Here is a 57,671-nt window from a genome sequence, read left to right as displayed (position 1 = left end):
TAATTTACTATCCATCTGTACTGGTTCAATGAAATATACATTTAAACTTTCTACTGCCATATTCCCTTTTTTCAAATGGATAAGTAATCGAGCACTCGCTTCTGTAATTAATGTTGTAAGGACCCCATTTGCTAATGTACCGAGTTGGTTCGTCATTTGTGGTGTTACCTCTGTATGGAGTACTGTCGGGTCGTCCTCTTCTGCATCTAATCCACGCGAAATGACATCATGAATTGTTTCCCCTACTTGTGGCTGTCTCTGCATTTCATTTAATGCTTTTAATACGTCCTGTCGGGAAACAAGCCCTTCTAATTCATGAACCGGACCGACGATTGGCACTACTTCAATCCCTTCCCATACCATAAGGTGGGCAACATATGCTAATGATGTTTTCGGTTGTACGGTAAATGGATTTTTCGTCATCACTTTTTCAATCTTTGTTTGATGATTGATGCCAACCACGTCTTTTGATGTAACCATTCCACATACTTTTCCGTCATCATCAATAACAGGAAAGCGCGTATGTTTTGTCATATCGTTTAAATTGTACCAATCACGAACTGTATCTGTATTGTATAAATGATGTACTTCATCATATGGTGTATAAATATCATCTACAAAGACAATTTCTTTTTTGATCATTTGGTCATAAATCGCCCGGTTAATCATTTCTGCAACCGTAAATGTATCATAACTCGTCGACATAATCGGTAAGTTTTTTTCATCGGCTAACTTTTTAATATGTTCTTTCGTGTCAAAGCCTCCGGTAATTAGAACAGCTGCTCCAGCTTTTAATGCTAGTTCATGTGCTTTTACACGGTTACCAACAATTAATAACGAATCTGCCTCTGTATAACGCATCATCGCTTCTAATTGCATGGCACCAATGACAAATTTATTTAATGTCTTATGTAAACCACCACGACCACCTAACACTTGTCCGTCTACCACATTAATTACTTCTGCAAATGTGAGTCGTTTGAAATGTTCTTTTTCCTTTCGTTCAATCCGAATGGTTCCGACACGTTCTATCGTACTTACTAACCCTTGATTTTCTGCTTCCTTAATGGCACGATAAGCCGTCCCATCACTTACGTCCAGTTCCTTTGCAATTTGGCGCACAGAAATTTTATGTCCAACTTCCAATGACATAATATGTCGAATAATTTGTTCGTGTTTTGTAGCCATTAAAATCACCAAGCTTTCATCTGTACTAGTCTGTTACATTAAAATAATTATACAGATGTTTTTCAAATAGCTCAATCAAAACACGCCATTTTGCGTAATTATCTCTGTTGCACTCTTTTATGTCGACGTTGTTCCATTTTTCCAGGTATTTGCTGTTCCATTACAGGTACAGGTGTTACATGTAATAAAATCGCTAAATTTCCTCCAACGATAGAAAAGAAAAACAAAGCCCATATCGTCCAAAAAATTGCTTGTAACATCGTTTCTATTTGTAAAATGTACGGAAATGCAAGCACCATTAAAAAGAACGCAAAAATGATTCGAACGACAGAATATATTTTCATAAAAATTTCCCTCCTACATCTATCTATCACATACTATATGCACGCGATTTTTAAATATGAAGGACATTTAACTTTAATAAGCAAATACTTGTAAATAAACATCTAGAAACAAATCCCCTTTAAAAAAGGTCATTAATGCTCCTATAACAATATAAGGACCGAATGGAATAGCTTCATTTTTCTTTATTTTCTTTTGGAGAAGATAGATCACACTTAATGTGCCTCCGATAAATACAGCGATAAAGAATGTGACGAGTACGTATTTCCAGCCTAATATAAATCCTAAAACCCCGAATAATTTCATATCGCCTGCACCCATTCCCCCTTGACTTAATAAAATAATGAATGCGATTAAACTATAACCAATGAAGGCACCGAAAATAGCCATCAAAAATGAATCAGGAAACATAAATATATGGATGAACATAAATAAAGATAGGAAAAATAATAAAATTTTATTTGGGATGACCATGTATGTAACATCAGAAACGAAAACAATCATTAACATACTAATGAGTAGCAAAGCGATGATTAGTTCCACAGAATATCCGAACATGATAAAACTATAACTAAATAAAGCTGCCGTCACACATTCCGTTAGTACATAAGTGATAGGGATTGTCGTTTTGCAATAAGGACATTTTCTCCCTTGTAATAAGTAGGATAAAATCGGAATTAAATGTAACCATTTTAATGTACCATTACAATGTGGGCAAGCGGAACGGCCTTGTAAGAATGATCTATTCATCGGTACCCGCAAACCGACTACATTAAAAAATGAACCAAATACTGCACCTAATAGGAAAAACAACATTATTTCCATCTATGTCACCACCTATATTTTTTATATTACGTCATATTATAAATACAATTTCACAGATGTATAGGAATAAATACGTAAATATACAAATTTGATTTTCTCGAAATAAATAGTGTGTATAATGTTGTTTTTGCATAGTATTTTGTATCATACGTCAACAAAAAACGTTAGGAGCAAAACATGTATATCACAAGTTTTGCTCCTAACGTTTTTAATTTTCATTTTAAACCTATAGTGTAATGCTTTCCCCTGCTTTTAATGCGAAGCCTTCGCTATTAGTTAGCTTGGCAACAAACGCATCAGGATCCTGCTCAATTACTGGAAATGTATTGTAATGAACGGGAACAACTTTTTTCGCATTGATCCACTCTGCCGCAAGAAGTGCATCCTCTGGTCCCATCGTAAAATTATCTCCGATTGGAACGAATGCGACATCAATATCATTTCTTTCACCGATTAATTTTAAATCAGAAAATAATGCCGTATCGCCGACATGATAAACAGTTTTATCACCTATCGTTAAAATAATGCCCGCTGGCATACCTGTATAAATAAATGTGCCATCTTCTTCCTCGTATGAAGAGCTATGGAATGCTTGTGTAAATTTCACACGTCCAAAATCAAAGTCAAATGCACCACCTATATTCATGCCATGCGCTTGTAATCCTTTTTGTGTTGCATATACAGCGAGCTCATTTATCGCAACGATTTGTGCGCCTGTACGCTCTGCAATCGCAAATGCATCTCCAACATGATCATTATGTCCATGAGTTAGTAAAATGACATCAGCTTCGACCGTGTTTGGATCTAAGTCACTTAAACTGTTGCCTGTAATGAAAGGATCCATTAAAATACGATGCGTGTCTGTTTCAATACTTATTGCTGAATGTCCATGATACGTAATTTTCATTGATTATCTCTCCTTACATCCATTTACTTCCTAGTGTATCATATATAAAGCGATTACATAAAGAAAGAAATATATTTAGTTTCTAGATATTTAAGCTATTTACAGACGTTTTGGACAAATGTAAAAAAAGGTCACATTTATCTTCCCCGATAAACATGACCATATTTTAACTTTTAACTGTACTTTTATGAATGTATATCATCCTCTTTTGTACGATGAATCGTACCAAACGGATGTTCAGGAGGAGCATATATAGAATATAATTTTAAAGGTGTTTTCCCGATATTAGTAATATTATGCCACATACCTGCTGGCACCATAATGGCTGAATCTGATTCTACTCTGTGTTCTACATTAAGTTCATTAGAGTTGTGCCCCATTTGAACGAGTCCTCTTCCTTTTTCTACTCTCAAAAATTGATCTGTATCGTCATGACGTTCAAGTCCTACATCCTCCCCAACTTTTATACTCATAAGGGTCACTTGTAAGTATTTCCCAGTCCATAAAGCTCTACGGAAATAATTATTACGTTCTGTATCAGCCTCTATGTCAGTTACAAATGGCTCATTACCATGATCAACCGTAACTTCCTCAGGTGTCAAACAACTACCTGGTACAAATTTTCTTCCACAATTCGAACATTCGACCGTTGAACTTCTAGTTTCATTCATAGGCTTTTCTCCTTTACATACATACTATAATGACATCTTATGTATCGTATAAAGGAGTGTGCTATTTTTATATGACAAAACAACTTGGGATTTCTTTTTTGTAGGAAAGGTAATTGGGATTAATGGTTGGATTCTTGCAACTTTGGGTCGAATTCTTGCAACTTCGGGTCGCATTCTTGCAACTTCGGCCCGCATTCTTGCAACTTCGGCCCGTATTCTTGCAACTTCGAGTTGGATTCTTGCAACTTCGGCCCGTATTCTTGCAACTTCGGGTTGGATTCTTGCAACTTCGGCCCGTATTCTTGCAACTTCAGCCCGCATTCTTGCAACTTCAGATCGCATTCTTGCAACTTCGGATCGTATTCTTGCAACTTTGGGTCAGATTCTTGTAACTTTGAGTCGTATTCTTGCAACTTTGACATCCATTCTTGCAACTTCGACTCACTATATCTATTCTTATCCTACATTAGAATTTCACTCTTCTGTTATAAGATATGGTAGTCGGATTTTATCGAGACAGGAATCATTTTTAATCCTACGCTTAAAGCTATTTAGACCCTCGGCGAACCAAGAAAGTTTTTTCAAATGCATAAAAAAGCAATTACTAATGAAGCAACATAAACATTCATTAATAATTGCGATTATTCTCAAAAATATAACTTAATAACAAGTAAACTATGGACTTTCAAGTTTCATTAAACGAGTAATGATTTAGGATCAACAAAGTCGTAGTTTAATGCTGATGCTACTCCTTCATTTGTCACTTTTCCTTGAACTGTATTTATTCCTTTTAATAAAACTTCATTTTCTAACGCTGCTTTTTTATACCCTTTGTTTGCAATCTGTAAAATATATGGAACAGTTGCATTTGTTAAACCGATTGTTGCTGTTTGTGGAACTGCTCCCGGCATATTTGGCACAGCATAATGAAGCACGCCATGCTTTACAAAAATCGGTTCATCATGTGTCGTAGTACGTTCACTCGTCGCAAAATTTCCACCTTGGTCAATGGCAACATCTACAATTACAGATCCTTCTCCCATAGATTGTACCATCTCTTCTGTTACAAGTACTGGCGCTTTTGCACCTGGAATTAACACGGAACCGATTGCTAAATCAGACTCACGAATCGCCTCAGCAATTTCCATTGGGTTTGACATAAGGACATTCACTGAATTTCCGAAATAATCATTCAATTCTTTCAATCTTGCAGGGTTTAAATCAAAAATTGTCACAGTTGCACCTAAACCTACTGCTAATTTTGCTGCATTCGTTCCAACGACCCCTCCACCGATGATCGTTACTTTTCCACGTTTTACACCAGAAATACCAGCTAATAAAACACCTTTACCGCCTTTTGTTTTCTCTAAATATTGCGCACCAATTTGTGTCGCCATATATCCTGCCACTTCACTCATTGGTGTTAAAAGTGGTAGAGAACGGTTTGGTAATTGTACTGTTTCATATGCAATACCTGTCACATTTTTCTCTACTAATTGTTTCGTCAATGCTGGTTGAGATGCTAAATGTAAATATGTAAAAATAATTTGATCTTCTTTTAAATAAGCATACTCTTCCTCTAATGGTTCTTTTACTTTTAAAATTAATTCATGTGCCCAAGCTTCTTTCGCTGTTGCTACGATTGTCGCTCCCGCTTCTTTATAAGCCTCATCTGTAAAACTAGATCCTTCTCCTGCACCAGCTTGTACAAAGACTTCATGTCCTGCATTCGTTAATGTTAACACTCCACTTGGCGCTAATGCTACACGATTTTCATTGTTTAATATTTCAGTAGGTATTCCAATTCTCACAATTCTGCACCTCTTTTTAATTTTTAAAGATGAAACAATATTAATTTTAACAAATATTATGCAAAAATGCATTATTTTTTCATTATATTTTGTTTATTCTTTTTTCTTCATCTATTTTTTCAAATTTCACATAATATTCATGTAAACCTTTTCCATTTTATCATTATTTCATGTTATAATAGGACTTAGATAGGAATTGACTATTTAGGGAGGAATTTGAAATGGCAGAGAAGTACAAAAAAATCATTATCGCAGTAGACGGTTCAAAAGCATCTGAAAAAGCATTTAACAAAGCAGTAGACGTAGCAAAAGAAAACGGTGCAACTTTAGTATTAGCACATGTCGTTGATTCACGTACATTCGCAACAGCTGAAGCATATGATCGTTCATTATCTGAGCGTGCTCAAAAATATGCAGAAGACTTATTAAATGAATATGTACAAAACGCTAAAGACGCAGGATTAGAAGATGTAGACTTAGTCATCAAATACGGTTCACCTAAAGTCGCAATTTCTAAAGAGATTGCAGTTGAAAACGAAGCTGATTTAATCGTCGTTGGTGCGACAGGATTAAACGCAGTAGAAAGATTCCTAATCGGAAGTGTATCAGAAGCAGTAGCAAGATACTCTAAATGTGACGTATTAATTGTCCGCTAAATGAAAATGAAAAAAAGAGGCAGAGATGATGTATACATCGTTTCTGCCTCTTCCTTATTTATGTAATTCATGTACAATATGAGAAAGTTCTTGTAAAATAATTTTTTCCATCGCCAATTTTACTGCACCTGATGAACCAGGCATGGCAAAAATAACTTTCTCCCCTACAGTTCCCGCAATTGCTCGTGACATAATCGCCCTAGCGCCAATATCTTCTAAATAACTAATCATTCTAAAAATTTCACCGAAACCTTGAATTTCTTTTTCAATGATAGATTGTACGACTTCAATTGTCACATCACGTTTGCTAATACCAGTTCCACCAGTTAATAAAATGGCATCAATTGTGTTATTTTTTAACTGTGTTTCAATTGCTTCCTTAATTAATGTCTCTTCATCTTTAATAATTTGATGGTCGACACAAACGTGATGATTGTCTTCTAAATATTGACGAATTAATTTCCCACTTTTATCCGTTTCTACCGTTCTAGTATCACTAATTGTCGCCACAAAACAGCGAACAGATTTTTCTTCTACTTCATGCATGATGATCACGCTCCTCTTTAATCAACATAATGAAAATATTTTAAAGAGTCAAGCCTTCCGTCATCATTGCTCGGATTAATAAGGGCCCACGGCGTCCCTAATTTTGGAAGTAAATATTGATCCACTCCATAATGACCTGCAACTTTCCATCCTAAAATGAGTAAAATAGAGACGATAAACATAAATGGATTGATACTAACGGCTCCGGCTAATAAAAATGAAATATTCATAAATGCACCAAAAAACGCCGCAATCCCAGTTAACATCCCAATGATTAAACCAACACCAACGAACACTTCTCCCCAAGCAACTATAAATGAGAAAAAGGTAGCGTTCGGCAACACCACTTTTTCCGAAAATAGTGCATACCAACTTGGCACTTCGTCTATTGACGCTTTTTCTAATGTAGCACTAATAAAACCCGTTAATGCGGTACCCGATTCCGCACCAACCCACATCTCATTCGTTACTTTACTTATACCGGCTCTTAGCCAAGTCACTCCTAAATAAATTCGGAAAATAAGCCAAATCGGTGCAGATGCACTATTGGAAAATAACCAACTCGCAATAGGATTATCGTCCATTAAAACCTCTTTCCCATTATAAATACGTTTCACATTTCTCTCCTCCAATGATTTTAGGTAATTACAACTACTATATACGTGAGTATATTTTACCATATACATTGAAATAGTGTAAAAGATTTCTAACATGAATGAATCCATTTTACATGGAATGAAAAGCATGTTTATGTTAATGGATAAAATGTGTAGAAACTACTGTTAAATAATAAATGTCCACAAAAAAGAAAACCTTGACTAGCATGATGCCAACCAAGGTTTTAATGTATTTACAACTATTATTTAAAATATACACATCTCTTAAACGACTCCGCATCGTTTGATGCATTTACATCCTATAAATCAAAGCAATAATTTGTGTCAACCAATACTAACGCATCATTTTCAAATAATTAATTTACTGCAATTCCTGAAAATTCATACGTATCTCTTGCAATCATTACTTCTTCATCTGTAGGTATAATAAATACTTTGACAGGTGAGTGTGAATAACTTAATTCAGCTTGCTTACGGCAACCAGCATTTAATTTAGGATCCCAATACACACCCATGAACTCTAAACCAGTTAAGATTTTTTCACGAACGATCTCACTGTTCTCTCCCACACCAGCTGTAAATATAATAGCATCCACTCCGGACATGCGTGCAGCATATGAACCAATATATTGGTGAATACGCGCCGCAAAAATTTCTAAAGCTAAAGTTGCACGCTCATCTCCTCTTTCTGCTGCCGCTTCAATATCACGTAAATCATTAGAGATACCGGACAATGCTAATAGCCCACTTTTCTTATTTAAAACGTTTACAACTTCTGAAGCGTCCATGCCTGTTTTTTCTTTAATATACGGAATAATGGCTGGGTCGATATCTCCAGACCTCGTTCCCATCGTTACCCCTGCCAAAGGAGTGAATCCCATGGATGTATCAATGGATTTACCTTTTTCTACCGCTGTAATACTAGCCCCATTACCTAAATGACAAGTAATTAAACGTAAATCTTCCAATGGGCGTCCAATAAGCTCTGCCGCTTTTTCAGCAACATATTTATGGGATGTACCGTGGAAGCCATATTTACGGATACCATATTTTTCATAATACTCATACGGCAAGCTATAAATATAAGATTTCTCTGGCATCGTTTGGTGGAATGCAGTGTCAAAAACTGCCACCATTGGTACATTTGGTAGCGCTTCCGAAAAAGCGCGAATACCAGTCAAGTTAGGCGGATTATGTAACGGCGCTAACTCTGATACTCCTTCAATAATGTCAATAACTTCATCTGTTATTTTTACTGATTTACTGAAATGTTCCCCACCGTGTACGACACGATGGCCAACAGCAATAATTTCATCTAATGATTCAATGACACGAGAGGCTAATAATTCTTTTAATAATAACTCCACCGCTTCCCCATGGTCATGCATATCTTGTTTGAATACTTCTTCTGTTTCGTTATATTCTAAAGTGAATTCTGAACCATCAAAACCAATACGTTCCATTAACCCTTTCGCTAAAACCGTTTCCTCTGGCATTTCAAATAATTGGAATTTCAAAGATGAGCTTCCTGCATTAATCGCTAACACTTTCCCCATAATAAGATTCCTCCTCATAATTATACCTACATGAACGATAATTTCTTTGGCAAGACACTACATATTCTCTTCAAACCAGTTGTTTATTTGCACAAGCATATTTTCCATCTTCGGTCCATCTTGGAATGACGGTAACATCGCTAATAATGGTTGTTTAACCTCTTTCGTTTCCGGACCTTTTTTCTGTAAAATAAAAATACTCTTTTTCTGTTCTTTCCCTTTAAATAACGTATCAGACAATTGTAACAGTCCAATAATATGTGCATGCTTTTTCATAAACGCATGCAACTTGTCTGCTTGCTCACTTTGAAACAGTGATTCCGGAATAATGAAAATTAAATAACCTCCCTCTTTTGTATACATAAAGCTCTGCTCCATAATTAAATGGTGTGCATAACTATGTCCTTCATCAGCTTTCAACTCAAAATCATTTGCACGAATGTCGTCTGGATAATATCCTACAGGTAAATCAGCTACAACAAGATCAACTGGATCTAATAAAAATGGACGCATACTATCTTGGTGGAAAAACTCAACCTCTTTTTGCTGTAAATTCGCATGTAATAAAGCCAACTTTAATAATGTTGGATCAATTTCATTTCCATATGCTTTCGTATTATTTTTTAATTGCTCTAAAACGATAAGCAATAAATTCGCCGTGCCACTAACAGGATCAAATAGACGTACGTCTTTCATATCCTTCGTTAATTTTTCAGCTAAATAGCCGATAAACATAGCAATTGTCTCAGGTGTCATTAAATGTTGAGGTTGTGTTGCCTCTTTCATTCCCTTTAAAATAGCTAACTGAACTGCTTTTCTAATCGTTGTTTTGTCCAATTGTTCCACATTTATATCGGTTAACGACGTGTCGACGATTTGTTGTCCTTTATCCCCCAACGGTTCATCCGTTATTTCAAAAAACATTGCCTCAAGACTACGCGTTAAACTATCTAAATATGTTTCACTCTCCTCTTGTTGTATAACAGATGTTGTTTTGTCAATAATATTAAATAATTGTACAACGTCTTTTTCTTCCATCTTACTGCCTCCCGCAAATTAGGCGACACTCATCTTTTATATAACACATCTAAATTACTTTATATTTTAACAAATATTAGCTAAAAAGTAATCGAAATCTGACAATTTGTATGAGTTGCCTATTTTCTTGTGTCACGTGTATTATTTTCGTGTTTTCCCGCGTATTTCACACAATTAAAAACGAGCAAATATATGCAAAAGAGAATGTACTAATAATTTTTGATTCCCTTTTACATATTGCTCGCTATTCTCATGATCATTTTTAAATTTAAGCGTTTCTCGCTGCTTCTAATGCCGCATCATAATTCGGATGATCTGTAACTTCAGGTACATATTCGACATAAACGACTTGATCATTTGCATCTACGACGAATACTGCCCTTGCTAAAAGTCTTAATTCTTTTATAAGTACACCATACTTTTTCCCGAAACTAGCTTCACGATGATCGGAAAGCACATCTATATTTTCAATTCCTTCCGCACCACACCAACGTGCTTGTGCAAACGGTAAATCCATACTAATTGTTAACACTTGTACATCATCTAATTTGTCTGCTTCTTCATTAAAACGTTTCGTCTGTAATTGACATACACCGGTATCTAATGAAGGAACTACACTAATTATTTTTACTTTTCCACTGTAATCGTCTAATGTTTTTTCCTCTAAAGCATTATTTAGGACAGTGAAATTCGGTGCGTCATTGCCTACGATTACCTCTGTCCCTAATAGTGTGACAGGATTATCTTTAAACGTAATTGTTGTCAATTTAATACACCCTTTCATTTTATGTATATATTCATTATGAATAACGAACGCTAGATTGTCCACTATTTTATTTTAAAAAAGGGAAATCTTTTCTCCTACATTCACCTATTTATGTTCTTATCATACAAATAGAGTGATGAATGTGAAAGGAGAATGGATGTTGAAAGAGAAAAACAACCGAAAAAATGAGCAAATGGAAAAGTTTACTCATCATAATACAGGTGATGAGAAAAAATTAACGAGTGATACTGGAACAAACATATCAAATAATCGTTGGTCCTTACGTGCAGGAAGGCGTGGGCCAACTTTATTACAAGATTTACATTTTTATCGAAAACAGTCACATTTTAATAGGGAAAGGATTCCGGAAAAGGTAGTTCACGCACGTGGAGATGGTGTTTATGGTGAGTTTGAATGTTATCGCTCATTGTCCAACTTAACGACAGCACATTTTTTACAAGAAGTAGGGAGAAAAACACCTGTATTTGTCCGTTTTTCTAATTTTATCGGAAGTAAAGGATCCAAAGATACGGCTATTGATATTCGTGGTTTTGCGACGAAATTTTATACCGAAGAAGGAAATTATGACATGTTAGCTTTATCTTTTGCCGTATTTTCGATTTTAGATGCAATGAAATTCGCTGATTTTGTGCATGCCGTAAAACCGAATCCACAAACAGATGTCCCACAAGCAACCGTTGCTCATGATAATGCCTGGGATTATATAAGTAATAATGAAGAAATCGCTCATTTTGTTATGTGGTTAATGTCAGATCGTGGTCGTCCTAGAAGTTGGCGCATGATGGAAGGTTGGCCGATTAATACATTTCGTTTTATTAATAGTAGTGGTGCTTCTACGTTCGTCCGCTTCGTTTGGAAGCCATTATTAGGAGTGCATTCCCTTTTATTAGATGAGGCAAATATTATTGGTGGTGTCGATCCCGATTATCATCGTCGTGATCTACATGAGGCAATCGAACGTGGTGCTTATCCTCAGTATGAGTTAGGCATTCAATTAATTGAAGAGGAAGATCAATTCAATTATGACTTTGACATATTAGATGATACGAAATTTTGGCCAGAGGAGATTATTCCTGTTGAAATTATTGGAAAAATGACGCTAAACAGGCTCGTCGATAACCATTTTGCCGAAGAAGAACAAGTTTCCTTTGATCCCGGCACCCTTATCCCAGGAATTGATGTCACGAATGATCCTGTCTTACAAGGTAGGACATTTGCTTATCGGGATACCGATTATCATCGTTTAGGAACAGGGAATATAAATGATATTCCAATTAACCGGCCAATCAATGATGTCCATTACAATCAAAGAGATAGTTATTCTAGATATCGTATTGATGCCGATTCAGTGAACTATAAAGAAAATATGTTAGCAGACAATACGCCACTGGAGACACCTGTAGAAGAAGGTGGATATGGTACGTATCCTGAAGAAGTGATGGGTGAAGTTACACGTGAAATACCGAGTGATTTATTTAATGATTTTTATTCGCAAGCACGTCTCTTTTGGAATAGTATGTCACCAATAGAAAAAAGCAATATTATTGATACATTTATTTTTCATTTAGGATATGTAAAAAGTAAAGAAGTCCGGCAAAATGTCGTCGATATGTTTGCCCATGTCGATGAGGAGATGTCGGCAATTATCGCGGCACACATCGGCGTACAAAAGTCTACGAATCAACAAGTAAATGTCTCTGAAAGTTCTCCAGTATTAAGTTTGGCAAATACTACCTATCTACCGAATACACAACGGGTTGCTGTTTTAGCAGCAGAAGGCTTTTCAGGAAAAGAAGTCGCAAAGACAATTCAAGTATTAGAAAAACATGGTGTGTTCGTTGATTTTATCGGAAATTCTCTTGGAACAGTGCAAGGTACAGACAATGTGGAAATTGTTACGAATAAACTTTTCCAGTCAACATATCCCGTCCTATATGATGCGTTATACATTATCGGTGGCGAAAAACTGACACCGATTGTCTCACGAGAAATGAATGCATATTTTACTGCGATGTTTAAGCAATACAAACCAATTGGTATTGCAACTAGTGCCGAAAAGTTTCTTGATGTACCAGCCAATGCATCTGGTGTTATTATTGCTTCGGATGAAGAGGATTTTGCACAGGCTTTTGTCGAAGCAATTGCTATGCAACGATTTTGGAATAGATCTGTATAATGACAGAATGATGCATTTTATAGTTGAATACGTGAAAATAAATTTAGCATTATGGTTGTTATGCTTCATAAAGAGATTTTTTAAAAAGTCATTTAAAATTAGAAAGAGACTAAGATAAAAGTTACCCTTTCATCTTAGCCTCTTCGTTTTTTTATTTAGTTATGATTGATTTCCACCTAATTGTTGTTGCGCCATATGAACGAGACGTTTAGTGATTTCACCACCTACAGACCCGTTAGCTCTTGATGTCGTATCTGGACCAAGTTGAACACCAAATTCCTGCGCAATCTCAGTTTTCATTTGGTCAATCGCTTGTTGTGCTCCTGGCACGACTAACTGATTCGAATTGTTTCTGCTTGGCATGTCCTTCACCTCCTTGGTTATGTTTATGTTGCTCACCAACGGAGGTATTGATACATTTCAATTATTGGAAATTCATCCAAATGTCACTAATTATAATAAATCCGAAAAATCATCCTCTTCAATCGCCTTCGCATCAACGGTTACAACTTCGATTCCAGCCATTGCCTTATCAATAAATGATGTGAAGTCTGCTCCCTCTTCTAATTGCAACACTTTTTCACGCTTTGGATTCGTACTTGGTGCTTTCGGTACAAATATCGTACAACAATCTTCATATGGTAAAATGGATAAATCGTACGTACCAATTTTTCGTGAATATGTGATGATTTCTTCTTTATCCATCGCCACGAGCGGGCGTAATACAGGAATATTCGTCACTTCATTAATGGTATTCATACTAGCCAACGTTTGACTTGCCACTTGTCCTAAACTTTCACCAGTTGTTACCGCTAAAATATGATTGTTTTGACAAATTTTTTCACTAATTTGGAGCATAATACGACGCATCACCGTCATACCGTAGCGCTCTGGTATCTGTTTAAAAATTTCTTGTTGTAATTCCGTAAATGGAACTAAATGCACTTTAATCGAACCACCATATTCGGTTAAAATTTTTGCCAAATCTAACACTTTTTGTTTCGCGCGTTCACTTGTAAATGGTGGAGAATGAAAATGAACCGCTTCGATTTCAAGGCCACGTTTCATCATTAAATATCCTGCAACAGGTGAATCGATCCCACCTGATAAAAGTAATAACGATTTACCACTTGAACCTACTGGTAATCCACCAGCACCTTTTACAACTGTAGAAGTAATGTATGTTGCTTTTTCGCGAATTTCAACACGTATTTCAACATCTGGTTCATGTACATTTACCGTATACCCTTCACTATGACGTAATAAATGTCCCCCTAAAATTTGATTCATCTCTTGTGAACGAATCGGGAAATTTTTATTCGCACGTCGAACAGCAACTTTAAACGTTTTTGCATTTTTGCTACTTAATAATGCATGTAATGCCGCTTCTTTAATTGCCTCTTCTTCATTATTTACTTTAATCGCTAAACTTAAACTATAAATCCCAAACACTTTTTGTAATCTTTCCATAATCGGCGTCGGATCTGCTCCATGAAGTTCTACAAATAAACGCCCTAATGAACGTTTTACTTTTACTTGTTCGTATTCATATAAAGCTTCTCGAATATTTTGTTGCAAACGGACGATAAATTGCTTAATATTTTTACCTTTTAATGCTAATTCACCGTAACGGATTAAAATGTGATCATATTCCATTATTATCTACCCCAATATCCCTTTTAATTGTGTAACTGTCGAATGTAATACAGTTAAAAACTGTGTCACTTCCGCTTCTGTCGTATGATAACTTGTACTTAGACGAATGCCTGAAGTTGCAATCTCTTCGCTCTTTCCACATGCTTCTAAGACACGACTTTTATCTTCTTGCTTCGATGAACATGCTGATTTTGTCGATAAAATAATCCCTTCTTCATATAATGCATGGATCAATACTTCTGGTTTAATACCCGGCACCGAAAAATGAACGATATGTGGTGCACCTTCCGCTGTTGAATTGACATATATATGTGCCATTTCAGCTAAACCTTCTAATAATTGTTTTTGAATAGAATGTAAATGTTCACTCTTTTTTGCCTCACATTCTAAAATAAGACGTAATGCTCGAACGAAAGCGACATTGCCTGCCACATTTTCTGTTCCCGAACGAAGTCCATGTTCTTGTCCACCACCATGAAACAATGGAAACAGCGTGACACCGTCTCGTACGTATAATAAACCAGTTCCTTTTAAGCCATTTATTTTATGTCCAGAAAAGGTACACAAATCTACATTTGCACGTTTTATATGAACAGGTATCTTCCCTAACGCTTGCACTGCATCGACGTGAAAAAATATTTTTTTATGGGCACGTACTATTTCGCCAATTTCTTCCATCGGTTGAATTGCCCCAATTTCATTGTTTACATGCATGATGGATACTAAAATCGTTTCCTCTGTAATCGCAGCTTTTAATGCTTTCACATCAACGATTCCATGTTCATTTACAGGTAAAACTGTCACAGTGAAACCTAATTTTTCCAATGAAAGGCACGTATCATATACTGCAGGATGTTCTATACTAGAAGTAATAATATGTTTCCCACGTTGTTGATGTTGTAAAGCGATCCCTTTAATCGCCATATTATTTCCTTCTGTACCACCTGAAGTGAAAATAATTTCTGAAGGATTTACACCGAGCAATTGTGCTGCTTGTTCACGTGCTTTCGTTTGTAATTTTTCTACTTCTCCACCCATTTTATGAATGGAAGATGGATTTCCATAATATTTCTCATTCACTTGCATAAAACTTTGTAAAACAGTGGCATCTGGTTTTGTTGTTGCACTATTATCTAAATAAATCATTTCAACACTTCCTATATTTAATCCATTGTTAAAAGCAATAAAACGAGGTTAGGCCAACGCCCTAAGAATGATGTGAAACGTTCATCTACCATTCATCATTTACGTTGTCCAAACCTCTATTTGTCATACTGTTTGTTCTTGAATTTTTTCTATTTTCTTTAATGCACCAGGTTCTACAGCTTCAATTCCTTTCGCTGCAACCTCTAATGCTTCTTCATATTTTGCATGATGGAATAAGCTTTCGGCCTCTTCCAACACATCGGCTAAATTAACTGATTTACTGCGGTACCGGTTGGCATATTGAATAACCTTTTCCGTTAAATCAGCTTGGTCTAACATAACATTCGTATGTTCAACAACATTTTCAACCGCATCTCCCGCTTCATTTAATACATTTTTCACTTCAATCATATCTAATGGTTCGTTTTCTAATGCTGCGAGCACTCGATCGTTTTTATGTGTTGCTTCTTCTAATAAGTTCCAAATATATGTTGGAATGCCAGGTAAATTACTCGCCTTTAATGTACGATTTGTTTTAAAAATGGCGTCCGTCATTTCTTGTAATTTCTCTTTCGCTTCCATTTCATCTTTACGCAATGTTTGAATATATGATTTAAATGTTTCGTGGTCTTCTTCCATTTGTGTTAGTTGCTCAAACGCATTCTCTAACTCTGTGCGTACATTCGAATGTGCTGCACTATTTTCTTCCAGTTGTTTTTGGAATGTCGATAATTTCTCTTTCAACTGCTCGGTTTTCTTTTCTAAATTACGATAATTTTCCAAATCATCATCTTCAAAATAGTACGCTTGTTTTAATGTTTCTACTTCTTCCTTCGTTTCCTCAAACGCTGAATCAAAAGAAGTTACCGCTTTTTCATAATTCGGCATTTTACTAATAACATAATTTTTTGCTAATGCCTCTTGCTCCAATTGGTCATACATCTCTTGAATACGTTCTTCTATTTCGACCATTGTCGGTGTAACCTTTTCTACACTTTCCTTTTCTAATTCGATGACTAGATCGATGAGGCGCGCTTGATAAGCTTGAATTTCCTTGTCTAATTTTAAATGTTCGAGACGATACCCGTCCTCTTTCATTTCCTCCATACCACGGTATAATTCATCTAATTGCGAAGGCAATTCAGATTTACACTGTTTATATACTTCAGGATACTGATCCATTTCTGTTTGTAATATAGTTAAATTCTCTTTTATTTCATCTTTCATTGTAGCTGCTTTTCCGTAATTTCCTTCACTCACTTCGGCATGATATTGTTCAAACTGTTCTTCTAATTGTTGCACCATTGCTTCAAAACGTTTTACAGCTTTTACATATTGATAATGATTTTGTGTTAATTGTTTTTTATATGTATGTAAAACAGGTTCAAGCTCTTCGATTTCTTCACGCGTCTTTTCTTCTGTTTGTAATAATTGATCTAATTCTTTTAAAATATTTTCGATTTTTTCTTCAATCACTTGTAAAGATGCGTCCATTTTCACGAATTGCTCGTTCGCTTTTTTAATACGAAATTTATCTGCCGCTTGTTCTGTGTCATACAACATTTCTTCGATTTTCGCTAAATCATCTGTTAAAATTGTATCCCAATCTTTTTTCCATTGTTCAAACTGTTTTTTCGTTTCCCCTTCTAAAGTTAATTGTTTAATTTTAGAAAGTTCCTCGGCAACATTTCGCCCCATAATATCTAATTTCCACTTTTCATATAAATCCACTTTGTCATACACTTTTTTACGTAGCATTAATCCAATTATAATAAGTACAATAACGGCTAAAATGATTGCAATAATAATTTCCATGATGTACCTCCTAATCATTTTTTATAGAAGGATATATGTATAAAATAAACTTCTCTCTTCTTTATAAAAATATATCTTCATCATTCTGTATCCTCTTTCATATATAATAACATGTTTTGTTCCATTATGGCTAAAAAAACACAAAAAAATAAGATGTAAATATGAATGTCTATTTATTTCTTACATTTCCCCTTTTGAACCTTTGTAACCATTATGTTTTAATAGCGATTTTTCCTTTTAAATTATATTTCCCAATCTTTCTATTTGTTTTGTTTAAATCAATTTGACATTTATACGAATTGATACTATAATATCTTTTGTGTAAAATAATTAGGTAGCTTATGTGCACAGATGCTTGAATGCATTTTGTTCCTCTAATTAGGAGGTGTATTGCGTAACTCTCGGCTGCTGGAGCGAAGATACATGAAAACAAAATGGACAAGATCTCGTTCACGTTTCCTTATTTTATGCAATAATAAAATTAAAGGAGTCATGTCAAATGGCACGTTTTACAGGATCATTATGGAAGAAATCCCGTCGTTACGGAATTTCATTAACAGGAACTGGTAAGGAATTAAGCAAACGTCCTTTCGCACCAGGTCAACACGGAACACAACGTAAAAAAATCTCAGAATACGGTTTACAATTACAAGAAAAGCAAAAATTACGTTTCATGTATGGATTAAACGAACGTCAATACCGTACTTTATTTGACGAAGCTGGGAAAATGAAAGGTATTCACGGTGAAAACTTCATGGTTCTTTTAGAATCACGTTTAGACAACTTAGTTTACCGTTTAGGTTTTGCTCGTACTCGTCGTCAAGCACGTCAGTTAGTAAACCACGGTCACATTACAATTGATGGACGTCGTGTAGATATCCCTTCATACCGTGTGAAAACAGGTCAAACAATCGGATTACGTGAAAAAGCACGTAACTTAGACATCATTAAAGAATCTCTAGAATTAAACACTTTCGTTCCAGAGTATTTAACATTTGATGCAGACAAATTAGAAGGTACGTACACTCGTTTACCTGAACGTTCTGAATTACCAGCAGAAATTAACGAAGCATTAATCGTTGAATTCTACTCTCGTTAAGCGAAACTTAACACATTTAACATTTTTAAAAACCTTGAAAACATTGATTTCATCAGTGTTTCAAGGTTTTTTACTTTTATGGATTGTCTAACAATATGCATGGAAATGTATTCGTTCGGAACTAAGTTTGGGACGGTTATTAAAGGTGAATGATAGGAAAACAACTGTTATCTTGGTTCGTAATGGTCTAGTTTATTCTTTAAAATTAAAATTCACTAAAATTTTGTGCCATTTTGTGTTTACATCTCTTACAATAGATTCACTTTTCATCCTCCTCGTATTACGTAAAAATACGTCAAAGAGAGATATTTAGCCATAGAAAAAGACACCTACCATTGTAGATGCCTTATATTTCGAATTTTAAAAATAAACTGCCGCGGGCGTTTCATAAACTTAAACAATGTAAGCCCTACCTACTCATACATCCTTGCAACCCCTAAGTTGCGCCAGTGCGGATAAGGTTAAAAAATAATTCATTTCAAACATATTCGACTACTTAATTAGTATAACATACTAGAATGAAAATAGATATAGCATCTTATTCAGAGTCTTCTTTAACTGACTTTATATTCTTAATATCTATCCTACTGTAACTAGGATTTCCAATAGCAATCAATCATACAAAGTAATAATTCCTCCACCATTAAGGCTTACGCTACAAAGGAGGAGGACAACAGCATGTATACAGTAAAAAATTTAGAACTCATTTATTATGATTCAATCCTACCTCTCTTTACTCATCCGTTATTTTTCGATTGATAAAACGAATAAATTCTTTATAATCTTCCTTTTCAATCTTAAATTCATCACCTTGTTCCCCCGAATAATTCCCGTGTACATAATATTCATATCCATTCTCTTCCCACACTCGATAAGAAGGAGCATTTCTTGTACCTAATGTCGACATGCTTAATGTGAAAGTATAGTCCTCATAGCCATATGTAATATATAATTCACTACCGAGAGACGGTTTATCGTGTTCAAAAGAATTGACGATTTGCATACTTATTTTTTTAATCTCAAAATTAGTATGTTGCAAATCTAAAAAGGACTGATCTTCCATATCTAATTGAAATAAATAATCAAAAAATGCATAACCTTTTACATAATCTAAATGGAGCCTTTTTTGCATGTCTAGATCAAAGATAGCTTGAAAACTATCTGATTCTTCTATGTCATCAAATACATATAAAAATTCATCATCATATTCATTGTCTGTACCAAGAAACGTTATTTGGCCATTTCGTTCTTGAATATAACCTTCCAAACTGTCCAGTGCGAAATATCGACCTTTTCCCTCAAGAAACTTCTTGTTATTCGCATCTTCATGATTTACGTACAAACTTATTCTTGAAGGGATGGTCAATCCTTTCTCTTTTTTTTCATGATAAGTGTTATACTTATATTCTAGATTTAACTCATCATTTTCTACTTCATAAGAAATAGACATTCGTTCTAAATGTCCAACATCTGTTGGAAAATATACGTTATTTAATCGATACATCATATCTTGAAAAATATCTACTTCTGTTATAACTTCTTCCCTTTTAGAATCAGATTCAACAATTAATGGTTTATCTTTGTCGGAACAAGCCGATACGAAAAGTAACATACATATAATAGCGGGCAGACGAATTGGAAATTTATGCATAAGATCCTCCTTTCTTTTTTTGTGAAATATTAATAGTATCGTATCATATAATAAAATAAAAAGACCAATGTAATTATGGAATATGATTCTTATAATAACTATTATCGTTCTATGTATTTTTGGGAGATTACCTTTTGTAACAACATGTACAATATATTGTTGCTTTTTTCATAGTTATATGTAGACAAAGAAAAGCCCCTTAAAGTTAGCATATCATTCTAACTTTAAGGGGACGTTTTAACACTTACATTGCATCATAATTCATGTCAATTTGTTTTGTTTTATCATCATAAATTGTTTTATCATGATTGTTCGTAATTTTTGACGTTAAAATACCTGCCGTCATTCCTCCACTAATATTTAATGCTGTACGAGCCATATCGATAATCGGCTCGATGGAAATTAATAACCCTACAATCGCAATCGGTAAATTTAATGTAGATAGAACAATTAAAGAAGCAAATGTCGCTCCTCCGCCCACTCCAGCAACACCAAACGAACCAATGGCAACAACGATTAATAACATCGCAATAAAGGATGGAGTAAATGGATCAATACCAACTGTCGGCGCAACCATGACCGCTAACATCGCTGGATAAATACCAGCACATCCATTTTGACCAATTGTTACACTAAATGCTCCTGCAACATCTGCCACTCCGTTTGAGACACCGAGGCCTCTTTTTTGTGTTTCAATATTTAATGGCAATGCACCTGCACTTGAACGAGAAGAAAATCCAAATATTAATACAGGCAGTGCTTTTTTCACATACGTAAATGGATTTAATCCCGCAAAACGAATTAGTAGCATATGCACGATAAACATAATAAGAATAGCAACATATGAAGCGATAATAAATTTACCTAAATCAATAAATGTCGCAATATCGCTCGTCGCTGCTTTATTTAGCATTAACGCTAATATACCGTACGGTGTTAAACGTAAAATAAGTGTTACAACACGCATAATAATCGTAAATATTACTTCTACCCCTGTTGCAAACTTTTCTGCATAATCTGGTTGTTTTCTCCGTACACCCATATAAGCTGTACCGACAATGACACTAAATATAACGACAGCAATTACTGAAGTGGAACGTTCCTGTGTAAAATCGACAAAAATATTCGCTGGAATCATATTACGAATCATCGTCGGCAATGTATCCCCTTCAATATCGGCCGCTCTTTCTTCAATGCGTTGAATTGCTTCAAACTCTTCATTACCTTCTGTAATTTCTATTCCATCTAGTTGGAATAAACTTGCTGAACCAACCCCTACTGCCGCTGAAATCATTACCGTTGCAACTAATATTCCGATAACAATTCCACTAATTTTTCCAAAGCCTTCTGTAAAAGTCGAGCTAGTGAACGCTCGTAATATAGCAATAAAGACGATCGGAATGACGAGCATCATTAATAATGATACAAATCCATCACCAACGATATTGATCCAGTCCATTGCTGTTTCAACAATCGGGGATGATGCCCCATAAATGGATTGAATGATTAATCCAAAAACAATCCCAACGACCAAAGCGAGTAATGCCCGCTTCCCAAAGGAAATATGTTTTCGTTGTAATTGAAATAACCCAAAAATAAGTACTGTAAAGATAAGTAAAATAAGTACAACTTGCAAAATATCCAAAAAAAGCCTTCCTTTCTATACCGAAAAATAAATCATTATATATGATAACGACTAAGTAATTCTTTTCCGATTAGTTTAGTATGATTTGTTTTTAATCATAGTACAGATTGAATGAAATCGCAATATATATACATCAATTTTTTTCATTTTTAACATCATACTTTCTGACGAAAAAATGCGTTTATCTTAAACTCATTTGTTTCGGATGTACCATTATTGTAACAATGCTTCATTCTCTTCTTACGTATCCTTTATTACAAGTACTAATGAATCAAAACCACCAGTATGAAGGTAGTGCCCCCATAAGTTATCTTTTTAATTTTGTTGTCCCGTAAATGATTCGCACTCTTCGAATAACGTTAGTTGATCGTTTATATCATTATCTTTTAACTGATTTCTTATATATTCCTAGATTTGATTTTTGTTTCTTCCAACTGTATCCACAAAATATCTTCTACACCAAAACTCCTATTTCCATTTTGTGGGGAGGTGATTGGATTTTATGGTTGCGTTCTTGCAACTTAGATCCGTATTCTTGCAACTTAGATCCGTATTCTTGCAACTTCGACTCGTATTCTTGCAACTTCGGTACGCATTCTTGCAACTTTGACCCGTATTCTTGCAACTTCGACTCGTATTCTTGCAACTTCGGCACGCTTTCTTGCAACTTTAACCCGTATTCTTGCAACTTTGACCCGCATTCTTGCAACTTCGACCCGCATTCTTGCAACTTCGGCACGCATTCTTGCAACTTTGGCACGTATTCTTGCAACTTCGACCCACATTCTTGCAACTTCGACCCAGATTCTTGCAACTTCGACCCGCATTCTTGCAACTTCAACACGTATTCTTGCAACTTTGACCCGCATTCTTGCAACTACCTAGTTTTCATATTTGTACTATAAATTTGCATGACGATCAACCATCATTAAGCTACTCTTTCCTGTTAAATAACCTATAAATTGAGAGACACTTAATTTTGGTGGAATATCTACAAGCATTTGCTTCATGAATCTCTACATTTTTCTATCATAAAGACTTCTTATAATTTCTCCTATGCTCTTTTTGTATTTTCCATAAATAATTTGTCGTCTGTATTTTGGATCAATTACAATATGATACTTACATCTTCACTATGTCTTTTCTTATCCTACACTAGGACTGTCTCCTTCTGTTATAAGTTATGGTGGTCGGGAAACCAACTTTATCTTATTACGATAGGAGGCATTTTTAACACCACACTAAAAGTTACTTAAAACCTTCGGTAGAGCCAGGGGTTTTAAGATGCATAAAAAAACACTAAAAACGAATTGTTTTTAGTGTTTTCCTATTATCTACGTATTAATGATAAAAATTCATCTCTTGCACGGTGATCGTTCGCAAAAATTCCGCGTACAGAAGATGTTGTCGTAGAAGAGCTCGTATTACGTACGCCCCTTCCACACATACACATATGCTTCGCTTCCATCACAACCATTACACCTGCTGGCTCTAATACTTCCTCAATCGCACTAATGATTTCTGTCGTCATTCGTTCCTGTACTTGAAACCTTTTAGCATATCCTTCGACCATACGGGCAATTTTCGATAAACCTGTAATACGTTCGTTCGGAATATACCCAACATGTGCGACACCGAAAAATGGTGCGAAATGATGCTCACACATCGAATAAAATTCAATATCTTTCACGAGCACTAATTCTTTATGAGGAACATCAAATATTTTTTCTAAATGACGTTTTGGATCTTCGCGGTATCCTTCCGTGTACTCGCCATATGCTTTTAACACTCGATAAGGTGTGTCTAATAGCCCGTCTCTTTTAGGATCTTCACCACATAATTCCATTAATTCACGGAATCCATCCATTACTCCATCTGCTTTTTCCATAAATGTTGCTACCGCTTCTGGATTATCCCGATCGATTTGAAACATATCTAATAGCACTTTATCTTTTTTTGTTAGTACTTTATTATTTTCTATTGTCAATTCATCCTCACTCCACCATTATAAGGTACCATCCATATTTTTTAAAATTCACTTGCACATATTTTAACATAGAGTATCATGCAAATCTATTTTTTAAAAACGATAAAATGAATATTAAGCATGCGCGATGAAAAGAACACCGTTATTACTAGACCATTAAATAAGTGCGTCATTAACGATATACGTTCAAAGTAAACTTACTCTTTTTTAACAAAAAACAATTCACTTATAGAGTGTAATTACCCCATAAGTGAATCGCATTGTTCTTCGATTTATATTTTTTTCATCACATTTTTAATTAATGTCATAAAAGCTTCTCTCGACTTCGCTGCAACTGCAATAACATCTTCATGGCTTAAAGGTTCATCTAAAATACCGCATGCCATATTCGTTAAGCATGAAACACCTAATACGTTAATGTTGGCGTGCGCAGCAATAATTGCTTCCGGTACGGTAGACATTCCGACAGCGTCGCCACCTAATGTACGAATCATACGAATTTCTGCTGGTGTCTCATATGCTGGACCTGTCCACCAAGTATACACACCTTCATGCAATGTAATATCGTGCTCCTTCGCAACGTCCTTTGCAATATTTCCTAATGCACGATTATATGCTTCCGATAAGTCAGGAAAACGTGTTCCTAATTCATCATTATTCGGTCCAATTAACGGATTTTGACCAGTTAAATTAATATGATCTGTAATTAACATTAAATCACCAGGATTAAATGAAGTATTTACTGCTCCACATGCATTCGTAATAATTAAATTTTCAATACCTAACGACTTCATCACTCTAACTGGAAATGTTACATCATCAAGCGAATATCCTTCATAATAATGATATCGACCCTTCATCGCAACTACTGTCTTTCCTTCTAATGCTCCAATAACTAATTCATTTGCATGGCCGATTGCACTCGATTCGGCAAAATGAGGAATTTCTTTATATGGAATAACTGTTGCATTTTCCATTTCATCGGCTAAAGATCCTAAACCTGACCCTAAAATAATTCCAATTTCAGGCACTAAATCTGTCTTAGACGTAATAAATTGTTTCGCCTCTAAAATATGCGCTGTTTCATGCATTTTATTGCCTCCTAATATCTCTTTTATACGTAATTAAATGTATCATAAATTGTCCCATAACAAAACAGTTATGGAAGCATTTTCTCCAAATGGAAGATGCCGTTTTTCTGCCTATAAATCTGTATTCGTTTTTAACCTATCATTTATAAAAAATATATGCACCGCTTACCGCAAAGAACATGACGAAGCAAAAAGGAGCTTCCGTAAAGAATTACCTTTACTGAAACTCCTTTCGTTTTATGAGCCTATGTTACATATTCTTTTTATTTCGGGTCATTCATTTTTTGGTCTAATTTTTCTAATTGTCTTTTCGCAAATTCACGTCCGCCAATACCGAATGAAATCGCAAAGGCAATCATAAATCCACCTAAAATAATCATGAAAGCAATATTCACAATGCTCGTTGCAAAGTGCAATTGGTCTAACGTCATAAATACTGCAAATGTAATGATAACACCTTTAATTAATAGAGCAGAAATGGCATTGTTCGTATTTTTCTGTACCCAATTACCAACAATATTCGCTAATAATAATCCTACTCCTAAAATGATGATCGCACTTAGTAAGAATGGTAAGTACGTAATAATCGCAAATCCAATTGTATTTAACACTTTCAAGTTAATCACTTGGAAAGCCTCAACCGTAAAGAATAATACAATCACAAATTGAACAAGTTTACCGATAAAGTTTGCAATGTCGAATCCTTTACCATCTACTTTATTTGAAATACCTAATGAATCAAACACTTTATTAATGTTTGCTCCACGCAGTAAGTTCGTTAATAAACTACCGACAAATTTTCCGATGTAAAATCCGACAACGATTAAAATAATCGCTACGAAGATTCCAGGAATCATTGCTAGTACATTGTTTAAGACAGATTCAATCGGACGAGAAATCGTTTGAATATTTAACGCTTCCAACCCAATTGTAATAAACGGAATTAAAATAACGATAAAAATAATATTCGAAATAACAGAAGATAATGTCGCTTGTGCTTCCTCTGTTTCCCCTTTATTTGGTAAAACTTTGTTTACCCATTTATCAATATTCAATGTCGTGAAAAACTGTTCAAATAGCTGCTTCACTAATTTCGCTACGAATACACCAATTAAAATAATGACCGCAGCTGCAATAATATTTGGAATAAAGTATAAAAATTTATCCATCATATTTGAGATTGGTGCTGCAACCTCTGTCATATTTAATACACCAAACACCGTCGGTAAAAACAGAATAAACACTAAGAAATAAACGAGTTTTCCGATATTTTCTAGTAATTCATTTCCGCTTTTCTCATCAGCAACAAATGGCGTTTTACTTAATGCTCTACCAAATCCTACTTTTACTAATAATTTATTGAATACATTCCGAGCAATAATTGCAATCACCCATGCAAGTAACAATAACAAAATTGCTTTAATGACGTTAGGTAATTCCATGACGATACTACTAATCATGTTATCCCACGTATACTTCAATTCATCTACCATCTTATACATCCTCTCTTTTTTCTCTTTTCCTAGCACTTATTTCAAATGCCAGTTAGAGGACATATAACCGTCATGAAAATTTCTAAAACATTTTTTAAAATATGCATAAAAAAAACAATCGTTTTCATACGACTTTCTACTTATAATCAGTCGTATTTCCATGATTGTTTTTTAACAATTTTATTTTATTTGTATATTATTCATATACGTGTTTTCAGTTTAATAAATAGCTTAGAATTGGCATTTAATGGAACTCCCTTTCCATATTTTTCATTTACATAAAAAACTTACATAAACACTATTTTCCTATACAATTTTACCCTACCTAGTTATTTATCATCATTTTTCAAGTTTTTTCTTATTGAACCGACAAAATTCGTTTATAATCTTTCACCGCAGTCACATGTAATCCTTCATGATAAAATGTAAATGAAAAAATTTGCCCAACATTATTTTGTCGTAAAAATGGTTCTTTTGCTGTGTCACCTAATTTCCCTTTTAATGCTACCTCTATTTCTTCTACTTGTTTTTCTAATTTTTCTTTTATTTCATCTAGTGATGGAGGTGTACCTTCCCAATCATTCGGCGAAGTGTTTGGGGAAAAATATTGTTGAAACCGCTCATCCATTTCTAATTCAATTCCACCATAATGTTGCAATAATGCATGTTGAACGACATAAATGTGCCCTAAATTCCAGCGTATATTATTTCGAAATCCTTCTGGAATAACATCTGCTTGTTCTTCCGTTACATGTTTGAATTCATGTAATGTCATTTTGCGAATTAACTTCATCTGATCGAATAATAATTGTTCTTCCATATGTACCCCACCTTTTTTATGATACATACAGTATACATCTTAAAATCTCTCTTGAATATATGAAAAAATATTTTGTGTCCTAAACGACATCCTTATTTTAATTCAATATACCGTGACGAATAATTTCGATATCGAATTCAGGCTCAATAGTAATCTCCGGATACATTTCTTTCCAATTTACTTTTTGCCATAATTGTGGATCATATGCTTTTATTTTCTCCCCTATACCAAGCGTATCATTATTTGCTTCTTGGATTTTTTCAATTGTTTTTTTCGCCCGTTTTTCACTTTGCTTCGTAATGGCATCTACTAAATATTTTGCCTTATCTTCATCATATAAATGATCACTCGCATATTCGTCTATTTCAATTTGTAAAGACAATTTCACGGTAACTGTAAGATCATTATCTCCTGTACGTTCCCACGTTACATGCTGATATTCATTTCGGATAGAAAAATTTACATATTGCTTCTCGCGTCGTTCTTGATCTGGATCTACGAGGAAATTCATTTTACGATTTTTATTCTTTACCCCCATTAATGTTAATAACATAATATTTTCATCTAACGATAGCTCTCCACTCGATTTATCGCCATTAAATAGTGTTGAACCAGTAATTTTTGCTCGTTTGCCATTATCCATTAAAGCTATTTGTGGTATAGCAATATCTTTTCCGTCACTTAAAATAACTGGACAAATTTCTTGTATATTATCATCTTTTATAATTCCTGCATTACTTGCCGTCTTCAATAATTCAGAATAAAATTCACTCGTTAATAACGAATACGTATCTTCTACTTCCAATGCATCTTTTGCGGTACCATCAACAATCGCAACAGAAGCATATAATGGGGCGCGTAAATCACGGTAAACAGAATCTAATGTTGGAAAAATACCGGATTCAGCTAAATCTTTTCCGATTAAAATCACTTTTGCTTTCGACCGGTCGAATTTTTCTGGAGAATATTCATCCGTTTTAGTTTCAGCATCTTTTACCGTATTGGCGATAACCGAAATGATTTCTGTGTTCGTCGACATACTTACTTGCCCACCCCCACCACTTTTATCTGGGAAGGTAATCGTTTTTTCAATTTTTCCGTCTTCCGTCAGATCATATCCAATTGACAAAATTAAGGTATGTTCTTTTAATAAACGTTGATCCCAACAGCCAGTTAGCAACAACAATAAAATAATTGATACCACAATTGAACGCATTACGGTTCCACCTCTTTTTTCGAAAAAATAAAGGTAATTAGAAAGGAGATTAGTGGTATAACGACCATAAACACAATGACCGCATAGATAAAATAATCTAACACCGTTTGCAATGTATATGTATTACGAAGTGAAATAGCCGCTATATAACAAACAACTAATAAAAATATTGTTACAAATCGCGGTTTCCCCCTCTTATATAGATGCAATGATAAATATTTCGTCGCATAAAGGAATGTCGTTAATGTCGTTGCGACTAAAACGATCCAAATCGACGTAAATATTAAATCAGGGCGTTCGATGATTTTAAAACTAAATGATTTGACTAAATATAGAACAGGTTCAGGTACAAGCTTTAATTCTTCCGGACTTAAAAATACTAATGACGTAAACGTAATAAACGTATAAAAGAAAGTTAAACAAATATTTGAAATGGTTGCTATTTTTAAAATTTTCTTTTTCTCCGCACGAATATATATATGAAAGATTAATAATAATTCAATCCCTGAAAAGGAAGGAAATACTTCTATTATTCCCTCTAAAATATGGGGTACACCGCTTTTTCCAATCGGGAAAATAAAGGTCAAATTCGCTTCTTTCCATGCATATATATTAACCCCAACATAAACGAGTAATATGACAGATGTTAACACATAAAATTGTGCAATTGTTTCTAATTTTTCTGTGAAGATATAGAATACAATGATTAACATTAACAGAAGCAACACCCAACTCGGTGTGCGGGGCATCATCCATGCACTTAACAATAATGCATATTTCGCAAGGGTGATACTCGTTAAACAGAGGAAATAGACAATATATAGAAAGACAATGAACTTACCAATTATTTTTCCGAACAATGTCTCGCATATTTGTTTCCATGAAGAGTTTGGGAATCGTTGTATTAAAAATATATACATAAAAATGATACATTGTACTACGACGCCTGTTAAGAGAACCGAAATCCATCCGTCTCCTTTTGCCGTATTAAACACATCATGAGGTAATGAAACAACACTTACCCCTATTTGTGTTTGAATTAACAAAAAAAATAATTGATAAGGTAAAATAGTTTTCCCTTCATTCATCCTTCAACACTCATTTCTTTTTAACGTCCATTGTTTCGGTGTGAAAACGAAATAATGTTCGTTTTATTGAAGCAAAATCAAAAGGTGCTAACGGATAGAAATAAGGTGTATCGAGCACTTTTACTTTGCATAAATGGAATAAAATAATTAAAGCACTAGCAACAATTCCGACAAAGCCAAATAAAGACGCTGCAACCATAATCGGAAAGGATAATATACGTAATATATTTCCCATTTCATAGGAAGATATCGTAAACGACATGATGGCCGTTAATGCAATGACAATTACGACAACATTGGAAACTAGTCCAGCGGTAACAACCGCTTCTCCGATAATAATTCCACCGACAATTCCGATCGTCTGTCCAATCGGGGATGGTAAACGAATTCCAGCTTCTCTAATAAGTTCAATCGTCACAATCATAATAAACGCCTCAAAAAACGGTGGAAATGGGACCGTTTCAATCGAATTTTTTACGAGCGTAACCATTTCAAAAGGGATAATTTCAAAGTGAAATGTAATAATCGCAATATATGTCGCTGGAAAAATTAGTGCACCGAAGAAACTCGCTAATCGAATAAAACGGAAAAGGATACCGTCGTATACTTGCCCGTTAAAGTCATCTGGTGAATGAAAAAAGGCAAAAAATGAAATCGGGACAATACATGCGATAGCATTATTGTCCATTAAAATAGCGATTTTTCCTTCAGTTAAATATGCAGTCGTTCGGTCGGGCCTTCCTGTATATAATTTCTTCGGAAAAATCGTCTTCACATGACGTAAAAGATAGTTCACTAAATCTCCGATGACCGTCACTTTTTTCTCTTGCATCCCTTCTAATTGATCTTCGATATATTGGATCGTCTCTTCATTCGCTTCCCCTTTAAGATAAACAATCGCTACATTATTCTCATTTTGTTTTCCGACACTTTTATATGTAACATGCAAATTTTCTTGTTGTAGACATCGTCTTATTAAATGAACATTGATATCTAAGTTTTCAATAAATCCATTATGTGCCCCTTGTACGACTCGTTCATTTTCAGGCTCATCTGGTGTCCGTTCATGTTCTTGTACCGTTTGTAAGACGATACCTTCTTGTTTTCCTTCTAATAAAATAACTGTATTTCCGATAAGGATCGCTTCCACAATCTCTTGTATAGTTGTTACTTTTTCCGACATATCACTCAGTGAAATACCAGCTTCTATTGCTGTAAGTTGCTGTCCCATTTTCTGTTCATCTGCCATCGTTTCTAATGAACAGACAAGAGCCTTCTTTTGTTGTAATGTCATTATTTGTAGTTGTAAATCATTCGTATATTGAAATGCCTTTTCTAGCGTCTGTTTATTTTCTGCTAGCGTTTCTTTTAATTCTTCATAAGGCAATTTATCCGCCACCTTTACATTGCATTATGGAATACTTTGTGCAAAATCATTGAAAATATACAAAAAAGCCTTTGATTAGAATCTTTTTTCTAATCAAAGACTTGTCTGTTTTTTTATGACATACCATTTTTCACGTGACGCATTAAGACAATGCCTTTAAGCCGACAACTCCGATAACTACGAAGATAACGCTAATTACTTTTCCAACACTTTTTGACTCGCCAAAGAATATCATATTAATTAAAACAGCCCCCGCCGTTCCAATTCCAATCCAAACCGCATACGACGTACTCACTTGCAAAAATTTGAATGATTGATATAAAAAAGCAAATGAAGCAGCAAATCCACCAAAATATAAAATAAGAGATGGCATCGTTTTTTGTTCACTATATTTTTTCAATCCAACAACACCCGTCAGCTCACTAATCGCCGCTAAAAATACGAATAACCATCCCATTATTACTTCCATCCTTCCGTCGCTTTTTTCTCTTCCATTCCTTCAGCAACTTGTAATCCAATGACACCTAAAATTAATACCATCATAAAGCCAATTTTTCCGAACGTTAAAATTTCCCCAAACAAAAATACGTCCATTAATGCAGTACCGAGTGTACCGGCAGCTGCAAAAATGGCGTACACCGTTCCAGTCGGTAATTGTTCACATGCTTTTGTTAAAAAGTGAAAATCAATAAAAATGAACACGACAATTGGAATCCAATGCCACCATAGAGAGGCGACATTAAATCCAAATATCCAAACTAACTCAAAAAATGATGTTAATGCTACATATATCCATGCTTTATTCATATTTCTTCCTCCTAAAAACCAAGTGAATGAATGTCATTCACTTTATAGCGATAAAAAAGAGCGTAGGACATGTTGTTTTCTTGCTGCCTCTCTATCGATTCTATCTCAGTAAGAATCGCATCCGTTTCTACGACTTTGTCCTAATCGCTTCTCTCGACTGAATGACTATCATTCATTTTACATCTTTTTTATTACTTGTCAATCCGTAAAGCATCTAATAAAAATTGCTGTACCGCCTCTTTTTGCTTCCCCGCTTCTTCTTCATTACTATGATCATATAAATATACTTGTTCTGCTGCTGATTCGACTAGTCCGATCAACAATTTTGCCATTCGTTTTGGAGAAATAGTAGATGTCACTTCCCCTTTTTCTTGTGCATCCTCTAGTAATTGACTAATCATTTGATAGCACGGCTCATAGACAATTTCCCATTCTTTTATATGTTCTGAAGAAGCAAGTCCTGCATAAACAACCGCTTGTACTTCACTATATTGTTTGTTTACTTCAAAAATAACGTGAATAATATGTTGTAGTTGTTGTTCGACAGTATTTTTCGTATCCATTTTTTCTTTAATTCGTTCCATTAAAACATGAACCATCTCTTCTGCTATAGCAGGCATTAATGACAATTTAGATGGAAAATAAATGTAGAAAGTACCTTGTGCAATGTTTGCGTTTCTGACAATATCAGAAATCGTCGTTTTATCGATTCCCTTTTCTTGAAATAGTTTAATTGCTGACTGGATAATCCGTTCACGTTTGTCCATCATTACACCCCTATTCTATTCCTTTCTACAGTATACCGTAATTATTTTCGTCTATCAAAAATCTTTCGTTTTCCTTTTGTCGGAACGATATTTATCCGTTCTGGCGCTTTCCAAATATATGCCGTAATGATGGCTACAATCATCATGAATGTCGTAAAATAATATGGATAATCTAAGTTTATATCGAATAATGCACCACCAACCATCGGACCTAATACATTTCCAATACTTGTAAACATCGAATTCATTCCTCCAACAAACCCTTGTTCATTACCTGCCACCTTGGATAAATACGATGTAATCGCAGGGCGTAATAAATCAAACCCTGTAAAAATAAATATCGTAACAAATAAAATATATGCATAACTATGTGCTGTCGTCATTAAAAATACGAACACACCTGAAAACCATAAACAATAACGAACAAGCCTTACTTCTCCAAAACGTTTCGTTAATTTATCAAACAATAATACTTGTGTAATCGCACCAACAAGTGCTGCACCAGTAATGATAATCGCAATATCTTTCGGTGTAAACCCAAATTTATGATCAACATATAAGCTAAATAGCGATTCAAACGCCATTAAGCCAAAAGAAGAAATAAATAAAATTAAAAAGGCAAATATATATGCCGGTCGGACAACACGTTTTAATTTATTCGTCGGAACAGTTGCAACTTCTTCCTCTTCTGTTGTTTGTCGTTCTGGTTCTTTTAATGTAATAATCGATAATACTGCTGCTAATCCGGCTAAAACTGCGGCCGCAAAAAACGGAACTCTCGATCCATATTCTGCTAAAAACCCACCGATACCCGGTCCGATAATAAATCCCGTACTAATCGCAGCGGACATATACCCTAATGCTTTTGAGCGTGTTTCCAATGTCGTAATATCTGCAATATACGCCGTTACAGCTGGCATAATGAATGCCGCACTTATTCCACCAAAAAATCGTGATACAAATAAGATTTCCACCGATGTTCCAATACCAAATAAGTATTCTGAAAAACTGAACACAAATAGTCCAATTACAATCATTCGTTTACGACCGTATTTATCTACCCATTGTCCAGCAATTGGCGAAGCGATTAATTGGGTGATCGCAAATGCTGCCACTAAATATCCGACAACTTTTCCGGTTAAATGTAATTCATTCATAATCGTCGGTAATACAGGAATGACGAGTCCAATTCCTAAAAATGCGATAAATAAATTTCCTAATAAAATCGCCAATACAAAATTTTTCTTTTCCATAAATGTCCTCCTTTTATGTAAATTAAACAAGAAAAAGGAGAAATTCACTGCTCCCCAATGAACTTCTCGCTTTATACGTCTCTTTTATATCATTTTTATCCTATGATAGTATACTACGAAATTATTCTATTTGGCAACTCGATAGCACATTTAATTTTCATTTTATTTTTCGGTTAAAAACTTTATTTTATTATCCAATTTTGATATAATACAAAATATTACACGAGTTAGGATGGTATACATGATAGAATCATTCGTTGCAGAAAAAGAATTAGATGATATCGATAGATTATTATTAAAAACAATTCAAAACAATGCTAGCCTAAGCAATGTAGAGTTAGCAAAAAAAGTAAACCTTTCCCCTCCTGCCACACACGGAAGAATGAAACGTTTAGAACAGGAAGGATATATAAAAAATTACGTCACTATTTTAAACCGTGAGAAACTCGGCTTTGACCTTTTATGTTTTATATATGTCAAAACGAGTATTCATCAAACAGTACAATTAGAAGCATTCGAGGCTGCGATTGTAGCGATGCCTGAAGTATTAGAATGCCATCATATTACTGGAGAATATGACTTTTTATTAAAAGTTGTTTTAAAAGACAGTTCCGATTTAAAAAATTTCATCGGAAATAAATTAAGTTCACACGGAAGTATTAGTGGGATTCAAACTAGTCTATCATATGAAGAAGTAAAATCAACGACGGCATTACCTTTAAAGTAAAAGGTGCCGTCCTTTCTTTTTCTTTAGAACGTGATAAAATATATGATATATTACTTTTTTCGATAGGAAGAGATAAGTTATATGCAAACATTTATCAAGCGCCCACTAAAAGTGACATTATTCCTTTATGCACTTTTTCATTTTATAACTACTTTATTTTCAAATGAGCTCTTATTACTTTTCATGGCGATTAGTGGGATTGCCTTTTTCATTTTTACGAGTATTCATCTTTCGATTCCTAAATTTAAGTTACCGTTCACTATTTTCGTCATTAGTTTTATAGTAATGTTAACAGCGAAAATGGATATATTACATACATTACAAAATGGTGCAATCGAGATGCGCCATATTATCGGACTCTTAATCGTCGTACCACTCATAAGTTACGTATTACAAGAGGAACCATATATTGAAGATGTCATGGGGTTGTTTTATCGGTTCATTAATACTGGTAAAAAGTTTTATTTTACTTTGTTAACATTTACGCAAATTATTGCTTATTTTTTATTATTCGGATCGATTACGATGATGTATCAATTCGTACAAATGGTGTTACATGAAAAAACTTCTGAAAACTGGGAATATTTTAAAGGAACAGCCCTTTTACGTGCCTTCGGATTGTCGACTTTATGGGTCGTTAGTATCCCTAGTTTCGTCTATGCAGTCGAAACATTAAATGCTTCTTTATGGCTTTCGATTTTACAAGGATTTATTTTTGCCATTTGCGGATCATTTTTAGCTATGATTTTTATGTCGATACGAATGAAACGGGCAAACATCGATGTCACGACCGAACTACAATTAGAATTACAAACATTGTTAAAGACAGCAGCAAGTCATGAAGTACAAGTAAAAAAGACGATGGAATTTAGTTTATTATTCGTCAGTCTTTTCGGGACAATTTTTCTATTGCATGGATTGTTTCATTTTCAGTTAATGGTGCTCATTCCCCTCGTGATCATCGGATGGATGTTTTTCTTTTATGTATGGAAAGGAAAATTGCGAAAGTTTTTCGTCGTAATAAAAGACTATGCTTCTAATAAGGTTGTTGGACAGTCTTATCAATTGTCGTTAATGATTGCTGTCGGTGTGTTAATCAATACCTTACATGGTACAAATTTTTCCACTAATTTTATTAAAGGATTACATGCCATACAAGCTGCTTTTCCTTTCATTAATTTTTTGTATATATTACCTTTCATTGTAATTTTATTAGGTTTTTGTGGATTAGGCCCTTTAACAGTGATGGTACTCGTTGCAGGTATTTTACAAAGTATGCCTCTTCCTTATCCACCTGAGCTAATGGTTCTTGCGATTACGTCAGGAAGTGCGATTTCGATTTTTATTTCTCCTATTGTCATGCCTGTTATCGTATTAAGCGCTTCGAACGGGCTCGGCATGTTAACGAATGGTATCAAATTCAATTGGAAATTCGCCCTTAGTTTTTATGTCATGATCCAGCTTTATATTCAAGTGATGTATCAATTCGTTTATTAATATGGAGTGGGAGGTCGAAGGATGCAACTTGCGTAGTACTTGAGTTCGCTTCTATGTTGTGTAAAATTGTATTTGCATCATGTCGCTTTCGGCTATCGTGCACTTGCAAGAAAGTAGAATTACAAAGATAAAGGGAATCCCGGTAAAAATTAATTTACTGAAACTCCCTTTTCTATTTCATTTCGTTTTATCGCAAATCTTTTTTATTATTCATATTCTTTTTCAAATGTTTTTGTACTACGAACTGTATCAATATGGCGAACTTTGCTTTCGATAAATTCTCTTTCTGATTCTAAAAACGGCGGTAAAGAAAGTTTTTCTCCAAGTGTTTCATATGGCTCATCTTCCATGAATCCTGGACCATCTGTGGCAAACTCAAATAAAATTTGCGGTGCCACACGTGCATATAAGGATCCAAAATAAAAACGCTCCACAAAACCAGATGTTGATAAACCGAACTGGCGTAAATGATGGTCCCATCTATCTAATGCATCTTTGTCGTCTACACGAAATGCTGCATGGTGTACTGTTCCAAACCCTTGACGTGCTGATGGTAAGTCATCTCGGAATTCCACAATAACTTGTGCACCATTTCCACCTTCCCCAACTTCGAATAAATAGAAATTGCCATCTTCATCTATTTCTTTAAATAATAATACTTTTTCTAATAATGCTTTGAAATAGTCGATATCATCCACACGAACGACGACTGGTCCTAAACCTGTAATCGCATATTCTAATGGGATCGGGCCATTTTTCCACGGTGCACCAGAGGCAACTCCTGCGTTTTTTTCATCTGAAATTAATTGATATTGTTGATCATCCATATCGACAAATGATAATGTCTTTTTACCAAATTGTTCTTTCACACCAGTATGTTTCACCCCTAATCGGTCAAAACGTTTCACCCAGTATGCTAATGCTTCATCAGTTGGCACACGGAAAGATGTTTTATATATTTCATTCGTTCCATGTGACCCTTTTGGAATACCTGGGAAATCAAAAAATGTCATATCTGTTCCCGGATTTCCTTCATCATCTGCGAAAAATAAATGGTATGTTTGAATATCGTCTTGGTTGACAGTTTTTTTCACTAGACGCATCCCTAACGTATAAGTGAAAAATTTATAATTCTCCTCTGCACTACTCGTAATTGCTGTAATATGGTGGATTCCTTTTAATGTCATGTTTCATACGCTCCCTTTATGTTAATGGTTGTAAATGATGCTCAATTTCTTCTCTTCGTTCTTCTAAAAATGGTGGCAATGTAATTCTTTCCCCAAGTGTCGCCATCTCTTCATCTATTGCCAATCCCGGACCATCTGTCGCTAACTCAAAAACGATGCCATTTGAATCTCTAAAATAAAAACTATGAAAATAATGGCGGTCAATGACACCTGTAGAAACAAAGCCTCTTTCTTTTATTTCTCGTTCCCACTCATACATTTCTTCTACATTTTTCACACGAATCGCTAAGTGATGCACACTACCACGTCCTGGCCGTTCTGTCGGTGCATCAAGTTCTTTTACGATAATTTCAGAAGCTGAATTTTCTAAAGCAGAACGGAAAATTTGTGCCCCTTCCATTGTGTCAACCAATGTATAATCAAACAACTCTGTCAACACGCTCGCTAGCTTTTTCGGGCGACGGACTGTCATCTCTACAGGACCCATTCCAATAATTTGATGTTCCGTTGGGACGGTAGATTGATCCCACTTCTCCCAAAATTCTGGGACATCGTCTTCCCCTTTATCGATAAGCATTAGTTCTAATCCATCTGGATCGGTAAATTGAAGCACTCGCTTATTTCGGTATGTCGTTAATTCACTTGGAATATGGTGCATGTCGAAGCGATTTTTAAAATAATCGATTGTCGCTTCAGTTTCGACGAGTAAACCGAGTTTCGTAATCGCATTAGAACCACGATGTGTACGCCCTACCTGTTTCATTTCAAAAAACGTAATAACGGTTCCCGGACTCCCCGTTTTATCTCCATAAAATAAATGGTACATCGTCGGATCATCTTGGTTAACGGTTTTTTTCACGAGACGTAATCCGAGAACATCTCGATAAAATGTCATATTTTCTTGTGCATTTTTTATCACCATCGAAATATGATGGTGTCCTGTAATCATCCGCATTTGTTTCCCTCCCAATTTCATCTTATTTACATTATGTCACATTTTATCTCTAATTAAAACTATTTTGTTTCGAGATAAAGAAAAAACGTCCTAAAATGAACCATCATAAGATATTTTTCTTATACGTATTCATTTCCCGACGTTTCCACTTATGAAACAATTTGTACATCTAATACATTTTTTAAAGGGACATAGGTGCCACAATCATTCGATAATACAATTTGTCTCGTAAATCGTTCAATTTTTGCTAATTTTCCTTCAATTACTTTAAACTGTCCCTGCTCATAATAGGTTAAAACTATATCAACATTATATGTTAGTGCATATTTTAGAGATTGATCTATTTCTAACATCGTTTGCTCATCTAATATAGGCTTCTCTTTATATTCCACAAAAACTTCCTTTAACATTTCAACATGTTCTGGCAACATTAATGATGTCCACTTGATGGACCCACGGTCTTGTACTGTCATGATTTATATACCTCCATTTTTCCATTGCTAAAATATTTTCTTTATAAAAAGTTCGAATCGACTGCCTCAAAAAGCAGTAAGCAATAACTCGATTACCGTTCATCCCTAATACTTTTATTTCCCGTTTGGAAAATAGATTCTTACGGCTTCGATAAATAATCGTCCACGTTTCCCCTGTTTGCATCGCATCACGTAATAATTTTTCCATCTCTCCACCACCAGGAACGTTTGTTCTTATATTAACACGAACAATTCATAAAAACAAGAACAAAGGTTCGTTTTTTTCTCTTGATTTTCTATTGGTCTTTTTTTATAATTAGAACACACGTTCTGAAAAAGGAGGGGTTCTATGGATTATTCATCTTTTCCTAAACATGATGTGTTATGCATCGATATGCGCTCTTTCTATGCTAGTGTGGAAGCCGTGCGATTAGGTTTTGATCCGATGCAAGTTCTATTAGCTGTCGTCGGGGATGTGACTCGTCCAGGAAGTATTGTACTTGCCGCTTCCCCTGCACTAAAAGAAAAGTATGGGATTAGTAATGTAAGTCGTTTTTTCGAACTGCCACAAGATCCAAATATTCATATTGTTCAAGCAAATATGGCCGATTATTTACATGCTTCTGTCCAAATTACCCAACTACTCTACACGTTCGCACCGAAAGAAGCGATTCATCCATATTCCATCGATGAAGTGTGGATCACTGTGAATGGATTAGAAAAATTATTCGGTGACCCTTTTACAATCGCACAAAAAATCCAACGAGCAATTTTAGAATCGTTCGGCATTACGAGTGCGATCGGAATTGGCAACAACAAATTTCTCGCAAAAGTCGTACTTGATTTACATGCTAAAAAATCACCGAATGGTATTGCAACTTGCACATATGAAGAAGTACAAGAAAAATTATGGCCGGCGAAAGTCGAAAAAATTTGGGGGATTGGATTAAAGTTAAAAAAACGACTGTATCATCTAGGCATTACAACACTTGGTCAAATTGCTCAATCATCCTTACCGACATTAAAAAAACATTTTGGTATTATGGGAGAGCAATTATATTGGCATGCGTGGGGAATTGATTTAAGTCCTGTTTTTGGGGATTTCATTAAAACCGAACAAGATAGTTATGGACATGGTATTTCTTTATTGCGTAATTACACGAAGGAAGAAACGCTCGTCTGTATGTTGGAGCTTTGTGAGGAAGCATGTCGCCGTGCCCGAACAGATCGTATGGCAGGAAAGACGGTTCATCTTGGGATAGGATATGACAAAATGACAAATGGTGGCTTTTATCGTTCCAAAACAGTCGCTTCCCCAACGAATATTACTTTAGAAATGTACCAAGTTTGTGTGCAACTCTTCGAACAATTTTACGATGGGCGTAGTTATATTCGTCGTGTTTCGGTTACTTTAGCAAATTTAGTTTTGGATATGGAAACACAATTAGATTTATTTTATGAACGATCAAAACAAAAGGACATTGGGTATGTGATGGATCATATTCGAGCGAAATATGGATCCACCGCTATCTTACGTGCATCTAGCTACACAAATGCTGGCATTACATTAGAACGTAGTAAAAAAATTGGTGGGCATTGGGCGTAATCTTTGCGCCCTTTTACCTTTGTTTAGTTTAGGGGAGGTGGGTTTACATCGGTTCTTGTGAATTTGGCGCGGGTTCTTGCAACTCCGCAACACATTCTTGCAACTTCAGCACGGATTCTTGCAACTTCACATCGCATTCTTGCAACTTCGCATCGCATTCTTGCAACTTCGCACTGGATTCTTGCAACTTCAGCACGCATTCTTGCAACTTCGCATCACATTCTTGCAACTTCAGCACGCATTCTTGCAACTTCGCATCGCATTCTTGCAACTCCAGCACGCATTCTTGCAACTCTGCGTCGGATTCTTGCAACTTCGCACTGGATTCTTGCAACTTCACATCGCATTCTTGCAACTTCGCATCACATTCTTGCAACTTCGCACTGGATTCTTGCAACTTCACCCTACATTCTTGCAACTTCACCCTACATTCTTGCAACTTCACCCTACATTCTTGCAACTTCGCGTCGGATTCTTGCAACTTCGCACAACTTCCACCCACCCCACACGAAAAAACGATACTAATGAACGCCCTCACTAGTACCGTTTTATCAAATGCTTATTTTTACTGAAAGTGAACGAGGAAATATTTTTTTCTACCACGTCGGATGATAGTAAATGTATCTTCCAAACGATCTGCACCCGTCACGATATGATCTAAGTTTTGATTACGATCCCCATTTACATAAATTGCACCATTTGAAATGTCCTCACGTGCTTGACGTTTCGATGGTGAAATTTTTGCTGCTACTAATAAATCGATTAACCCGATGTCTGATTTTTCTGCTGCATATGTCGGTACATCTTTGAATCCTTGTTCAATTTCGTTTTTCGTTAACTGTTTTACATCCCCGCTAAACAATGCCTCAGAAATTTTAATTGCTTGATCTAAAGCTTCTTTTCCGTGAACGAATGTCGTCATCTCTTCTGCTAAACGCTTTTGTGCAACGCGCGCACCCGGATCTGCTTCTGTCGCCTTTTCGATTTCATCTATCTCCTCACGGCTTAAGAATGTAAAATAATTAATGAATTTAATAACGTCTCGGTCATCTGTGTTGTACCAGAACTGGTAAAACTCATACGGACTCGTTTTTTCTGGGTCTAACCAAATAGCGCCACCAGCTGTTTTACCGAATTTCGTACCATCAGCCTTCGTAATTAATGGAACAGTTAAACCAAATACGTCTGCACCCTCTCCATCTTCTCGTGTGCGGCGAATATACTCCATACCAGCCGTAATGTTCCCCCACTGATCACTTCCACCAATTTGTAAGGAACATCCTTCCTCTTCGTATAATTTCATGTAGTCATATGACTGCATTAACATATAACTGAACTCCGTGTAGGAAATACCGTGCTCAATTCGAGAAGCCACCGCATCTTTTGCTAACATGTAGTTTACTGTAAAATGTTTTCCAACATCTCGTAAAAATTCAATAAATGTTAAATTAGATAACCAATCATGGTTATTACGCGCTACCGCAGCATTGTCTCCTTCATCAAAATTTAACATTGTCGCTAATTGATTACGTAAACTATTGGCGAAATAATGTACTGTTTCTGTCGTATTTAAAGATCTTTCTTCATTACGACCACTCGGATCCCCAATCATTCCTGTTCCTCCACCAATTAATGCAATTGGACGGTGACCAGCAAGTTGGAATCTTTTTAATAGCGTAACCGGAAGCAAATGACCGATATGCAAACTATCTGCTGTCGGGTCAAATCCACAATATAAAGTCACTTGATTTTCCTCTAAATGTTTTGTTAAACCTGCCTCATCTGTCGTTTGTTGTACAAGCCCTCTCGCTTGTAAATCTTGTAAAATATCCACCATCACTCACACTCCATAAATAAATTAAAATAAAAAAAGCCCCATCCCAAAAAAGGGACGAAGCTTGTTGTTCGCGGTACCACCCTTGTTATACATAAATTACTTATATTCATGTATCACTTGGCGTTCGTATCGGTGACTTCACCGTCTTCTGACAAGAATGCTCCTGACTGTAATTCGTCCAACCAAATATGACTAACTTCCACCAACCGTTAGCTCTCTATACAGTGATTTAATCGACTACTTCGGCCATTCATTGCAAATTTTTATGTAATTGATTTATATTGTAACAACATATGTAAATAAATAGCAAGCCATAAGCTTACAATTTTCCTAAAAAAATTACAAAGTCTACCGCAAATATCCGAAAATGTATGATATAATAAGTAGTTGAATTTAGGAGGTAACATACATGAACTTTAAAAATATAACCGATAAAGTAAAAGATTGGTGGCAAAAAGGAACGATCCAAAGAACATCCCGTATTACATATGATGTCGTTTGGAATGTTATTCTTTTCTTTATCATCATCGGTGTCATGGGTGTTTTCTTCGCCGGAGGAGTTGGTGCAGGTTATTTTGCCTCACTCGTAAAGGATGAACCAATCCGGTCTTATGAAGAAATGGAAAAGAAAATTTATAATTATGAAGAAACATCCAAAGTGTATTTTGCCGATAATAAGTTAATTGGTGATATTCGCACTGACTTACACCGGGAAGAAGTAAAGCTCGAAAATGTAGCTGAAACATTGACGAATGCTGTTATCGCAACAGAGGATGAATTGTTTTACGATCATAATGGTGTGGTACCTAAAGCAATCGTCCGTGCAATGTTCCAAGAAGTATCCAATTCGGATACGAAAACAGGTGGTAGTACACTGACACAGCAAATTATCAAAAACCAAATTTTAACGAATGAAGTATCATTTGACCGAAAGGCGAAGGAAATTTTACTCGCCATGCGTTTAGAAAACTTCTTTGAAAAAGAACAAATATTAGAAGCATATTTAAATATTATTCCATACGGTCGAAATGCTTCAGGAGATAATATTGCTGGTATCCAAACCGCTGCAAAAGGAGTCTTCGGTGTAAAAGCAGAAGAATTAACTTTACCACAGGCAGCATTTTTAGCTGGTATTCCGAAAAACCCTTACGCTTATACACCATTCAAACAAAACGGTGATATAAAAGATGAGGATGGATTAAAGCTAGGATTAGATAGAATGAAAACTGTTTTAAGTCGAATGAAGCAGGCAGGCTATATTACAGACGAGGAATATAAAGAAGCCATTGAACATGATATTACGAAAGATTTCACAAAAAAGGCTCCCTCTTCTATTGAAAAATACCCAGCGGTCGTCTTAGAAATCGAAAAACGTGCGAAAACAATCATTATGGAAGTTTTAGCGGAAGATGATGGATATACGTTAGAAGAAATAGAAAAAAACGAAGAATTAGAAGAACAATATGATATGTTAGCTGACCGTGCACTACGAATGAATGGATATGAAATTCATTCGACGATCGATAAAGAAGTATTTGACACGATGCAAAAAGTGGCAAAAGAATATCCATATTACGGTCCAGACCGAACAGTTCCTAAAACTGGTGAAGTTGAACAAGTAGAAACCGGTGCTGAAATTATTGAGAACAAGACTGGTAGAATACTAGGATTTGTACCAGGCCGTAACTTTAAAGCCGGTGAAAAAGAAGTAAACTATGCAACTGGATATGGAACGACCGGACGTCCTGCAGGTAGTACATTTAAACCTATCGCCGTATTTGGACCAGCAATGGAGTTAGGTGCTGCTCAGCCAGGTACAGTGATTGCCGATATTCCTGGACACCAAGGATATGCACCAAACAACTATGGTGGCGCATATAATGGACTTGTCACAGCTCGTGAAGCTGTCACATACTCCTATAACGTATCAACAATTGAAGTGTACAAAAGTATTTTAGGGCAAAACCCGGCAGATAAATTTTTAAAGAAAATGAACATCCCGTTAACGAAAGAATTAGAACAAGACCCTTCTGTTGGTCTTGGATCTAACAACGTGACAGTAGAACAAAACACGAATGCCTTTACAACGTTCAGTAATGGTGGAGAGTTCGTCGAGGCGTATATGATTGAAAAAATTGTCGACTCAGATGGCAATACCATTTATGAACACGAGCCAGAACCTGTAAAAGTTTTCTCAAAACAAACCTCATATTTAATGATTGATATTATGCGTGACGTTGTAAGTCAAGGTACAGGAGCTTACGTCCCTAGCCGCCTTAAACATGGTGGGGTCGACTGGGCAGGTAAGTCTGGTACGTCGCAAGATTATCAAGATGCATGGTTTATTGGAACAAACCCTAACATTACAATGGGTGTTTGGTTAGGATATAATACACCTAGTTCGATTTATAGTTGTGGTGATTGTGGAGGCTTAAGTTATAGCCAGCGAACACAACAATTATGGGTCAACTTAATGAACGCAGTGTCAGATGTAAAACCTGATTTAATGGCACCTTCCAAAAAACACGAACAACCAGAAGGCATTGTAAGTAGTAGCTTCTGTGCAACATCTGGTGATGCACCATCAGATTTATGTTCAAAAGCTGGACTCGTTCGTTCAGACATATTTAATAGTAAATATGTTCCGAGTAAAACGGATAATAGTTTAGTAGGTGGTGGCTCTACAACGATGACGAAAATCGACGGGAAAGAAGTCGTCGCTGGATCGAAAACACCTTCTGAATTTACTTCAAAAGGAAAAGGTGGCTATAAGTTCAATCCTGAATTTTTAAAAGAAAAAGGATATGATCGCCTAGGTGACTTATCTGTACTTATTCCGAGAAAAGGTGGCGAAGGTTGGAGTAAAATTACTGCAACGGCTGGCAAAGGATCGAGCGCATCAAGCTCTGTCAGTGACACTGGAAAAGCCCCTTCTGCTCCTGGCTCTGTTTCAGGTAGCAAGAGTAGTATTTCTTGGTCAGGCGTATCTGGTCAAAATGTCGTTGGTTATAGACTTTATCATGCAAAAGATAAAGACGGATCATTTAAATCGGTCGGTTCTACAACAGGAACATCTTTATCCCTGCCATCTGGTAGTGGAGCATATCATGTCCGTGCAGTCGACTATTTCGGTCGTGAATCTGGAGCATCTGATATTTTATCTATAAAACCTTCTAAAGAAGAGAAAAAAGATGATGCAAAAGATAAAAAGAAAGACGACAAAAAGAAAGACAAAGATAAAGACAAGAACAAGGACAAAAAAGAAAACGATAAAGATAAAGAGAAAGAGAAAAAGAAAGATAAAGAGAAAAAGGACGACGACAATAAAAAAGAAGAAAAACCAAAAGATAAAGATAAAGAGAACGATAAGAAAAACGATAAAGACAAAAAGGAAGACAAAAAAGATTAATGAATGAAATAAGCCTCGGTACTTATAGTGCCAGGGCTTATTTTTTATACAAAATATTCACTATACAAAAAAACAATGACCCAAATGATTGGATCATTGTTCTGTAGCTGAATCTAATATAACAATTTCAACACGACGATTTTCCCGCCATGCATCTTCATTATTTTCTTTCGTTACTGGTCTTGTATCACCATACCCACCAATTAAAAATCGTGCTTCGTCTAACTGATGTTCCTCAATGAAATAACGAACAACACTTCCAGCACGTGCACCAGATAATTCCCAATTTGAAGGATATCGATAATTCGAAATGGGACGTGTATCTGTATGCCCTTCTACTCGCACATCATTCGGAATATTTTTTAATAATGTTCCTACCTCATCTAAGAAAGGTTTTCCAGTATCCAATATGTCCGCTTCCGCAGATTCAAACAAAATACTATCTTGTAACACTAATGATACCCCTTCTTCCGTACGGTTTGCTGAAATAACATCCCCTAAATCTTCTTCCATTAAAAATGTATCCACTTGTTCGACGAGGCGCTCCAATGCATCTGCTTTCTTACGTAATTCTTCGGAAAAACTATCTTCCGATTTCTCTTCATCTTTCTCTTTATCTTTCTCCTCTTCCATCCCTACATCCATGACTCCTATTGTATTACCTTGGTTCATATTTTCAGATGGAATGTCAGAAGGTAAAAAGTCTAAAATCGCCCTACTTTGAAACGACTCTGTAATCGACTCAAATTTTGCTAAGTCAATTTGTGACATCGAAAAAAGCAAAATAAAAAATACTAAAATTAATGTAATCATATCAGAGAATGTTACCATCCATTTTGGGGTGCCAGATTGCTGACTCGTCCTCTTTCTACGCTTCATGGACTTTTTCTCCGACTACTTGTGCAGTTTCCATTTCCTCATATGTACGTAACTCATCTCCAATTAAAAATGCACTTAATTTCTCTTCTAAAATTCGTGGGTTTTGACCAGATTGTACCCCGATAATTCCTTCAATAATAATTTGTTTTAAAAATACTTCTTCTTCCGTCTTAATCGCTAACTTACTAGACATCGGTAAGAAAACTAAATTTGCTAACACAGAACCATATAATGTAGTAAGTAATGCAACAGCCATATTTGGCCCAAGACTTGCAGGGTCAGATAAATTACTTAGCATTAATACTAACCCAATTAACGTACCGATCATTCCCCATGCAGGTGCATATTCTCCTGCCTTTTCAATGAGCATACGTCCTCGATCATGTTTTTCTTCCATCGCTGTTATTTCAGCATTCATAATATCATTGATTACTTCCGCTTCAATTCCATCAATCGCTAATAAAATTCCTTTACGAATGAACGGATCTTCTATATCATCCATTTCATTTTCTAAAGCGAGTAACCCATCTTTTCTCGCCTGTTCGGATAAACGAACAAAGAGACGAATTAATTCCGGCATTTTATGATCATTTTTTCGAAAAGCTTCTCTGAACACGGACCAGAACAAGCGAATTTGTTCTTTTTTAAAGTTAATTAAAAGCGATCCGACTAATCCACCAATAACGATAAAAAAGGATGCAATATCCACAAAATTGACAAAGCCTTCCCTACCACCATTTGAAAGGATAGCAAGTGCAATCATAAAAAAGCCGATCGTAATACCAATTGGGGTTAAGATATCTCTCGTTTTCATGTGTCACATTCTCTCCCTAACATCCATTGTTTCCTATAGTATTATTATCGGCTATGTTTTTATTTTGTTGAGTCTCTTTCAATAATTCGATGAGGAAGAATAACATTATTATCTTCTACTTCCTCTTTATTCATATATTTCGTTAATAAACGCATTGCTACTGCTCCAATATCATACATCGGTTGGACGATCGTCGTTAATGTCGGACGCACCATCATCGCAATTCGTGTATTGTTGAAACCAAATACTTCAATGTCTCCAGGAACGGATAATCCTCGGTCTTGAATACCGTGAATAACTCCTACAGCCATTTCATCTGTAGTTACAAAAATAGATGCAGGTTTTCCTTGATTTAAAATTTGTTCTACTCCGTCCATCCCACCATTGTAAGAAGATTCCTCTTCTACGATAAGACTACGGTCAATTTCTACCTTCGCATCTTCTAACGCACGAACATATCCTTTATACTTTAAATCATTCGACTGCACATCAGAAGACCCACTAATAAATGCTGGTTGTGCATTCGTCGTTTCTAATAAATGAGTTGTTGCTTCATATGCAGCTTCCTCATAGTTAATATTAACAGATGGTAATTCATCATTCACATCATGTGTTGCAGCTAAAACGACTGGAACACGTGCTGTTTTGAATTGCTGAATATGTTCCTCTGATACTTCTCCACCCATATACACGATCCCATCTACTTGTTTTTCAAGCATCGTATTAATTAGATGAAGTTCTTTTTCTTTGTTTTGATCTGAGTTACTTAAAATAATGTTGTACTTGTACATCGTAGCAATATCTTCAATTCCACGTGTTAACTCAGAATAAAAAGTACTTGAAATATCTGGGATGATTGCTCCCACTGTCGTAGTCTTTTTACTCGCTAATCCCCTTGCAACCGCATTTGGTCGATAACCTAATCTTTCAATTGTATCTAATACTTTCTGTCTCGTCGTTGGTTTTACATTTGGGTTTCCATTTACTACCCTTGATACAGTTGCCATCGAAACGTTCGCTTCTCTCGCCACATCATAAATTGTTATACTCAATGTGTCGCCACCTCCAAACAAAATTGTTCCTTCTACTTGTAATAATAAACTAGCTAACAAAAAAACACAAAAAATATGTAAGGATTTTGCAAATGTTTTCATAAATTTTCACAAAAAGGATAAAATTAGCGTAAAAAAGGGAAAAACGATGGCACTTTTCGCACCATCGTTTTCTTCTTATCGATTAATTCCTTTACTGAACGTACTTACTTCTTCGAAAAATTTATCGAATGTCGGAATATCCATTTGTTGTTGTGCATCAGATAACGCAACAGCCGGGTCAGGGTGAACTTCTGCCATCACTGCGTCTGCTCCAATCGCAATAGCAGCTTTCGCTGTCGGCAGTAATAAATCACGACGACCTGTAGAATGTGTCACATCGACCATTACTGGTAAATGCGTTTCTTGTTTTAAAATTGGTACCGCAGAAATATCTAACGTATTTCTTGTAGCCGTTTCATATGTTCGAATTCCACGCTCACATAAAATAATATTACTATTCCCACGTGAAATAATGTATTCAGCCGCATTAATAAATTCAGCAATCGTCGCAGATAATCCACGTTTTAAAATTACAGGTTTGTTCATCTCCCCTGCTTTCTTTAAAAGTTCGAAGTTCTGCATGTTTCGTGCACCAATTTGGATAACGTCAATATAGCTCTCAGCTTCCTCTAGATCTCCTGGTGTGACGATTTCACTAACGACTGCTAGATCGTATTCATCTGCAACACGTTTTAAAATTTTTAATCCTTCTAACCCTAATCCTTGGAAATCATAAGGAGATGTACGAGGTTTGTATGCCCCACCACGTAGTAATTTTAATCCTTTTTCTTTCACAGATTTTGCTACGGCTGCTACTTGTTCATAGCTTTCTACCGCACACGGACCGAATACGAAACGAGTATGTCCGTCTCCATATTGCTCTCCGTTAATATCAATAATCGTATCTTCCGCTTTACGTTTACGTGATACGAGTAATGCTTTTTGTTGATCGTCTTCTTGAATTTCTAGCCCTGCTTTGAAAATTTCTTTGAAAATATGTTCAACAGTCGCATTTTTAAAAGGACCATCATTATGTTGAATGATATGATTTAACATGTCCCTCTCACGCACGGGGTCAAAACGTCGTGTACTCTGTTTCCCTTTAATTTCCCCGATTTGTCGTACAATTTCTGCACGTTTATTAATTAAATCTAGTAAATCTAGATTCAATTCATCTAGCTGTGCTCGTAATGTTTCCATCTTTCCGTTACTCATTTAAAAATGCCACTCCTTTGAATTTATTAACAATTACGACAATTATAACGGAATTTGTGTAGTTTGTCACATATTTGCATACAAAAAATCTATACTAAGAATAATAGACTGTATAGAATGTGAATCCATGGTAAAAAAACTGATTTTGGCTATATATATTGGAACAAAATCTGTAACTCGTATTCTATTAAAAGAACGAAACCATAAACAATAGGAAATGTTTGATTATATAATATTGGTGTTGGAACAAGTGACATTGCCGTTGCGACAAATGATACCATCGTCGCTTATGTACGGAGATAGGCTTCTTTAGGTTGGATTCTTGCAACTTCGGGCTGCATTCTTGCAACTTTGGGCTGTATTCTTGCAACTTTGGGCTGTATTCTTGCAACTTCGCACCGCATTCTTGCAACTTCGCACCATATTCTTGCAACTTCGTACCATATTCTTGCAACTTCGCATCGTATTCTTGCAACTTCGCACCGTATTCTTGCAACTTCGCACCGCATTCTTGCAACTTCGTACCGCATTCTTGCAACTTCGCACCGCATTCTTGCAACTTCGCACCGCATTCTTGCAACTTCACACCATATTCTTGCAACTTCGCATCGTATTCTTGCAACTTCGCATCGTATTCTTGCAACTTCGCACCATATTCTTGCAACTTCGTACCATATTCTTGCAACTTCGCACAGTATTCTTGCAACTTCGCACCATATTCTTGCAACTTCGTACCATATTCTTGCAACTAAAAATAATTTGTCGTCTATATTTTGGAGCGAAAACTATCGTGGTCGGGAAACCAACCTGATCCTATCACGATGAGAGGAATTTTTTATACCACGCTAAAAGCTATCCGGAACCCTTGGTATAGCCAGGGGTTTTCAAATGCACAAAAAACACCCCATTCGTTAGATGTTAGTCTAACAAATGGGGTGCTGCTGAAGTTAGCATCGTTCGTTTTTTTCAATTACCCTTTTAAATCTTCTGCCTTTTCCTCTGCTTTATCGAGGACTTCGTCTTTCTTTTCTTTCACTTCTTTTTTCGCTTTAGCGGCTTTCTTCTCTGCTTCTGCTTTAATTTCTTCTGCTTTTTTCTCAGCCTTTTCTTTCACTTCTTCTGCTTTTTCTTCGGCATCATTTTTCGCGCTCTTTACTTTATCTTTCGCTTCTGCAAATTTCTCTTCGGCTACATCTTTCACTTCTTCCGCTTTGTCCTTTGCTTTTCCACCAATTTCTTTCGCTTTATCTGTCGCTTCTTGTGCAACTTCTTTTGTTTTCTCTGTTACATCTTTCGCAACATCTTTCGTTTTTTCAGAAACATCTTTTGCGATATCTTTTGATTTACCTGCAACATCTTTTGTAAAGCTCGTCGTAGAATCTACTGCTTTTTTCGTTACGTCTGCAGTTTTATCTTTTAATTCAATGCTTTTTTCTTTTGCTACCGCACCATACTCTGTTCCTTTTTCTACTGCTACATCTTTCCATTCGTCCACTTTGTCGAATGCTTGTTTCGTACCAGTACTAAGATCTGCACGTAACTCTCTACCAGTTTTCGGTGCAAATGCTAATGCAACTGCAGCCCCAACTACTCCACCAAGAAGTGCTCCTAGGAAAAATCCACCACTATTATTCTCACTCATACGATATATTCCTCCTTAATTTTTACGGTTCTTAAAGACATTCACAATTGCTGAAGTCCATTTAACAGCTTCTTCTGCTTTCTCACTATCAACATCTGCTGCTTTATTTACAGTGTTGGATAATTTTTTCATAGATAATGTTAAATTGTGGAATGTTTCCCCAACTTCATGAACACCATCAAATACGCTGTTTAATCGATCAACTTTATAGTTTACATCTTCCGCTAAATCATTCGTTTTTTGTAATAATAAAGTCGTTTCCGTTGTAATACCTTCTACTTGTTTCTCCATTGATTCAATTGTATCTGCGACGTTATCTAACGTACGCTTTGTAGCTGTTAAAGTTTTTGCAATATAAGCTACTAAAACGGCAAATGCCACCGCTACAATAATTACTGCAATTGCTATTGCTGCATACATCGTTGTCAACTCCTCTAATTTATTTTTCAAACGGCATATGTATAGGTATTCACATTTATACTACCCCTTACAATACAGTTCGAAACCTACTATATACTAATACTAACGCATTTTTACTAAAAGTTTCAATCAATTTGTGTATAAAAAAAGTTGGAATACAAATTTCGTCCGCATAAAACGATGATTCCAACTTTTTTTCTTATTTTACATGTTCGTTTTTACTATTTTCATACGCTTTTTGAAATTTTTGAATGTCTCCTGCTCCCATAAAAACAAGTGCCGCATCTTTATGTTTCGCTAACACATCCACATTATCTAATGTAAGTAATGTACCATTAGGTATTTTGTCTAATAAATCATCGATCGTTAAATCGCCTGACACTTCACGTGCGGAAGAAAAGATATCACATAAATAGACACAATCCGCTTCATTTAAACTGTCCGCAAACTCTTGTAAAAATGTTTTCGTACGTGTAAAGGTATGTGGTTGGAAAATGGCTACCACTTCTTTGTCCGGATATTTTTTTCGTGCTGAATCAATCGTCACCGCAATTTCAATTGGATGGTGTGCATAATCATCAATAATGATTTGTTCGCCAAATTTCTTCTCTGAAAAACGACGCTTTACACCAGTAAATGTACTTAAATTATGCATCACTTTCGGGTCAATGCCTTCATAATGACAAAATGCAATGACTGCTAATGCATTTAAAATATGGTGATTTCCATAAAGCGGAATCGTGAATGTATCAAAATACGTATTACGAACATACACATCAAAAGTCGTACCTTCTTCTGTCACTTTAATATTATTCGCTTGGAAATCATTTTCAGCACTGAAACCATAGTAAATAATCGGTACATTCGATTGTAATTCGTGTAATTTTTCATCTTCCCCACACGCGATAATACCTTTTTTCACTTGGTTTGCAAGCGATTGGAACGCATCAAACACATCATCCAAATTACGGAAATAATCTGGGTGATCAAAGTCGATGTTCGTAATAATCGCATAATCTGGTTTGTAATGTAAAAAATGACGTTTATATTCACATGCTTCAAATGAAAAATACGTGCTATCTTCATGCCCACATCCTGTTCCATCACCAATTAAATAAGATGTCGGTAAACTCAATGATAAAACATGGGATAATAAGCCTGTCGTCGACGTTTTCCCGTGGGAACCTGTCACCGCAATGCTCGTATATTTATCTGCCCACTCCCCTAAAAACTCATGATATTTGAAGAATGGCACCTCTAATTCACGTGCACGTTTAATTTCGATATGGTCTTCTGAAAAAGCATTTCCAGCTATGACCGTTACATCTTCTGTTATGTTATTTGCATCAAAAGGCATAATACGAATCCCTTTTTGCTCTAAACCTTCTTGTGTAAAAATAAACTTTTCGATATCAGAACCTTGCACTTTTTGGCCAGAATCATGCAAAATTTGCGCCAATGCACTCATACCAGTTCCTTTTATTCCTATAAAGTGATAAGTAGTCATCACTAACCTCCAACTTATTGTATAAAATTTATTCCCCTAAATATGGTACCTCTTCTAATCTAGGGTTCGGACGATATTTACGCCCATATTTTGCTGAATGTGTCCCATTTAGTAAAACATTATCCCCTGTAAATCCATAATTAACAGACAATAAGTTTCTTCCGACACCATACATGTCTACAGGAACATTTTTCGCTTCAAATTCGCGAATTCTCTCTTCATTAAATCCTCCACTAACAACAATTTTTACATAGTGAAAGCCTTCAGCATCTAATGCTTCCCGTAATGCAAAAACGAGTTCAGGATTTACTCCACGCGGGTCAAATGTACCTAATACATGTTGATTACGTAAAAAATATTTATCCACTAATGTGTTCGATGTATCCAATCGAACAGCTTTTAATTCTTCCTTAAATGCTCGCGCTACTTTCAATGAATCGGTAATTACATCATTGTTATAATCCACGAGTGCCATCAATTCATCTTCAGGGAAAGTTTCATTGTATGCCTCTGTTGCTGTAACGATATCACCACGGAACATTTGAATAAGGGCATGTGGCATCGTCCCCATTCCTTTTTTGCCCCACCATTCATTCATCGCATGTGTCGCTTGTGCTGTCGACCCACCGATAAATGCGGCATATCCATCTCCCGCCTGTTGTGTATAATGGTCATCACGGTCCCCCATGAAAATAATCGGCTTATCTCCAGCCGCTTTTACAACATTATATACATTCGTTGCGACAGATGTTCGTCGGGATAAAATCCCATCGATGATACCTTCTAAATAACCGAAATATTGATATGGACCTGTCACCGTTAAAACTGATTCGAATGGAGAAATTTTATCGCCGTCCTTTAACGATTTAATTTCTAGTTGTTCTGGATGGTCCGCAAATGTATGTAATAATGCAATTACTTCATCTGTTCCACACAATACTGCATGATCTTTTTGGAAAAATTGCATCGTTACAATATTGTCCTCCTGATATTTTTCAACGATTTCTCTCGTTTTCAAAAAATAAACTGCTGAAAACCAACCTTCTTGAATACGTTCATCAAATTTAAATGTTTTATTCGTTAATCGACTAATTTTTCCTTCTAGTTTTAATTCTATTTCTTTCATAACAGGAACTCCTCGTATATTTTATTGTTCTAATTGTGCTGTTGAAATTAAAACTTCTCGCGGTTTAGATCCGTTTTGTTCGGAAACAATCCCTTTCATCTCTAATGTATCGATTAATCTAGCTGCACGATTATATCCTATTCTAAACCTTCTTTGTAATAAAGATGTACTCGCTTGATTTTGGGAAACGACAAAATGAATAACTTCATGCAATAATTCATCTTCTTCCTCTTCCTCCACATCAAGCAATAATTGTTCTTGTTCAAATAAATAGTTCGGTTCTGCTATCGTTCGCATATATGCAGCAACCCGATCCACCTCTTCATCTGAAACGAACGGTCCTTGTAATCTTACACTTTTGTTTGCCCCATTTTCAACAAATAACATATCCCCTTTTCCGAGTAGCTTCTCTGCTCCTACAGAGTCAAGCATCGTGCGGGAATCTACTTGCGAAGAAACACTAAATGCAATACGTGTCGGGATGTTCGCTTTAATTAGTCCTGTAATGACGTCTACAGAAGGTCTTTGTGTTGCAATGAGCAAGTGAATGCCACATGCACGTGCTTTTTGTGCAATACGACAAATCGCATCTTCTACATCTTGTGGAGACATCATCATTAAATCTGCAAGTTCATCAATGACGATGACGATATATGGCATCTTCTCATCGTCTTTTCCTTGTTGTATCATCTTTTCATTATATTTCGTAATATTTCGTACACCCGCTTCGACGAAACGCTCATAACGACTATCCATTTCTTTCACTGCCCATTTCAATGCCATCGTCGCAGCTTTTACATCTGTAATAACTGGTGAAATAAGGTGTGGGATGCCGTTATATGGAGCAAGTTCCACCATTTTCGGGTCAATGAGTAAAAATTTCACTTCCTCATAATTCGCTTTATACAATAAACTTAATAAAATCGTGTTTATACAAACACTTTTACCAGACCCTGTCGCCCCTGCAATAAGGCCGTGTGGCATTTTACCAACATCCGTAATTAACGGTTCCCCATCAATCGTGAGCCCTAATGCGATAGATAATGGCGACGTTTTTTCTTTAAACTGCTTCGTTTCTATTAATTGTTGTAAAGTAACAATTTTTGGATAGCGGTTCGGCACTTCAATCCCAATTGTATTTTTCCCTGGAATCGGTGCTTCAATACGTATATCTTTCGCTGCCATATTTAATTTGAAATCATCTGCCAAATTTCGAATGCGGCTTACTTTCACCCCTAATGCTGGTTGAATTTCAAATCGTGTTACAGCAGGTCCTTGTGTAATATTAACGACATTCGCATCAATATTAAAATGTTCTAGTGTTTGCTCTAACAATATTTGTTGTTCAATAACCCAATCCTCATCACTTTCTTCCTCTTCCATCGGGTCATTTAATAAATAATCTGGAACAGCCTTATAAGGTTTCTGGACAGAGGATGTTACTGTTTTATGTGCCTGCACCGGATTTTCTTTTCTTTGTTGTGCAAATGATGGCGTTGGAACCGCTTCTTGTTGAATAGGCTCGATCATTTGCACTCCCTGTTCTACAGGCGTTTTATGCGCTACTACTTCCTCGACTTCTTCCACCACGGATGGCACTTCTTTGTCCATTGTCCATTCTTCTATAATAGACGACGTTTCCACTGCTGACATTTCATCCTGTTCTTCCGGAAGTTGTTTTGCCGGTTCTTCTTGCAGTGGTTCAATTGTCTCTTTCACTTGAAAAACAGGCTGTTCAGCGCTTTTTTTTTCGTAATCACGTGCGACCTCGACCTTTCGTCGATTGAATATACGGTCTAATTCTTCATGACGTGTATGTTTTGATAAATCTATTTTATTTACCTCTTCAACATGTTCCACTTCATTTTCACTTTGTTGGACCGGTTCTTCCTTCTGTGGCACACGGTCTGTTCGCCTTCGCATATATGCAGGAACTTCTTGTAACGTCCTTTCAGAGATGTCGCGCTTTTTCGGTTGTCGCGGACGCATATGTGTAGGACGTTTTGTGCCATTTGTTTCTGTTTTTCGTGTTCTTTTTCTATTCGTTCGTTCTACCTTTTCTTCTCTTTCATCTGGGATGACTGGAAAAGAAAAAGCATGATTATTTCTCGGATATTGATACATTACTTTAAAATCTTCTTGTAATGGTTGATCCATCGTTACATTTCTTCTTTGTGTTGCATAATTTGTTCCGTTTTGTTTCGGTGTTTCTTCCTCTTCTATTTCTTCGTATTCTTCTACTTCAATTTCACGGAAGAAAATATCACTTACTCGTTTTTTCCAATTTTTCCACATGTTCTCACCTGCATTTCTTCACATGGAGTATTCTATTCATTTTACCAAGAATTCTACCATTTTACCAAATCATTTTTTACTATTTGGTTTGTTTTTCGCTAATATAAAAATTGGTTCCAATTTATCGCCGTCATAAATGAATGGAAGCGACGTAATTGGAATTCTTCCTTCTGCAAAAAACTGCATCGTCATCTGTGCAAGAATATCATATCCTGTATCATTTTGGATATCTGCAACGATCAGCACATCTTGATGTGGAACAGCGACAGCAACTTCACCAATACTTTTTTCTAACATTTCATCTAAAAATGATTCTTGTAAAATTCGACTTGCATCATATCCATCTTGTAATGCAATAAAATGAAAATCATTGCCTTGTACGGTATCTGTTTTATAATCAAATTGGATGGAACGTAAATTAAATAAGGCATTTTCATGGATCCTTGCCTCTGTCCATCCTTCGTTTTGTAACATTGCTTCATCAATTAAACGGTACGACTTTCCAATATCTAACGCATAAAAAATGCGTGTTTCTGCCGTATGTTCTTTCGTGACAAGTTTTTTCCCATCTTTCATTTCTGTTGGAAAAGATGTCGAACGAATTACTGGAAAAATGCTTTTTTCATTCCCAGCCAATGTATACGTTCGATTCATCATTGCTAAAGCTTCTTCCACGTGGGAAACTAATTCATCTATCGCTTCATCCCCACGTTCATTATATTTAGCAATCACTGTCGGTAATTTAATAGAAAGACCTTGTTTTGATTCCTTCCATTCTATACGAAATATATCTTTATCACGATCAAAAGACGTTCTAAATGCGTCTGTTTTTAATTTTTCTTCTAACAATCTTTTCATTTTTAAACTAGTCATTTTCATTTTTAAAGCCTCCAAGGAACTTTTTTGAATAGATTGGTTCCATTATCCTTTCTATTTTACCACATTTT

General features: G+C 35.7%; 54 protein-coding genes, 2 pseudogenes and 1 other annotated feature (1 of these 57 running past the window's edge). Of the genes and pseudogenes, 7 read left to right on the top strand and 49 right to left on the bottom strand.

Translation table 11 applies throughout. The annotated features are described in order from the left end of the window. The 7 genes from SPD45_RS05990 to ald all read right to left on the bottom strand — a co-directional run. Nucleotides 1-1,188 carry the 5' portion of a DRTGG domain-containing protein gene (locus SPD45_RS05990; RefSeq protein ID WP_336266825.1) on the bottom strand. Its footprint begins 120 nt before the window's first position, so 1,188 of the gene's 1,308 nt are visible here — the first part of the coding sequence; it begins with the start codon at nucleotides 1,186-1,188; the stop codon falls past the left edge of the window. Nucleotides 1,189-1,286: 98 nt separating this feature from the next. Beyond that, nucleotides 1,287-1,532, bottom strand: a complete 246-nt coding sequence (locus SPD45_RS05985; protein WP_336266824.1) for a hypothetical protein — start codon at nucleotides 1,530-1,532, stop codon at nucleotides 1,287-1,289. A gap of 73 nt (nucleotides 1,533-1,605) precedes the next feature. Then, nucleotides 1,606-2,355: a prepilin peptidase gene (locus SPD45_RS05980; RefSeq protein ID WP_336266823.1), complete on the bottom strand. Its 750-nt coding sequence runs from the start codon at nucleotides 2,353-2,355 to the stop codon at nucleotides 1,606-1,608. 226 nt (nucleotides 2,356-2,581) lie between these two features. After that, the gene (locus SPD45_RS05975; protein WP_336266822.1) at nucleotides 2,582-3,262 is read right to left on the bottom strand and encodes a metal-dependent hydrolase; all 681 of its coding nucleotides are present in this window, start codon (nucleotides 3,260-3,262) and stop codon (nucleotides 2,582-2,584) included. A 185-nt stretch (nucleotides 3,263-3,447) separates the two neighbouring features. Next, entirely contained in the window at nucleotides 3,448-3,933 is a 486-nt protein-coding gene (locus SPD45_RS05970; protein ID WP_336266821.1) for a cupin domain-containing protein, read from the bottom strand. 119 nt (nucleotides 3,934-4,052) lie between these two features. After that, a complete protein-coding gene (locus SPD45_RS05965) occupies nucleotides 4,053-4,367 on the bottom strand; it encodes a hypothetical protein (RefSeq protein WP_336266820.1) in 315 nt (104 codons plus the stop codon). A 261-nt stretch (nucleotides 4,368-4,628) separates the two neighbouring features. Beyond that, nucleotides 4,629-5,744, bottom strand: a complete 1,116-nt coding sequence (ald, locus tag SPD45_RS05960) for an alanine dehydrogenase (RefSeq protein ID WP_336266819.1) — start codon at nucleotides 5,742-5,744, stop codon at nucleotides 4,629-4,631. Between the two features lie 221 nt (nucleotides 5,745-5,965). Between ald and SPD45_RS05955 the strand changes: the two genes are divergently transcribed. Beyond that, on the top strand, nucleotides 5,966-6,400 hold the full coding sequence (locus SPD45_RS05955) for a universal stress protein (protein WP_336266818.1): 435 nt from the start codon (nucleotides 5,966-5,968) through the stop codon (nucleotides 6,398-6,400). Nucleotides 6,401-6,454: 54 nt separating this feature from the next. Here the strand turns inward: SPD45_RS05955 and SPD45_RS05950 are convergent, their stop codons facing one another. The 5 genes from SPD45_RS05950 to tpx form a co-directional block, all read right to left on the bottom strand. Then, complete coding sequence (locus tag SPD45_RS05950) at nucleotides 6,455-6,952, bottom strand: MogA/MoaB family molybdenum cofactor biosynthesis protein (RefSeq protein ID WP_442961994.1); 498 nt, start codon at nucleotides 6,950-6,952, stop codon at nucleotides 6,455-6,457. An 11-nt stretch (nucleotides 6,953-6,963) separates the two neighbouring features. Then, nucleotides 6,964-7,563: a DoxX family protein gene (locus SPD45_RS05945; RefSeq protein ID WP_336266816.1), complete on the bottom strand. Its 600-nt coding sequence runs from the start codon at nucleotides 7,561-7,563 to the stop codon at nucleotides 6,964-6,966. Between the two features lie 356 nt (nucleotides 7,564-7,919). Continuing rightward, complete coding sequence (locus tag SPD45_RS05940; RefSeq protein WP_336266814.1) at nucleotides 7,920-9,119, bottom strand: acetate kinase; 1,200 nt, start codon at nucleotides 9,117-9,119, stop codon at nucleotides 7,920-7,922. A 57-nt stretch (nucleotides 9,120-9,176) separates the two neighbouring features. Next, nucleotides 9,177-10,157, bottom strand: coding sequence for a class I SAM-dependent methyltransferase (locus SPD45_RS05935; RefSeq protein WP_336266813.1), 981 nt, complete (start codon nucleotides 10,155-10,157; stop codon nucleotides 9,177-9,179). A gap of 268 nt (nucleotides 10,158-10,425) precedes the next feature. Continuing rightward, nucleotides 10,426-10,923 (bottom strand): thiol peroxidase, encoded by a 498-nt coding sequence (gene tpx / locus SPD45_RS05930; protein ID WP_336266812.1) that lies wholly within the window; start codon nucleotides 10,921-10,923, stop codon nucleotides 10,426-10,428. Between the two features lie 157 nt (nucleotides 10,924-11,080). On the opposite strand from tpx, the gene SPD45_RS05925 reads away from it, so the two are divergent. Next, nucleotides 11,081-13,120, top strand: coding sequence for a catalase (locus SPD45_RS05925; protein WP_336266901.1), 2,040 nt, complete (start codon nucleotides 11,081-11,083; stop codon nucleotides 13,118-13,120). Between the two features lie 159 nt (nucleotides 13,121-13,279). On the opposite strand, the gene SPD45_RS05920 is transcribed toward SPD45_RS05925, so the two are convergent. The 4 genes from SPD45_RS05920 to ezrA all read right to left on the bottom strand — a co-directional run bounded on the left by SPD45_RS05920 (nucleotide 13,280) and on the right by ezrA (nucleotide 17,737). Then, entirely contained in the window at nucleotides 13,280-13,483 is a 204-nt protein-coding gene (locus tag SPD45_RS05920; protein ID WP_336266811.1) for an alpha/beta-type small acid-soluble spore protein, read from the bottom strand. A gap of 90 nt (nucleotides 13,484-13,573) precedes the next feature. Then, on the bottom strand, nucleotides 13,574-14,776 hold the full coding sequence (thiI, locus tag SPD45_RS05915) for a tRNA uracil 4-sulfurtransferase ThiI (protein ID WP_336266810.1): 1,203 nt from the start codon (nucleotides 14,774-14,776) through the stop codon (nucleotides 13,574-13,576). 6 nt (nucleotides 14,777-14,782) lie between these two features. Then, nucleotides 14,783-15,922: a cysteine desulfurase family protein gene (locus SPD45_RS05910; RefSeq protein ID WP_336266809.1), complete on the bottom strand. Its 1,140-nt coding sequence runs from the start codon at nucleotides 15,920-15,922 to the stop codon at nucleotides 14,783-14,785. Nucleotides 15,923-16,045: 123 nt separating this feature from the next. Beyond that, entirely contained in the window at nucleotides 16,046-17,737 is a 1,692-nt protein-coding gene (ezrA, locus tag SPD45_RS05905) for a septation ring formation regulator EzrA (protein WP_336266808.1), read from the bottom strand. A gap of 499 nt (nucleotides 17,738-18,236) precedes the next feature. On the opposite strand from ezrA, the gene rpsD reads away from it, so the two are divergent. Further along, nucleotides 18,237-18,836 carry a 30S ribosomal protein S4 gene (rpsD, locus tag SPD45_RS05900; RefSeq protein WP_336266807.1) on the top strand — a complete coding sequence of 200 codons (600 nt, stop codon included), beginning with the start codon at nucleotides 18,237-18,239 and terminating at the stop codon, nucleotides 18,834-18,836. Nucleotides 18,837-19,569: 733 nt separating this feature from the next. On the opposite strand, the gene SPD45_RS05895 is transcribed toward rpsD, so the two are convergent. The 16 genes and pseudogenes from SPD45_RS05895 to SPD45_RS05820 form a co-directional block, all read right to left on the bottom strand. Then, complete coding sequence (locus tag SPD45_RS05895; RefSeq protein ID WP_336266806.1) at nucleotides 19,570-20,487, bottom strand: hypothetical protein; 918 nt, start codon at nucleotides 20,485-20,487, stop codon at nucleotides 19,570-19,572. Nucleotides 20,488-20,731: 244 nt separating this feature from the next. Next, nucleotides 20,732-22,132: an L-cystine transporter gene (locus SPD45_RS05890; RefSeq protein ID WP_336266805.1), complete on the bottom strand. Its 1,401-nt coding sequence runs from the start codon at nucleotides 22,130-22,132 to the stop codon at nucleotides 20,732-20,734. A 315-nt stretch (nucleotides 22,133-22,447) separates the two neighbouring features. Then, a pseudogene (locus SPD45_RS05885) lies at nucleotides 22,448-22,600 on the bottom strand (IS200/IS605 family transposase); the annotation flags it as partial. Then, on the bottom strand, nucleotides 22,587-22,988 hold the full coding sequence (locus tag SPD45_RS05880; protein WP_336266804.1) for a hypothetical protein: 402 nt from the start codon (nucleotides 22,986-22,988) through the stop codon (nucleotides 22,587-22,589). The pseudogene SPD45_RS05885 and the gene SPD45_RS05880, both read right to left, overlap by 14 nt. Before the next feature lie 46 nt (nucleotides 22,989-23,034). Then, nucleotides 23,035-23,259, bottom strand: a pseudogene (tnpA, locus tag SPD45_RS05875) (IS200/IS605 family transposase); the annotation flags it as partial. A 203-nt stretch (nucleotides 23,260-23,462) separates the two neighbouring features. Then, on the bottom strand, nucleotides 23,463-24,020 hold the full coding sequence (gene folE, locus SPD45_RS05870; protein ID WP_442961993.1) for a GTP cyclohydrolase I FolE: 558 nt from the start codon (nucleotides 24,018-24,020) through the stop codon (nucleotides 23,463-23,465). 371 nt (nucleotides 24,021-24,391) lie between these two features. Continuing rightward, the gene (locus SPD45_RS05865; protein WP_336266803.1) at nucleotides 24,392-25,210 is read right to left on the bottom strand and encodes a purine-nucleoside phosphorylase; all 819 of its coding nucleotides are present in this window, start codon (nucleotides 25,208-25,210) and stop codon (nucleotides 24,392-24,394) included. Between the two features lie 263 nt (nucleotides 25,211-25,473). Then, nucleotides 25,474-26,703, bottom strand: coding sequence for a mechanosensitive ion channel (locus SPD45_RS05860; protein ID WP_336266802.1), 1,230 nt, complete (start codon nucleotides 26,701-26,703; stop codon nucleotides 25,474-25,476). Between the two features lie 358 nt (nucleotides 26,704-27,061). Beyond that, on the bottom strand, nucleotides 27,062-27,523 hold the full coding sequence (locus SPD45_RS05855) for a DinB family protein (protein WP_336266801.1): 462 nt from the start codon (nucleotides 27,521-27,523) through the stop codon (nucleotides 27,062-27,064). Nucleotides 27,524-27,620: 97 nt separating this feature from the next. Next, on the bottom strand, nucleotides 27,621-28,739 hold the full coding sequence (locus tag SPD45_RS05850; RefSeq protein WP_336266800.1) for a Ger(x)C family spore germination protein: 1,119 nt from the start codon (nucleotides 28,737-28,739) through the stop codon (nucleotides 27,621-27,623). After that, on the bottom strand, nucleotides 28,739-29,827 hold the full coding sequence (locus tag SPD45_RS05845) for a GerAB/ArcD/ProY family transporter (protein WP_336266798.1): 1,089 nt from the start codon (nucleotides 29,825-29,827) through the stop codon (nucleotides 28,739-28,741). Before SPD45_RS05845 ends, SPD45_RS05850 begins: the two co-directional genes overlap by 1 nt. A 10-nt stretch (nucleotides 29,828-29,837) precedes the next feature. Beyond that, nucleotides 29,838-31,214: a spore germination protein gene (locus SPD45_RS05840; protein ID WP_336266797.1), complete on the bottom strand. Its 1,377-nt coding sequence runs from the start codon at nucleotides 31,212-31,214 to the stop codon at nucleotides 29,838-29,840. A gap of 142 nt (nucleotides 31,215-31,356) precedes the next feature. Beyond that, complete coding sequence (locus SPD45_RS05835) at nucleotides 31,357-31,671, bottom strand: DMT family transporter (protein WP_336266796.1); 315 nt, start codon at nucleotides 31,669-31,671, stop codon at nucleotides 31,357-31,359. A 2-nt stretch (nucleotides 31,672-31,673) separates the two neighbouring features. Then, nucleotides 31,674-32,021 (bottom strand): DMT family transporter, encoded by a 348-nt coding sequence (locus SPD45_RS05830; RefSeq protein WP_336266795.1) that lies wholly within the window; start codon nucleotides 32,019-32,021, stop codon nucleotides 31,674-31,676. Nucleotides 32,022-32,212: 191 nt separating this feature from the next. Beyond that, nucleotides 32,213-32,791: a TetR family transcriptional regulator gene (locus SPD45_RS05825; RefSeq protein WP_442961991.1), complete on the bottom strand. Its 579-nt coding sequence runs from the start codon at nucleotides 32,789-32,791 to the stop codon at nucleotides 32,213-32,215. Between the two features lie 38 nt (nucleotides 32,792-32,829). Continuing rightward, the gene (locus SPD45_RS05820) at nucleotides 32,830-34,041 is read right to left on the bottom strand and encodes an MFS transporter (RefSeq protein WP_336266793.1); all 1,212 of its coding nucleotides are present in this window, start codon (nucleotides 34,039-34,041) and stop codon (nucleotides 32,830-32,832) included. Nucleotides 34,042-34,285: 244 nt separating this feature from the next. Here SPD45_RS05820 and SPD45_RS05815 point away from each other — a divergent pair, with 244 nt between their 5' ends. Together SPD45_RS05815 and SPD45_RS05810 are read left to right on the top strand one after the other, a co-directional pair. Then, on the top strand, nucleotides 34,286-34,768 hold the full coding sequence (locus SPD45_RS05815) for an Lrp/AsnC family transcriptional regulator (RefSeq protein ID WP_336266899.1): 483 nt from the start codon (nucleotides 34,286-34,288) through the stop codon (nucleotides 34,766-34,768). A gap of 81 nt (nucleotides 34,769-34,849) precedes the next feature. After that, complete coding sequence (locus tag SPD45_RS05810) at nucleotides 34,850-36,265, top strand: hypothetical protein (protein ID WP_336266792.1); 1,416 nt, start codon at nucleotides 34,850-34,852, stop codon at nucleotides 36,263-36,265. Nucleotides 36,266-36,471: 206 nt separating this feature from the next. On the opposite strand, the gene SPD45_RS05805 is transcribed toward SPD45_RS05810, so the two are convergent. From SPD45_RS05805 to SPD45_RS05790, 4 genes are all read right to left on the bottom strand, one after another. Then, nucleotides 36,472-37,452 carry a ring-cleaving dioxygenase gene (locus SPD45_RS05805; protein WP_336266791.1) on the bottom strand — a complete coding sequence of 327 codons (981 nt, stop codon included), beginning with the start codon at nucleotides 37,450-37,452 and terminating at the stop codon, nucleotides 36,472-36,474. Between the two features lie 16 nt (nucleotides 37,453-37,468). Continuing rightward, nucleotides 37,469-38,407, bottom strand: a complete 939-nt coding sequence (locus tag SPD45_RS05800; protein ID WP_336266790.1) for a VOC family protein — start codon at nucleotides 38,405-38,407, stop codon at nucleotides 37,469-37,471. 149 nt (nucleotides 38,408-38,556) lie between these two features. Beyond that, nucleotides 38,557-38,880, bottom strand: a complete 324-nt coding sequence (locus tag SPD45_RS05795) for a YolD-like family protein (RefSeq protein WP_336266789.1) — start codon at nucleotides 38,878-38,880, stop codon at nucleotides 38,557-38,559. Beyond that, a complete protein-coding gene (locus tag SPD45_RS05790) occupies nucleotides 38,819-39,088 on the bottom strand; it encodes a hypothetical protein (protein ID WP_336266788.1) in 270 nt (89 codons plus the stop codon). The genes SPD45_RS05795 and SPD45_RS05790 overlap by 62 nt, the downstream gene beginning before the upstream one ends. Nucleotides 39,089-39,229: 141 nt before the next feature. On the opposite strand from SPD45_RS05790, the gene SPD45_RS05785 reads away from it, so the two are divergent. Next, nucleotides 39,230-40,486 carry a DNA polymerase IV gene (locus tag SPD45_RS05785; protein ID WP_336266787.1) on the top strand — a complete coding sequence of 419 codons (1,257 nt, stop codon included), beginning with the start codon at nucleotides 39,230-39,232 and terminating at the stop codon, nucleotides 40,484-40,486. Nucleotides 40,487-40,529: 43 nt separating this feature from the next. Here the strand turns inward: SPD45_RS05785 and SPD45_RS05780 are convergent, their stop codons facing one another. Both SPD45_RS05780 and tyrS read right to left on the bottom strand, forming a co-directional pair. Continuing rightward, complete coding sequence (locus SPD45_RS05780) at nucleotides 40,530-40,988, bottom strand: hypothetical protein (RefSeq protein WP_336266786.1); 459 nt, start codon at nucleotides 40,986-40,988, stop codon at nucleotides 40,530-40,532. Between the two features lie 63 nt (nucleotides 40,989-41,051). Beyond that, a complete protein-coding gene (gene tyrS, locus SPD45_RS05775; protein WP_336266898.1) occupies nucleotides 41,052-42,320 on the bottom strand; it encodes a tyrosine--tRNA ligase in 1,269 nt (422 codons plus the stop codon). A 50-nt stretch (nucleotides 42,321-42,370) separates the two neighbouring features. Beyond that, nucleotides 42,371-42,586, bottom strand: a binding site (T-box leader). A gap of 146 nt (nucleotides 42,587-42,732) precedes the next feature. Between tyrS and SPD45_RS05770 the strand changes: the two genes are divergently transcribed. Next, nucleotides 42,733-45,732 carry a transglycosylase domain-containing protein gene (locus tag SPD45_RS05770; protein WP_336266785.1) on the top strand — a complete coding sequence of 1,000 codons (3,000 nt, stop codon included), beginning with the start codon at nucleotides 42,733-42,735 and terminating at the stop codon, nucleotides 45,730-45,732. A 93-nt stretch (nucleotides 45,733-45,825) separates the two neighbouring features. Here SPD45_RS05770 and motS read toward each other — a convergent pair whose 3' ends face one another. From motS to SPD45_RS05715, 11 genes are all read right to left on the bottom strand, one after another. Next, the gene (gene motS, locus SPD45_RS05765) at nucleotides 45,826-46,611 is read right to left on the bottom strand and encodes a flagellar motor protein MotS (protein ID WP_336266784.1); all 786 of its coding nucleotides are present in this window, start codon (nucleotides 46,609-46,611) and stop codon (nucleotides 45,826-45,828) included. Next, entirely contained in the window at nucleotides 46,601-47,425 is an 825-nt protein-coding gene (gene motP, locus SPD45_RS05760) for a flagellar motor protein MotP (protein WP_336266783.1), read from the bottom strand. The genes motS and motP overlap by 11 nt, the downstream gene beginning before the upstream one ends. A gap of 59 nt (nucleotides 47,426-47,484) precedes the next feature. After that, a complete protein-coding gene (gene ccpA / locus SPD45_RS05755) occupies nucleotides 47,485-48,477 on the bottom strand; it encodes a catabolite control protein A (protein ID WP_336266782.1) in 993 nt (330 codons plus the stop codon). 177 nt (nucleotides 48,478-48,654) lie between these two features. Beyond that, complete coding sequence (locus SPD45_RS05750; protein WP_336266781.1) at nucleotides 48,655-49,734, bottom strand: bifunctional 3-deoxy-7-phosphoheptulonate synthase/chorismate mutase; 1,080 nt, start codon at nucleotides 49,732-49,734, stop codon at nucleotides 48,655-48,657. 187 nt (nucleotides 49,735-49,921) lie between these two features. Further along, the gene (locus tag SPD45_RS05745) at nucleotides 49,922-50,482 is read right to left on the bottom strand and encodes a hypothetical protein (RefSeq protein ID WP_336266780.1); all 561 of its coding nucleotides are present in this window, start codon (nucleotides 50,480-50,482) and stop codon (nucleotides 49,922-49,924) included. A 222-nt stretch (nucleotides 50,483-50,704) separates the two neighbouring features. Next, nucleotides 50,705-51,376: a YtxH domain-containing protein gene (locus tag SPD45_RS05740; protein ID WP_336266779.1), complete on the bottom strand. Its 672-nt coding sequence runs from the start codon at nucleotides 51,374-51,376 to the stop codon at nucleotides 50,705-50,707. A gap of 15 nt (nucleotides 51,377-51,391) precedes the next feature. After that, a complete protein-coding gene (locus SPD45_RS05735; RefSeq protein WP_336266778.1) occupies nucleotides 51,392-51,796 on the bottom strand; it encodes a DUF948 domain-containing protein in 405 nt (134 codons plus the stop codon). Between the two features lie 199 nt (nucleotides 51,797-51,995). Next, on the bottom strand, nucleotides 51,996-53,303 hold the full coding sequence (gene murC, locus SPD45_RS05730) for a UDP-N-acetylmuramate--L-alanine ligase (RefSeq protein ID WP_336266777.1): 1,308 nt from the start codon (nucleotides 53,301-53,303) through the stop codon (nucleotides 51,996-51,998). Nucleotides 53,304-53,331: 28 nt separating this feature from the next. Next, on the bottom strand, nucleotides 53,332-54,429 hold the full coding sequence (locus SPD45_RS05725) for a nicotinate phosphoribosyltransferase (RefSeq protein WP_336266776.1): 1,098 nt from the start codon (nucleotides 54,427-54,429) through the stop codon (nucleotides 53,332-53,334). Between the two features lie 21 nt (nucleotides 54,430-54,450). Continuing rightward, on the bottom strand, nucleotides 54,451-56,724 hold the full coding sequence (locus SPD45_RS05720; protein ID WP_336266775.1) for a DNA translocase FtsK: 2,274 nt from the start codon (nucleotides 56,722-56,724) through the stop codon (nucleotides 54,451-54,453). A gap of 69 nt (nucleotides 56,725-56,793) precedes the next feature. Then, a complete protein-coding gene (locus tag SPD45_RS05715) occupies nucleotides 56,794-57,603 on the bottom strand; it encodes a DUF1444 domain-containing protein (protein WP_336266774.1) in 810 nt (269 codons plus the stop codon). Between the last annotated feature and the right edge of the window lie 68 nt (nucleotides 57,604-57,671).

The organism is Pseudogracilibacillus sp. SO10305, from assembly GCF_037072005.1.
GTDB lineage: Bacteria > Bacillota > Bacilli > Bacillales > Amphibacillaceae > Pseudogracilibacillus > Pseudogracilibacillus intestinigallinarum.
The sequence above is the reverse complement of the archived record's forward strand: the minus strand, read 5'-3'. Positions and strand labels throughout refer to the sequence as shown.

What these genes read in the sequence shown, in the direction of transcription:
- SPD45_RS05865 (WP_336266803.1), bottom strand. Translation starts at nt 25,210, where the DNA reads ATGCATGAAACAGCGCATATTTTAGAGGCGAAACAATTTATTACGTCT.
- SPD45_RS05845 (WP_336266798.1), bottom strand. Translation starts at nt 29,827, where the DNA reads ATGAATGAAGGGAAAACTATTTTACCTTATCAATTATTTTTTTTGTTA.
- ezrA (WP_336266808.1), bottom strand. Translation starts at nt 17,737, where the DNA reads ATGGAAATTATTATTGCAATCATTTTAGCCGTTATTGTACTTATTATA.
- SPD45_RS05985 (WP_336266824.1), bottom strand. Translation starts at nt 1,532, where the DNA reads ATGAAAATATATTCTGTCGTTCGAATCATTTTTGCGTTCTTTTTAATG.
- SPD45_RS05805 (WP_336266791.1), bottom strand. Translation starts at nt 37,452, where the DNA reads ATGACATTAAAAGGAATCCACCATATTACAGCAATTACGAGTAGTGCA.
- SPD45_RS05955 (WP_336266818.1), top strand. Translation starts at nt 5,966, where the DNA reads ATGGCAGAGAAGTACAAAAAAATCATTATCGCAGTAGACGGTTCAAAA.
- SPD45_RS05860 (WP_336266802.1), bottom strand. Translation starts at nt 26,703, where the DNA reads ATGGTAGATGAATTGAAGTATACGTGGGATAACATGATTAGTAGTATC.
- SPD45_RS05835 (WP_336266796.1), bottom strand. Translation starts at nt 31,671, where the DNA reads ATGGGATGGTTATTCGTATTTTTAGCGGCGATTAGTGAGCTGACGGGT.
- SPD45_RS05980 (WP_336266823.1), bottom strand. Translation starts at nt 2,355, where the DNA reads ATGGAAATAATGTTGTTTTTCCTATTAGGTGCAGTATTTGGTTCATTT.
- SPD45_RS05825 (WP_442961991.1), bottom strand. Translation starts at nt 32,791, where the DNA reads ATGATGGACAAACGTGAACGGATTATCCAGTCAGCAATTAAACTATTT.
- rpsD (WP_336266807.1), top strand. Translation starts at nt 18,237, where the DNA reads ATGGCACGTTTTACAGGATCATTATGGAAGAAATCCCGTCGTTACGGA.
- SPD45_RS05820 (WP_336266793.1), bottom strand. Translation starts at nt 34,041, where the DNA reads ATGGAAAAGAAAAATTTTGTATTGGCGATTTTATTAGGAAATTTATTT.
- SPD45_RS05785 (WP_336266787.1), top strand. Translation starts at nt 39,230, where the DNA reads ATGGATTATTCATCTTTTCCTAAACATGATGTGTTATGCATCGATATG.
- murC (WP_336266777.1), bottom strand. Translation starts at nt 53,303, where the DNA reads ATGACTACTTATCACTTTATAGGAATAAAAGGAACTGGTATGAGTGCA.
- SPD45_RS05750 (WP_336266781.1), bottom strand. Translation starts at nt 49,734, where the DNA reads ATGAGTAACGGAAAGATGGAAACATTACGAGCACAGCTAGATGAATTG.
- SPD45_RS05850 (WP_336266800.1), bottom strand. Translation starts at nt 28,739, where the DNA reads ATGCGTTCAATTGTGGTATCAATTATTTTATTGTTGTTGCTAACTGGC.
- motS (WP_336266784.1), bottom strand. Translation starts at nt 46,611, where the DNA reads ATGAAGCGTAGAAAGAGGACGAGTCAGCAATCTGGCACCCCAAAATGG.
- SPD45_RS05910 (WP_336266809.1), bottom strand. Translation starts at nt 15,922, where the DNA reads ATGATTTATTTAGATAATAGTGCAACAACAAAACCAGATGCCACTGTT.
- SPD45_RS05715 (WP_336266774.1), bottom strand. Translation starts at nt 57,603, where the DNA reads ATGAAAATGACTAGTTTAAAAATGAAAAGATTGTTAGAAGAAAAATTA.
- folE (WP_442961993.1), bottom strand. Translation starts at nt 24,020, where the DNA reads ATGGAAAAAGCAGATGGAGTAATGGATGGATTCCGTGAATTAATGGAA.
- SPD45_RS05810 (WP_336266792.1), top strand. Translation starts at nt 34,850, where the DNA reads ATGCAAACATTTATCAAGCGCCCACTAAAAGTGACATTATTCCTTTAT.
- SPD45_RS05725 (WP_336266776.1), bottom strand. Translation starts at nt 54,429, where the DNA reads ATGAAAGAAATAGAATTAAAACTAGAAGGAAAAATTAGTCGATTAACG.
- SPD45_RS05795 (WP_336266789.1), bottom strand. Translation starts at nt 38,880, where the DNA reads ATGACAGTACAAGACCGTGGGTCCATCAAGTGGACATCATTAATGTTG.
- SPD45_RS05975 (WP_336266822.1), bottom strand. Translation starts at nt 3,262, where the DNA reads ATGAAAATTACGTATCATGGACATTCAGCAATAAGTATTGAAACAGAC.
- SPD45_RS05935 (WP_336266813.1), bottom strand. Translation starts at nt 10,157, where the DNA reads ATGGAAGAAAAAGACGTTGTACAATTATTTAATATTATTGACAAAACA.
- SPD45_RS05740 (WP_336266779.1), bottom strand. Translation starts at nt 51,376, where the DNA reads ATGAGTGAGAATAATAGTGGTGGATTTTTCCTAGGAGCACTTCTTGGT.
- SPD45_RS05790 (WP_336266788.1), bottom strand. Translation starts at nt 39,088, where the DNA reads ATGGAAAAATTATTACGTGATGCGATGCAAACAGGGGAAACGTGGACG.
- SPD45_RS05720 (WP_336266775.1), bottom strand. Translation starts at nt 56,724, where the DNA reads ATGTGGAAAAATTGGAAAAAACGAGTAAGTGATATTTTCTTCCGTGAA.
- thiI (WP_336266810.1), bottom strand. Translation starts at nt 14,776, where the DNA reads ATGGAATATGATCACATTTTAATCCGTTACGGTGAATTAGCATTAAAA.
- SPD45_RS05735 (WP_336266778.1), bottom strand. Translation starts at nt 51,796, where the DNA reads ATGTATGCAGCAATAGCAATTGCAGTAATTATTGTAGCGGTGGCATTT.
- SPD45_RS05970 (WP_336266821.1), bottom strand. Translation starts at nt 3,933, where the DNA reads ATGAATGAAACTAGAAGTTCAACGGTCGAATGTTCGAATTGTGGAAGA.
- SPD45_RS05895 (WP_336266806.1), bottom strand. Translation starts at nt 20,487, where the DNA reads ATGCATAAATTTCCAATTCGTCTGCCCGCTATTATATGTATGTTACTT.
- SPD45_RS05855 (WP_336266801.1), bottom strand. Translation starts at nt 27,523, where the DNA reads ATGGAAGAACAATTATTATTCGATCAGATGAAGTTAATTCGCAAAATG.
- SPD45_RS05920 (WP_336266811.1), bottom strand. Translation starts at nt 13,483, where the DNA reads ATGCCAAGCAGAAACAATTCGAATCAGTTAGTCGTGCCAGGAGCACAA.
- SPD45_RS05925 (WP_336266901.1), top strand. Translation starts at nt 11,081, where the DNA reads ATGTTGAAAGAGAAAAACAACCGAAAAAATGAGCAAATGGAAAAGTTT.
- SPD45_RS05830 (WP_336266795.1), bottom strand. Translation starts at nt 32,021, where the DNA reads ATGAATAAAGCATGGATATATGTAGCATTAACATCATTTTTTGAGTTA.
- motP (WP_336266783.1), bottom strand. Translation starts at nt 47,425, where the DNA reads ATGAAAACGAGAGATATCTTAACCCCAATTGGTATTACGATCGGCTTT.
- SPD45_RS05770 (WP_336266785.1), top strand. Translation starts at nt 42,733, where the DNA reads ATGAACTTTAAAAATATAACCGATAAAGTAAAAGATTGGTGGCAAAAA.
- SPD45_RS05940 (WP_336266814.1), bottom strand. Translation starts at nt 9,119, where the DNA reads ATGGGGAAAGTGTTAGCGATTAATGCAGGAAGCTCATCTTTGAAATTC.
- SPD45_RS05800 (WP_336266790.1), bottom strand. Translation starts at nt 38,407, where the DNA reads ATGCGGATGATTACAGGACACCATCATATTTCGATGGTGATAAAAAAT.